The organism is Bifidobacterium sp. UTCIF-1 (assembly GCF_006408915.1).
Lineage (GTDB): Bacteria > Actinomycetota > Actinomycetes > Actinomycetales > Bifidobacteriaceae > Bifidobacterium > Bifidobacterium reuteri.
Genome location: NZ_JFAG01000002.1, coordinates 56,498 through 114,168, shown reverse-complemented (window position 1 = coordinate 114,168; position 57,671 = coordinate 56,498). Strand labels below are relative to the sequence as shown.

45 protein-coding genes, 4 tRNA genes and 1 pseudogene (1 of these 50 cut by a window edge) are annotated in these 57,671 nt (G+C 60.4%); 40 read left to right on the top strand and 10 right to left on the bottom strand.

The genetic code is table 11. The annotated features are described in order from the left end of the window. The first annotated feature begins 14 nt into the window (after positions 1-14). From BW09_RS01510 to pstB, 10 genes and pseudogenes are all read left to right on the top strand, one after another. Entirely contained in the window at positions 15-1,151 is a 1,137-nt protein-coding gene (locus tag BW09_RS01510; RefSeq protein ID WP_044089156.1) for a 3-deoxy-7-phosphoheptulonate synthase, read from the top strand. Positions 1,152-1,313: 162 nt separating this feature from the next. After that, a complete protein-coding gene (locus BW09_RS01505) occupies positions 1,314-2,546 on the top strand; it encodes a 3-deoxy-7-phosphoheptulonate synthase (RefSeq protein WP_044089155.1) in 1,233 nt (410 codons plus the stop codon). A 101-nt stretch (positions 2,547-2,647) separates the two neighbouring features. Further along, positions 2,648-3,361: a 5'-methylthioadenosine/S-adenosylhomocysteine nucleosidase gene (gene mtnN, locus BW09_RS01500; RefSeq protein WP_081886464.1), complete on the top strand. Its 714-nt coding sequence runs from the start codon at positions 2,648-2,650 to the stop codon at positions 3,359-3,361. A gap of 373 nt (positions 3,362-3,734) precedes the next feature. Continuing rightward, on the top strand, positions 3,735-5,048 hold the full coding sequence (locus BW09_RS01495) for an MFS transporter (protein WP_044089154.1): 1,314 nt from the start codon (positions 3,735-3,737) through the stop codon (positions 5,046-5,048). A gap of 302 nt (positions 5,049-5,350) precedes the next feature. Continuing rightward, positions 5,351-6,646: pseudogene (locus BW09_RS01490) on the top strand (sensor histidine kinase); the annotation flags it as partial. A 493-nt stretch (positions 6,647-7,139) separates the two neighbouring features. Next, complete coding sequence (locus tag BW09_RS01485) at positions 7,140-7,844, top strand: response regulator transcription factor (RefSeq protein ID WP_044089153.1); 705 nt, start codon at positions 7,140-7,142, stop codon at positions 7,842-7,844. 178 nt (positions 7,845-8,022) lie between these two features. After that, the gene (gene pstS, locus BW09_RS01480) at positions 8,023-9,156 is read left to right on the top strand and encodes a phosphate ABC transporter substrate-binding protein PstS (RefSeq protein ID WP_044089152.1); all 1,134 of its coding nucleotides are present in this window, start codon (positions 8,023-8,025) and stop codon (positions 9,154-9,156) included. 187 nt (positions 9,157-9,343) lie between these two features. After that, positions 9,344-10,297: a phosphate ABC transporter permease subunit PstC gene (pstC, locus tag BW09_RS01475; RefSeq protein ID WP_044089151.1), complete on the top strand. Its 954-nt coding sequence runs from the start codon at positions 9,344-9,346 to the stop codon at positions 10,295-10,297. After that, positions 10,297-11,289, top strand: coding sequence for a phosphate ABC transporter permease PstA (pstA, locus tag BW09_RS01470; protein ID WP_044089149.1), 993 nt, complete (start codon positions 10,297-10,299; stop codon positions 11,287-11,289). The genes pstC and pstA overlap by 1 nt, the downstream gene beginning before the upstream one ends. A gap of 31 nt (positions 11,290-11,320) precedes the next feature. Beyond that, positions 11,321-12,100: a phosphate ABC transporter ATP-binding protein PstB gene (gene pstB / locus BW09_RS01465; RefSeq protein ID WP_044089148.1), complete on the top strand. Its 780-nt coding sequence runs from the start codon at positions 11,321-11,323 to the stop codon at positions 12,098-12,100. A gap of 307 nt (positions 12,101-12,407) precedes the next feature. On the opposite strand, the gene BW09_RS01460 is transcribed toward pstB, so the two are convergent. Further along, positions 12,408-13,163: a hypothetical protein gene (locus BW09_RS01460; RefSeq protein WP_044089147.1), complete on the bottom strand. Its 756-nt coding sequence runs from the start codon at positions 13,161-13,163 to the stop codon at positions 12,408-12,410. A gap of 339 nt (positions 13,164-13,502) precedes the next feature. Between BW09_RS01460 and BW09_RS01455 the strand changes: the two genes are divergently transcribed. The 6 genes from BW09_RS01455 (at position 13,503) to BW09_RS01425 (ending at position 22,379) form a co-directional block, all read left to right on the top strand. Continuing rightward, positions 13,503-14,897 (top strand): NCS2 family permease, encoded by a 1,395-nt coding sequence (locus BW09_RS01455; protein WP_044089146.1) that lies wholly within the window; start codon positions 13,503-13,505, stop codon positions 14,895-14,897. A 520-nt stretch (positions 14,898-15,417) separates the two neighbouring features. Continuing rightward, the gene (rplJ, locus tag BW09_RS01445; protein WP_044089145.1) at positions 15,418-15,939 is read left to right on the top strand and encodes a 50S ribosomal protein L10; all 522 of its coding nucleotides are present in this window, start codon (positions 15,418-15,420) and stop codon (positions 15,937-15,939) included. Positions 15,940-16,044: 105 nt separating this feature from the next. Further along, complete coding sequence (rplL, locus tag BW09_RS01440) at positions 16,045-16,428, top strand: 50S ribosomal protein L7/L12 (RefSeq protein WP_044089143.1); 384 nt, start codon at positions 16,045-16,047, stop codon at positions 16,426-16,428. Positions 16,429-16,861: 433 nt separating this feature from the next. Next, complete coding sequence (locus tag BW09_RS01435) at positions 16,862-18,478, top strand: FHA domain-containing protein (protein ID WP_044089170.1); 1,617 nt, start codon at positions 16,862-16,864, stop codon at positions 18,476-18,478. Positions 18,479-18,585: 107 nt separating this feature from the next. Next, the gene (locus tag BW09_RS01430) at positions 18,586-22,176 is read left to right on the top strand and encodes a helicase (protein ID WP_140462842.1); all 3,591 of its coding nucleotides are present in this window, start codon (positions 18,586-18,588) and stop codon (positions 22,174-22,176) included. 2 nt (positions 22,177-22,178) lie between these two features. Then, positions 22,179-22,379 (top strand): hypothetical protein, encoded by a 201-nt coding sequence (locus BW09_RS01425; protein ID WP_140462812.1) that lies wholly within the window; start codon positions 22,179-22,181, stop codon positions 22,377-22,379. 52 nt (positions 22,380-22,431) lie between these two features. Here the strand turns inward: BW09_RS01425 and BW09_RS01420 are convergent, their stop codons facing one another. The 3 genes from BW09_RS01420 to BW09_RS01410 form a co-directional block, all read right to left on the bottom strand. Further along, positions 22,432-23,148 (bottom strand): SAF domain-containing protein, encoded by a 717-nt coding sequence (locus BW09_RS01420; protein WP_081886467.1) that lies wholly within the window; start codon positions 23,146-23,148, stop codon positions 22,432-22,434. Positions 23,149-23,246: 98 nt separating this feature from the next. Further along, the gene (locus BW09_RS01415) at positions 23,247-23,432 is read right to left on the bottom strand and encodes an FmdB family zinc ribbon protein (protein WP_044089141.1); all 186 of its coding nucleotides are present in this window, start codon (positions 23,430-23,432) and stop codon (positions 23,247-23,249) included. Positions 23,433-23,622: 190 nt separating this feature from the next. Continuing rightward, positions 23,623-24,264 carry a 5-formyltetrahydrofolate cyclo-ligase gene (locus BW09_RS01410; RefSeq protein ID WP_044089167.1) on the bottom strand — a complete coding sequence of 214 codons (642 nt, stop codon included), beginning with the start codon at positions 24,262-24,264 and terminating at the stop codon, positions 23,623-23,625. Between the two features lie 69 nt (positions 24,265-24,333). Here BW09_RS01410 and BW09_RS01405 point away from each other — a divergent pair, with 69 nt between their 5' ends. From BW09_RS01405 to BW09_RS01385, 5 genes are all read left to right on the top strand, one after another. Then, the gene (locus BW09_RS01405; RefSeq protein WP_238566967.1) at positions 24,334-25,011 is read left to right on the top strand and encodes a GNAT family N-acetyltransferase; all 678 of its coding nucleotides are present in this window, start codon (positions 24,334-24,336) and stop codon (positions 25,009-25,011) included. Between the two features lie 43 nt (positions 25,012-25,054). Further along, positions 25,055-26,452, top strand: a complete 1,398-nt coding sequence (locus BW09_RS01400) for a magnesium transporter (RefSeq protein ID WP_140462810.1) — start codon at positions 25,055-25,057, stop codon at positions 26,450-26,452. Positions 26,453-26,620: 168 nt separating this feature from the next. Further along, a complete protein-coding gene (gene groES / locus BW09_RS01395) occupies positions 26,621-26,914 on the top strand; it encodes a co-chaperone GroES (protein ID WP_044089138.1) in 294 nt (97 codons plus the stop codon). A gap of 284 nt (positions 26,915-27,198) precedes the next feature. Continuing rightward, complete coding sequence (locus BW09_RS01390) at positions 27,199-28,155, top strand: MoxR family ATPase (RefSeq protein ID WP_044089166.1); 957 nt, start codon at positions 27,199-27,201, stop codon at positions 28,153-28,155. A 20-nt stretch (positions 28,156-28,175) separates the two neighbouring features. Beyond that, positions 28,176-32,507 (top strand): transglutaminase domain-containing protein, encoded by a 4,332-nt coding sequence (locus BW09_RS01385; protein ID WP_181161724.1) that lies wholly within the window; start codon positions 28,176-28,178, stop codon positions 32,505-32,507. A gap of 136 nt (positions 32,508-32,643) precedes the next feature. Here the strand turns inward: BW09_RS01385 and BW09_RS01380 are convergent, their stop codons facing one another. Then, positions 32,644-33,891: a PLP-dependent aspartate aminotransferase family protein gene (locus tag BW09_RS01380; protein WP_044089135.1), complete on the bottom strand. Its 1,248-nt coding sequence runs from the start codon at positions 33,889-33,891 to the stop codon at positions 32,644-32,646. A 112-nt stretch (positions 33,892-34,003) separates the two neighbouring features. Here BW09_RS01380 and BW09_RS01375 point away from each other — a divergent pair, with 112 nt between their 5' ends. From BW09_RS01375 to dapC, 9 genes are all read left to right on the top strand, one after another. Then, positions 34,004-35,083 (top strand): histidinol-phosphate transaminase, encoded by a 1,080-nt coding sequence (locus tag BW09_RS01375; RefSeq protein WP_044089134.1) that lies wholly within the window; start codon positions 34,004-34,006, stop codon positions 35,081-35,083. Between the two features lie 275 nt (positions 35,084-35,358). After that, positions 35,359-35,440 (top strand) — tRNA-Tyr (locus tag BW09_RS01370). A 1-nt stretch (position 35,441) separates the two neighbouring features. Continuing rightward, positions 35,442-35,513, top strand: a tRNA-Thr gene (locus BW09_RS01365). A gap of 4 nt (positions 35,514-35,517) precedes the next feature. After that, a tRNA-Met gene (locus tag BW09_RS01360) sits at positions 35,518-35,591 on the top strand. 61 nt (positions 35,592-35,652) lie between these two features. Continuing rightward, a complete protein-coding gene (rpmG, locus tag BW09_RS01355) occupies positions 35,653-35,820 on the top strand; it encodes a 50S ribosomal protein L33 (RefSeq protein ID WP_007053013.1) in 168 nt (55 codons plus the stop codon). A gap of 141 nt (positions 35,821-35,961) precedes the next feature. Further along, positions 35,962-37,188 (top strand): UDP-N-acetylmuramate dehydrogenase, encoded by a 1,227-nt coding sequence (locus BW09_RS01350; RefSeq protein WP_044089133.1) that lies wholly within the window; start codon positions 35,962-35,964, stop codon positions 37,186-37,188. 178 nt (positions 37,189-37,366) lie between these two features. Then, positions 37,367-38,893 carry an amino acid permease gene (locus BW09_RS01345; RefSeq protein ID WP_044089132.1) on the top strand — a complete coding sequence of 509 codons (1,527 nt, stop codon included), beginning with the start codon at positions 37,367-37,369 and terminating at the stop codon, positions 38,891-38,893. 93 nt (positions 38,894-38,986) lie between these two features. Next, positions 38,987-39,307 carry a ferredoxin gene (gene fdxA / locus BW09_RS01340; RefSeq protein WP_044089131.1) on the top strand — a complete coding sequence of 107 codons (321 nt, stop codon included), beginning with the start codon at positions 38,987-38,989 and terminating at the stop codon, positions 39,305-39,307. Between the two features lie 141 nt (positions 39,308-39,448). After that, complete coding sequence (gene dapC / locus BW09_RS01335; RefSeq protein WP_044089130.1) at positions 39,449-40,651, top strand: succinyldiaminopimelate transaminase; 1,203 nt, start codon at positions 39,449-39,451, stop codon at positions 40,649-40,651. Positions 40,652-40,894: 243 nt separating this feature from the next. On the opposite strand, the gene dinB is transcribed toward dapC, so the two are convergent. Beyond that, the gene (gene dinB, locus BW09_RS01330; protein WP_044089129.1) at positions 40,895-42,169 is read right to left on the bottom strand and encodes a DNA polymerase IV; all 1,275 of its coding nucleotides are present in this window, start codon (positions 42,167-42,169) and stop codon (positions 40,895-40,897) included. A 143-nt stretch (positions 42,170-42,312) separates the two neighbouring features. Between dinB and BW09_RS01325 the strand changes: the two genes are divergently transcribed. The 9 genes from BW09_RS01325 (at position 42,313) to rpsI (ending at position 51,479) form a co-directional block, all read left to right on the top strand. Then, positions 42,313-43,260, top strand: a complete 948-nt coding sequence (locus tag BW09_RS01325; RefSeq protein WP_044089128.1) for a DMT family transporter — start codon at positions 42,313-42,315, stop codon at positions 43,258-43,260. 84 nt (positions 43,261-43,344) lie between these two features. Continuing rightward, positions 43,345-43,434, top strand: a tRNA-Ser gene (locus BW09_RS01320). 565 nt (positions 43,435-43,999) lie between these two features. Next, a complete protein-coding gene (locus tag BW09_RS01315) occupies positions 44,000-45,241 on the top strand; it encodes a CapA family protein (protein WP_375137536.1) in 1,242 nt (413 codons plus the stop codon). A 54-nt stretch (positions 45,242-45,295) separates the two neighbouring features. Then, positions 45,296-46,312, top strand: coding sequence for an NAD(P)-dependent oxidoreductase (locus BW09_RS01310; protein WP_044089126.1), 1,017 nt, complete (start codon positions 45,296-45,298; stop codon positions 46,310-46,312). Between the two features lie 134 nt (positions 46,313-46,446). Next, entirely contained in the window at positions 46,447-47,091 is a 645-nt protein-coding gene (locus tag BW09_RS01305) for a YigZ family protein (protein ID WP_140462841.1), read from the top strand. Between the two features lie 34 nt (positions 47,092-47,125). Beyond that, positions 47,126-47,767, top strand: coding sequence for an AbrB family transcriptional regulator (locus tag BW09_RS01300; protein WP_044089165.1), 642 nt, complete (start codon positions 47,126-47,128; stop codon positions 47,765-47,767). Between the two features lie 307 nt (positions 47,768-48,074). Continuing rightward, positions 48,075-50,240, top strand: a complete 2,166-nt coding sequence (malQ, locus tag BW09_RS01295; protein ID WP_044089124.1) for a 4-alpha-glucanotransferase — start codon at positions 48,075-48,077, stop codon at positions 50,238-50,240. Between the two features lie 275 nt (positions 50,241-50,515). Next, the gene (rplM, locus tag BW09_RS01290; protein ID WP_044089123.1) at positions 50,516-50,965 is read left to right on the top strand and encodes a 50S ribosomal protein L13; all 450 of its coding nucleotides are present in this window, start codon (positions 50,516-50,518) and stop codon (positions 50,963-50,965) included. A 22-nt stretch (positions 50,966-50,987) separates the two neighbouring features. Beyond that, positions 50,988-51,479, top strand: coding sequence for a 30S ribosomal protein S9 (gene rpsI / locus BW09_RS01285; protein WP_044089122.1), 492 nt, complete (start codon positions 50,988-50,990; stop codon positions 51,477-51,479). Positions 51,480-51,779: 300 nt separating this feature from the next. Here rpsI and glgX read toward each other — a convergent pair whose 3' ends face one another. The 4 genes from glgX to BW09_RS01265 form a co-directional block, all read right to left on the bottom strand. Further along, a complete protein-coding gene (gene glgX, locus BW09_RS01280; protein ID WP_140462805.1) occupies positions 51,780-54,392 on the bottom strand; it encodes a glycogen debranching protein GlgX in 2,613 nt (870 codons plus the stop codon). Positions 54,393-54,598: 206 nt separating this feature from the next. Further along, on the bottom strand, positions 54,599-54,913 hold the full coding sequence (locus tag BW09_RS01275; RefSeq protein WP_044089164.1) for a hypothetical protein: 315 nt from the start codon (positions 54,911-54,913) through the stop codon (positions 54,599-54,601). After that, entirely contained in the window at positions 54,903-55,208 is a 306-nt protein-coding gene (locus BW09_RS01270) for a hypothetical protein (protein WP_181161723.1), read from the bottom strand. Before BW09_RS01270 ends, BW09_RS01275 begins: the two co-directional genes overlap by 11 nt. A 314-nt stretch (positions 55,209-55,522) precedes the next feature. Beyond that, positions 55,523-56,653: an ROK family transcriptional regulator gene (locus tag BW09_RS01265; RefSeq protein WP_140462804.1), complete on the bottom strand. Its 1,131-nt coding sequence runs from the start codon at positions 56,651-56,653 to the stop codon at positions 55,523-55,525. A gap of 526 nt (positions 56,654-57,179) precedes the next feature. Here BW09_RS01265 and adhE point away from each other — a divergent pair. Next, positions 57,180-57,671: the 5' portion of a bifunctional acetaldehyde-CoA/alcohol dehydrogenase gene (gene adhE / locus BW09_RS01260; RefSeq protein ID WP_140462803.1), read on the top strand. The gene runs 2,238 nt beyond the window's last position; only the first 492 of its 2,730 coding nucleotides appear in the window; its start codon is at positions 57,180-57,182; its stop codon lies beyond the right edge, outside the window.

The following is a 57,671-nucleotide window of genomic DNA, read 5'->3' as shown; positions in this document are numbered from 1 at the left end:
AGAGGAGAGTCGGCATGGCAGCACTTCGTGGTCCGGACAGTTCCGAAGACGAGCGTCGTTTGGGGGAGCAGGCCGTCTTTCCGGAGACCGTGGACATCAACATCCGCCAGCTTGACCCGATTCCCGCGCCTCGCGCGTTCCTCAAGGAGCAGCCGCTTACCGACGCGATGAGCGAGCTGGTGCTTCACTCCCGTCAGGAGATCCGAGACGTGCTGAACGGCCGTGACGACCGCTTGCTGGTTATCGTGGGCCCGTGCTCCATCCATGATCCGAAGGCCGCCCATGAATACGCCGAAAAACTGGCCGCCGTCAAGCGCGAGCTTGAAGACCGCTTGGTCATCGTGATGCGCGTCTACTTCGAGAAGCCGCGTACCACCATCGGCTGGAAGGGCCTGATCAACGACCCTGACCTGGACGGCCGTTTCAACATCCGCAAGGGCATGTGGCTCGCCCGCAAGGTGCTGACCGACGTGCTGAGCCTCGGCCTTCCCGCCGCCACCGAATGGCTTGACCCCATCACTCCGCAGTACATTTGCGATGCGATCAGCTGGGGTGCCATCGGTGCGCGCAACACGGAAAGCCAGGTTCACCGCGAGCTGGCCAGCGGCCTGTCGATGCCGGTCGGCTTCAAGAACGCCACCGACGGTTCGATCAAGCCTGCCGCCGATTCCTGCTACACGGCCGGGTTCGAACATCATTTCCTGTCCATCAACCTCGATGGGCGCGTCATCTCCGCTGAGACCAAGGGCAATCCGGATTGCCATCTCATTCTGCGCGGCTCCAATACCGGTCCGAATTATGATGCCGAATCGGTGCGTCAGGCTATTGCCGCGCTGAAGGCTTCCAAGGCGTCCGGTCCGAGCGAACATGGTCTGGTCATCGACGCCGCACACGGCAATTGCGGCAAGGATGAGAACCGCGAAGCCGAAGTGGTCGAGGAGCTGGCCGAGCGCATCGCCGCCGGCGAGCCTGGCATCACCGGCATCATGATGGAAAGCTTCCTCGTAGGCGGCCATCAGAAGCCCGCGCCGCTCGACCAGCTCGTCTACGGACAGTCCGTCACCGATGCCTGCGTGCCGTGGGACCGCACCAACGAGCTGCTGCATACGCTGGCCGACGCGGTCACCGCCCGTCGCAACCTTCAGCGATAAGGTACTTTGTTGCAAGAAACGCTCACTGAACAGTGCTCAGTGAGCGTTTTGCAGCAGAAGGGCGCACTGCAGGCGCGCTGAGGCGCTGAAGTGTGTTTGAGGGTTTGTTTGTTCCTGTGACACTTTATTCTTGGGGAAGATAGTGCACAAGGAGAAGAGAACATGCAGCAGCAGCAAGGCCAGAACCTGGCTGAGCAGACATCACCGGTCCATCCCCAGCCGTTGAACACGCCGGAGGAGCTTCGGGCCATCCGGCAGGCGATGGATGAGGGGAAGAATCCGCTTGTCGCCACCGATGTGCCGCGTTGGGAGGATCAGGTCGGCGTCAGCCGTATCGTCAACCGACGGGTGCTGGAGCTTGAGCCGCTTCCTACGCCGGCCCAAGTGCTAGCGGAACTGCCGCTCAGCGCGCATGCTCAGGAGATCGTCGCCTACTCGCGTGACGAGATCCGCGCCTGCCTCTATGGGCAGGATGATCGTCTATTGGTGATTGTGGGTCCGTGCTCGGTGCATGACCCGGCAGCTGCGCTTGATTACGCCCACAGACTGGCGAAAGTCATGAACGAGCTCGACGGCGAGCTGCTCATCGTCATGCGGGTGTACTTCGAGAAGCCGCGTACCACGGTCGGCTGGAAGGGGCTCATCAACGACCCGGACATCGACGGCACCCACAACATCCGCAAAGGCCTGTTGCTGGCACGCAAGACGTTGCTCGGTGTGCTTGATGAAGGTCTGGCTGCCGCAACGGAATTCCTTGAGCCGACGAGCCCGCAGTTCATCGCCGATGCGGTGAGCTGGGGTGCCATCGGTGCGCGCAACACGGAAAGCCAGGTGCATCGTCAGCTCGCCAGTGGCATGTCGATGCCGATCGGTTTCAAGAACGCCACTGATGGCTCGGTCAAGGCGGCGGTGAACGGCTGTTTCGCGGCGTCCCAGCAGCATACCTTCTTCGGCATCGACCATATGGGCCGTGCCTGTGCCGTGGAGACACTCGGCAATCCGGACTGCCATGTGGTGCTGCGTGGCTCCATTCACGGCCCCAATTACGATGCCACGTCCGTGGCCAAGGCCATGGAGACGATCCGCGACGAAATGCCGGCGGATTCCGCCGCGTCACATGGATTGATCGTGGATTGCTCGCATGGCAACTCCGGCAAAGACGAGCATCGTCAGGCTGAAGTGGTGCGGGACATCGCGCGGCGCATCGCGGCAGGTGAGCGCGGCATCACCGGAATCATGATGGAAAGCTTCCTCGTAGGCGGCAATCAGCCGGCCGCTCCTCTCGACCAGCTGGTCTACGGCAAATCCATCACCGACCGTTGCATCAGCTGGCCGGATACCGAGGCACTGCTGCGCGAGCTGGCCGACGCCGTCGCCACCCGTCGCTGGCACTGACCTTCCTTCTGGCTCCCTTTGTCAAGGGAGCTGTCGAACGTAGTGAGACTGAGGGGTAGTTCTTCTAGTCTGAGATGTAATAACGTGAAAGGAACTTATATATGGGTATGAAAACGGTAGCCATCATTGGCGCATTGGATGAGGAAGTGGCGCTGATCGCCAAGTCGCTCACCCACGTCACCCACATCGCCAAGGGCAGTCTGGACATCGCGGTGGGTACCGTGGACTCGTTCGGTTCGGACGTCATCAAGGTCGCCGCCACGGTGGGTGGCATGGGCTTGGTGAATGCCGCGGCCACCACCCAGCTGCTCATCGATGAATTTGCGCCGGATGCCGTGATTTTCTCCGGAATCGCCGGCAATCTCAACACCCATCTGCATATCAACGATGTGGTGCTCGGTGGTACGTTGCGTTACCTCGATACCGATATGCGTCTGGTGGGACAGTGGAAGCCCGGCACCGAAGACAAGCCGGTCGAGGAATTCTTCTCCGACCCGCACCTGCTGCAGGTCGCCGATCAGGCGCTCGCCAATGCCGGCATCACCCACATCACCGGTATCATCGCCTCCGGCAATTACTTCGTGGACACCCCCGAAAAGGTCGAGGAGGTCATTCGCCGAACCGGTGCCGACGCTGTGGAGATGGAAGGTGCCGCCGTGGCGCAGGTCGCCGCCCGCAACGATGTGCCTGCTCTGGTGATTCGTGCGCTCTCCGACAATGCCGATACCGATTACGAGGTGTTCAAGGAGTTCGATATCTCCGAATACGCCGACACTGCTGCCCGCCTTGCCGTGGACATCGTCAAGCGACTGTGATTCTCTTGGCTTCGGCTGCCCTGATGATGGACTGATGACGCTCTGATGACGCCCCTCTTCATGAGGGGCGTCATCATATGGCGACGGATTGTGTGCTCACAGGTCTTTCCCATAGGCCTATAGGCCCGTAGGTTCACAATGTGAACGATTCAGGCTCTCGTCCGCAGCCAAGGTCCATACTCGAACATCAGGCACAGCGATGTGTGGGGACGTCGTTGTGGCCACAAGCCGATTCACGCCTCTCCGCATGCCTGTCGTTGTGCTTTGAATTGTGAGCCATGGCATGCCAACCGCAGCCATGGCACATGCTGCATAAGTATGTACGGACAGCGTATGCAAACGCTGATTCGCAGCATGAGGAGAGAGAACCATAATGTCTGCAACTGCAACCGCAGCCGTTCAGGAACCCGTGAAGAAGGATTCGGTTCCTGAGATCATCGCTGCTTCCATGGTCGGTACGGCCATCGAATTCTACGACAATTACTGTTATTCCATCGCCGCGGCAAGCTACTTCGGCATGATCTTCTTCACGAGCGTCGCCAAGTCCAACCCGGCGCTCGCCACCCTGATGGCGTTCGTCACGTTCGCCGTGTCCTTCCTTGCTCGCCCGTTCGGCTCCATGCTGTTCGGCCACTTCGGCGACAAGATGGGCCGCAAGAAGACGCTGGTCATCGCGCTGATGACGATGGGCATCGCCACCTTCCTGGTCGGCTGCCTGCCTGGCTATGACCAGATCGGCCCGTGGTCCGTGGTCATCCTGTGCATCTGCCGCGCATGCCAGGGTGTCGGCCTCGCCGGTGAATGGTCCGGTGCCGCCCTCGTGGCCACCGAAAACGCCCCGGCCGACAAGCGTGCGCTCTACGGCTCCTTCCCGAACCTTGGCGCCCCGATCGGCTTCTTCTGCGCCTATGGCCTGAACCTGCTGCTCGAGTCCAACCTGAGCCAGGAGCAGATGATCGCCTTCGGTTGGCGTATCCCGTTCCTGTGCTCCGCGGTGCTGGTCATCATCGGCCTGTATGTGCGCGCCCGCATGTCCGAGACCCCGGTGTTCCGCAAGGCGCACACTGAGAAGCGCACCTCCAAGCACCCGCTGCGTGACCTCCTGCCGTACTGGAAGGAAGTCCTGCTGGGTACGGTCGCCATGGGCATCACCTACACCCTGTTCTATGTGCTCGGCACCTGGTCCCTTTCCTACGGCGTCAAGGGCCTGAAGTTCAGCCAGAGCGATTACCTGCTCATGCAGATGTGCTCGGTGGTGTTCTTCGCCATCTTCATCGTGGTCTCCTGCGTCTACGCCGACAAGGTGGGCCGCAAGAAGGTCCTGTTCGTGGTGACTGCTGGCACGCTGGTCTTCAGCTTCTTCACCCCGCTGCTGCTCGTGCACTCCGCCGCCCACATCATGATTTTCCTGTGCGTCGGCTTCGTGCTCATGGGCGGCCTGTTCGGGCCGTGCGGCGCCTACCTGCCTGAGCTCTTCCCGGTGCACGTTCGTTACTCCGGCGCAGGCCTGAGCTACAACCTCGCCGCCATCTTCGGTGGCGCGTTCGCCCCGACCATCGCCCAGGCTCTGGTTTCCTCCAAGTTCGGCGTGGCCGGTGTGGGCTGGTACATGGCCATCATGGCCGCGCTCGCCCTGCTCGCCCTGTTCCTCATCAAGGAAAGCAAGGATAAGGATTACGAGCTGTGATCGTATGGTTGAGGTCGTTCTGACCTTGACCGTCGAATGAACGGTGTCGCCATTCGTGACGGCGCCGTTTTTTCGTACCTGTGTCGATGTGGTTTGTGTCGATGTGGTTTGTGCTGGCCCGGTATTGCTGATGCGAGCGTGATGCCTCGAGCTGCCGGATGGGTTGCGCGGCATATGGTGTCGCCTGCCGCCAGTGCCTGGCGTCTGTGGTCCTGGCGCTGCACGTCTCCTCAAATGAACAGTAGGCGAACTTACGTAGTCGGCTTCGTGTGCTACATGAGAGACGTTTTACTCTAGGAATCATGAGTTTCTGGCAGATTATCGTGATTCTGGTGCTGGTCGCATTGTGCTTGGCGTGGGCCATCGTCATCTCGTACGGCAAAGGGCGTGCCTCCGGGCGGGCCGCAGCCGAGGAGGCCTTCGCCTCCGATAAGGACGCCAAATCACTGTTCGGCGAGGACGTACCCGTTCGTCCTACCGAGCGTCGTCTCATAGAGGTCATGCCAGAAGCCTTGATCATCACTGACCGCAACGGGCAGGTGCAGTACGCCAGTCCCGGATCGGTGCCGTTCGGACTCGTCTCGGGCAAGCGCATCAATTCGCGCGAAGTCGAAGACATCCTTACCCAGGCTGCCTCGGACGGAGGCGTGCGCGAGCGTGAGGTCCAGCTGCCGGTGGACCGTAGCCCATTCCCTTCGATCATCACCGGCAAAGGTATTGAAGCCGGACAGCTCAGGCCATCGAACACCCTGTATCTGCGTGTGCGCATCGGCGATATCGGCGAAGATCTGTATGCCATTTTCATCAGCGACATGTCCGAACAGCGTCGTTTCGAGGCTGTGAGGCGTGATTTTGTGACCAACGTCTCCCATGAATTGAAGACTCCGGCAGGAGCGATCGCGCTGCTTGCCGAGACCATCACCGATGCCGCCGATGATCCGGACGCCGTACGGTACTTCTCCGGCCGCATATCCAAGGAGTCGGCGCGACTGACCGAGCTGGTGCATCACCTGATCGATCTGCAGCGGGCGCAAAGCTCTCAGGGCGTGGTCAATGCGAAGCGCATCTCCGCGTTGGACATAGCCCGTGCTGCGATCGCCGACAACCAGGTGCAGGCGGAGGCCCACCATGTGGATATCCGTCTCAACGCCAACGGGCATTCGGCGCCGCTCGATGCCACCGACGCTTCCGCGGCTGATGCCGAGTCGGCGCGGAATCTGTACATCAAGGCGGATGCCGATGCCATGCAGACGGCGGTCAAGAATCTGGTGGAGAACGCCATTCACTATTCGCCCGAGCGCACCACGGTGGCCGTGGATGTTGCGGAGCGTAACGGCAAGGTCGCTATTCGCGTGGTCGATCAGGGCATCGGCATTCCCGAGGAGTCCTTGGACCGTATCTTCGAACGTTTCTACCGCGTCGACCCCGCGCGTTCGCGCCAGACCGGCGGCTCGGGGCTGGGGCTCGCCATCACCAAGCACTGCGTGCAGGAAAATGGCGGACGCATCTCCGTGTGGTCCCGTGAAGGCGAGGGGTCGACGTTCACCATCGAATTGCCCGCTGCCAAGCCCGACCCTGAGCCCGCTGCCGAGTCTGAGTCCGACCCCGTCGTTGAGCAGGAGCCTGCTGCCGAGCAGGAGCCGGTGCAGCAGGGGAGTCCTTCAAGTGTCTCCGCTGTGGATTCCACCACTGCGGATTCTTCCGCTTCCGGGCCCGCATCGCCGGTGTCCGATGATGATGCCGGTGGGAAGATGACGGAATCGGCGTCCTGAAAGGCTGGCGTCGATTCTCTGGCAGATCTCAGCCGGAAGGCCGGCTCACAGGCTGAATCTTCCAAGCGTTGAAGAAGCGTCGATTTGTCGGGAACCCCTCTCATGGCGAGGCCCGGCGAACACGACAGCCCGATGCGCGCGGGTGGCAATCGCGGAGATCGTGACGTGGCAGGGTGTTTTCGCGTATTCACTCCACGTAGCGCATACTAATAAATTACGTACTTTAGGCAAACGGCAGGAGAACGAAGAGGGGATGGCTACGATGGTATCTGAGAATTTTGCGCTTACCCGACCGGGGACATACCCGAGAAAGGCCACTATGACACGTATTCTTATCGTCGAAGACGAGGAATCCTATCGCGAACCATTGGTCTATCAACTTACACGCGAGGGGTATGACGTGTCTGCTGCGGCCACCGGTGAGGAGGGCTTGGAACTGTTCACCAAGGGTGGCATCGACATGGTGTTGCTTGATCTGATGCTGCCGGGCATTGACGGCACTGCGCTGTGCCGTCGGATACGCGAACAAAGCCGCGTGCCGATTATCATGCTCACGGCCAAGAGCGCGGAGATCGACAAGGTGGTCGGACTGGAGATCGGTGCCGACGATTATGTGACCAAGCCGTACTCGTTCCGCGAGCTGTTGGCGCGCATCCGTGCCGTGTTGCGCCGCAATCAGTCCACCGCCCAGTCCACCGGTGCCGTGGATGATGATATTCCGCTGGTATGCGGGGACATTTCCATGCAGGTCGGCCAGCATCAGGTCACCGTGCGCGGCGAGACCGTGTTCTTCCCGCTCAAGGAGTTCGAGCTGCTCGAGTACCTGATGCAGAACAAGGGACGTGTGATGACCCGCCATCAGCTCATCGATCGCATCTGGGGCTCCGATTACGTCGGCGATACGAAGACGCTTGACGTGCACGTCAAGCGTGTGCGCTCCAAGATCGAAGAGGACCCGGCTCATCCCAAGTATCTGACGACCGTGCGCGGACTCGGCTACAAAATCGACAAGCCCACGGAGTGAAACAAAGTACGGAAACTACACATGCTTCGTGTAGTTTCAAATATGCTCGAGTGTTCATCTTCTGTTTACTGATTTCGGTTTTGGCCCCTCTCAATGGCTAATACTCTAGTAAATGTCATGAGTTGACCGGGTGGGTTTTCCTGCCCGAGATTTACTGATAGAGGGAATAAGAAACATCATGCAGAAGAACATTCTCGTTCGCTCCCTTGCCGCTCTGTCCGGCATCGCGATGCTCGCTACTGTCGCTGCCTGCGGCGACAACACTGCCTCCACTGGCAACAACTCTTCTTCCACCGATTCCGCTACCAAGGCCGAGCCGGTCTCCGGCGACTTCCAGGGCGCTGGCGCTAGCTCCCAGCAGGCTGCCGTCGAAGCTTGGATCGCCGGCTTCCAGGGCACCAACCCTGACGCCAAGATCGCCTACAACCCGACCGGTTCCGGCGCTGGCGTGACCACCTTCCTGACCGGTGCCACCGCTTGGGCCGGCTCCGACAAGGCCCTGTCCGATGACGACATCGAGAAGTCCAAGGCTGTCTGCGCCTCCGGCCAGGCCTTCGACGTCCCGGTCTACATCTCCCCGATTGCCATCGTCTTCAACCTGAAGGGCATCTCCGACGCCGGCAAGCACATCAACCTCGATGCTGCTACCGCCGCCAAGATTTTCGACGGCAAGATCACCACTTGGAACGACCCGGCCATCCAGGACCAGAACGAGGACCTCAAGCTGCCGAGCACCCCGATCACCGTTGTGCACCGCTCCGACAAGTCCGGCACCACTCAGAACTTCGTCTCCTACTTCAAGGATCAGGCTCCTGACGCTTGGACCTACGACCTCTCCGAGAACTGGCCGAACGAGGTTGGCCAGGGCGCCAAGGGCACTTCCGGTGTGATTTCCACCGTCAAGCAGGCCGACGGCACCATCGGTTACGCTGACTTCTCCCAGGTTGGCGACCTCGGCACCGCCGCCATCAAGGTCGGCGACTCCTACAACGAGATCTCCGCTGAGGCTGGCTCCAAGGTCATCGGCGACTCCAAGCTCGACGACACCGCCAAGGGCGACAACCGTGTGGTTGTGAAGATCAACCACGCCACCGAAGCCAAGGGTGCCTACCCGATCGTGCTGGTCTCCTACGACATCGTCTGCCCGGCCTACAAGGACGCCAAGCAGGGCGAGTTCGCCAAGGCTTGGCTGACCTACGTCACCTCCGAGGAAGGCCAGAAGGCCGCTCAGGATGCCGCCGGCTCCGCTCCGCTGCCGTCCAGCCTGACCTCCCAGATCAGCAAGTCCATCGAGGCCATCAAGACCAAGTGACTCACGGCGGTTACACAACCGCATGATTCATTGATTCAGGATAACTGAAAACCGACCAAATCAATGGTCTGAAACTTTGAGCCGCAGTCGTAGTAAACGGCTGCGGCTCAAAGCGGGTAAAGGACATGTTTCCCACATGGCTCTACTCGCAATCGTTTTTGTCAATTCCTTCATATAAGGAGAATCCGTGAGTTCGCAAGACAAAACGGCTCTCGCACCCACAGGCGGGAAAACCGCCGATAAGGTGTTCCGCGGTGTGGCGTATGGCTGCGGCATCCTGATTCTTGTGGTGCTTGCCGCCGTATTCCTCTTCCTCTTCTTCCGCGCATGGCCGCTCATCGGTGGCGATCAGGCTGCGAACAACGAGACTGTTTCCAACTTCACCGGTGGTAAGGCGAACAATTTCTGGGGTTATGTGCTCCCGCTGTTGTTCGGCACCGTGCTGGTCTCCATCCTCGCCCTGATTATCGCCTTCTTCGTTTCCATCGGCATCGCACTGTTCATTTCGCACTATGCGCCTAAGAACATCGCCACTGGTCTGAGCTATGTGGTGGATTTGCTCGCCGCAATTCCTTCCGTAATCTACGGTCTGTGGGGTGGTCTGATTCTGGTTCCTGCCATTTACCCGTTCTGGGATTGGGTGGCCAACCACCTTGGCTGGATTCCGATCTTCGCAGGTCCTGCAGCAAACCCGCAGCGTACCGTGGGTACGGTCGCCGTGGTGCTCGCCGTTATGGTGCTGCCGATCATCACCTCCATGTCGCGTGATATCTTCCTCCAGACGCCGTCCCTGCAGCAGGAAGCTGCGTATGGCCTCGGCGCCACCAAGTGGGAGATGATCAAGCTCGCCGTGATTCCGTTCGGCAAGTCCGGTATCGTGTCCGCCTCCATGCTGGCTCTTGGTCGTGCACTCGGTGAGACCATGGCCGTCTTGATGATCCTGTCTCCTGGCCTCAGCTACTCCATCAAGCTACTGCAGGCTTCCCAGAGCCAGACCATCGCAGCCAACATCGCCGCACAGTACCCTGAAGCCAACGACCTCGGCGTGTCCGTCCTGATTGGAACCGGTTTGATCCTGTTCCTCATCACCTTCGTCGTGAACTTCGTGGCTCGTAAGATCACTGAGAAAGCGGGTGCCTGATGGCTGAAGCAACCAAGAAGAAGAACCTTGACGGCGCTCCCGTCATCGACTTCGACAAGTTCCGCCCGACCCGTTCCTCCGAGCAGGCCCGTAAGATCAAGGACTACGTGATGACCGGCGTCATCGCGCTGGCCTTCGTCATCGCCTGCATCCCGCTGGTCTCCGTGCTGTGGACCACCATTATCAATGGTGCGAAGCGTCTGAACCTGAACTTCCTCGGTTACAACATGACCGGTGTGGTCGGTGGTAACCCGACCCCGTCCGGTGGCTACGGTGGTGTTCTCCACGCCATCATCGGTACTCTTGAGATCACTGCCGGTGCAATGGTCATCTCCATCCCGATCGGCATCATGTGCGCCGTGTACCTGGTTGAATACGCGCACGGCGGCAAGCTGGCCATGACCATCTCGCTGCTCGTCGATGTGATGAGTGGTATTCCTTCCATCGTCGCCGGTCTGTTCGCATTCTCGATGTTCACCATCGTGTTCGGACCTGGTACCATCAACGGTTTCGAAGGTTCTGTGGCATTGTCCCTGCTGATGTTGCCGACCGTGGTCAAATCCTGTGAAGAGATGCTGAAGATCGTTCCGAACGATCTTCGTGAGGCTTCTCTTGCTCTGGGTGTTACCAAGCAGCGTACGATCACCAAGATCGTGCTCCGTACCGCTCTGCCGGGCATCGTCTCCGGCTGCATCCTCGCCATCGCACGTGTGATCGGTGAGACTGCACCGTTGCTGATGACCGCAGGTTACATCGCCAGCACCAACGTGAACCTCTTCTCCGGCCAGATGACCACCCTGCCTGTGTACGTCTATCAGGAATACTCCAAGCTCAACGCCAACTGCCCGGCTGGTGCCGACGCCTCCTGCGTCACCACCATTCCTATGGAACGTTCCTGGTCCGCCGCACTTGTGCTGATCATCATCGTGCTGCTCTTGAACTTGATCGGCCGTCTGGTCGCCAAGGTCTTCGCAGTCAAGACCGAGCGCTAAACCGTTCAACAATAAGGAATAAGGAAACATCATGGGACAACGTATTGACGTCAACCACGAGAACATCTACTACGGTGACTTCCTTGCTGTGGAAGATGTGAACATCAACATCGAGGCCAACAAGGTCACCGCGTTCATCGGCCCCTCTGGCTGCGGCAAGTCCACCGTGCTGCGCACCCTGGATCGTATGCACGAGCTTATCCCCGGCGCTCACGTCGAGGGCGAGGTCCTGCTCGAGGGCAAGAACCTGTACGACAAGGACGTGGATCCTGTGTCCGTTCGTCGTGACGTCGGCATGGTCTTCCAGCGCCCGAACCCGTTCCCGACCATGTCCATCCGCGAGAACGTGCTCGCCGGTGTTCGTCTGAACAACAAGCACCTGAGCAAGTCCGACGCCGACGACCTGGTTGAGTGGGCCCTGCGCGGCGCCAACCTGTGGAACGAAGTCAAGGATCGTCTGGACAACCCGGGCATCGGCCTTTCCGGTGGTCAGCAGCAGCGTCTGTGCATCGCCCGCGCTGTGGCTGTGCACCCGCAGGTCGTGCTGATGGATGAGCCTTGCTCCGCCCTTGACCCGATCTCCACCCTGGCCGTTGAGGATCTGATCAACGAGCTCAAGGACGATTACACCATCGTGATCGTGACCCACAACATGCAGCAGGCCGCCCGTATCGCCGACTACACCGCCTTCTTCAACCTGAAGGCCGTTGGCCAGCCCGGTCACCTCGAGTACTTCGCCGACACCACGACGATGTTCAACAACCCGCAGAACGAAGAGGCCGAGCGTTACATCTCCGGCCGCTTCGGCTGATCGATCCTGCGCGCGGCCCACGCGGCTGTACGCAGGTTGTGCCTGAGCGTGGCGTTGACCGCGTAAGGCTGATAAAGACCGCCCGTGAGGCGGTCTTTTTGTTTTGTTTTCTTCTTTCTCGCCTGCAACGATTCTGCCAATCCTCGACCTAGTCTGGCGCACTTATGCCGATTGGCAGAATTACTCGGCAGAATCGTCGCTGCTGATGCATTATGAAGTGCAACGATTCTGCCATGGTGGGTTGTGACTTACTCTGATTAAGCCAATCTGCCAGTTGCTTTGGCAGGATCGTTGCGGTGCGATTGCATCACAGTGTGGCGGCGTACTGAGCCACCGAAGCGGTAACTTCCTTGAGATAGTCGAGCGAACGACGCCAATGGCCGGGGACTTCGATTGAATGGTTGGCGTCCGGATACTCATGCACGTGCGGGGTCAGTGCATTCGCGCGCGTACGGTCGTAGAACGGGTCCGCAGTGCCGGCGCAAATCAGCGGCGCAGGGCCGTTGTACCGGCTGACTCGGGCATGCGAATCGCCGGCATGTTCTGAGCGAATCGCCTGTGCTGCCTCTTCCACGCTCGGCGCCTCGGGCTCGCCAACGATGTCATCGCCGACGGCGGGCACCGGGATCACGCGCGCCGACGGGTCAAAGTCGGCGTGATGCAGCACCGGAGTCAGCAATACAAACGGCAGACCATAGTGCGATGCCACATGCGGATAGGTCATCGTCGTCAACGATTTGCCGATCAGCAGCAGTCGCGGCGCGCGGGCAGGCGAGGCAGAGCCATCGGTCCCGGATGCGTTGCGCACTGATGCGACCCAATCGTCGATGGCATCATTGAGCACAGGAATCACGGTGGACAGGTCGTCCGAAGCGTTGCGCACATTCATACGATCGATGCGCCAGCCGTTTTCCGCCAATGCCTGGGCAGCCCAATACAGCAGCGGACGATCGCAGTTGTAGCCAGTGCCGGGCATCAACAGCACGCGCCCGTGCTCATGCCCCGGCTTGACCGTGTTCTTTCTCCATGAAGTGATACTGACTTCCACCGGTGTCTGTGCCATGTTCCCCTTCTTTCGGCCTCTTATCTGCGATTGCCAGTCTACGCTTTTCCGCTAACTGCATTCTCCGAATCCGACGGCAGTGTTTTCGCGATATATGCACCGGTTATAATCAACGATGGTTCTGATCGGGTGACTGCGTCGAACGCGCGCGGACAGGTCGATCAGGGCGAGTCGCAATTCTCGCCGGGGTGACCATGTCCAGCACGACAAGCAAATCAGACGAATGGCAGCATTGACGTCAGCATTGACGTTTATGCGTCTGTGTCGGTGCCACGCATCGACGTCTCTCGCTTGCCGGCGAACGGCGAAACCCCGCACAACCCAAGGAAGTAGAGAGTAATGGAGAAGTTCTTCCATTTGAAGGAGAACGGCACGACCGTCTCGACTGAGATCCTGGCCGGCCTCACCACCTTCTTCGCGATGGCGTACATCATCGTCGTCAATCCGCAAATCCTGTCCCAGACCGGTATGCCGTGGGGAGGCGTGTTCCTCGCCACCATCATCGCGGCCATCATCGGCACCTTGGTCATGGGCCTGTTCGCCAACGTGCCGTACGCGCAGGCGGCCGGCATGGGCCTCAACGCATTCTTCACCTATACGGTATGTTTCGGCCTGGGCTTCACCTGGCAGCAGACCATGTGCATGGTGTTCCTGTGCGGTCTGATTAACATCATCATCACGGTCACCAAGATCCGCAAGATGATCATCCTAGCCATCCCGGTGGTGCTGCAGCAGGCCATCGGCGGCGGCATCGGCCTGTTCGTGGCATACGTGGGCATGCTGAACGTCGGCCTGATCAAGTTCACGCCCGGCGACCCGAAGGCCGCCGCCGAGGGCGGTGCCGTGGCCGCCACTCCTGGTCTTGCCACCTTCAACGACAAGGTGCTGTGGGTGTTCCTTATCGGCCTGCTGCTGGCCGTCGTGTTCACGGTGATGAAGGTCAAGGGCGGCCTGCTGCTGGCCATCGCCATCACCACCGTGGTGGGCATCCCATTCGGCGTGACCAACTTCGGCTCCTCGATGTCCATCTCCGAGACCTTCTCCCAGCTGCCGCAGACCTTCGGCGCGATTTTCTCCGCCGACGGCTTCCCGGCGCTGTTCTCCGACCCGGCCAAGCTGCCGCTGGTGATCGTGACCATCTTCGCGTTCTCCATGTCCGACACGTTCGACACGCTCGGCACCTTCATCGGCACCGGTCGCCGCACCGGCATCTTCTCCCTGGAGGACGAGAAGGCGCTGGAGAACGGCCATGGCTTCTCCTCCAAGATGGACAAGGCCCTGTTCGCTGACTCCATCGCCACCTCGATCGGTGCCATCTGCGGTACCTCCAACACCACCACCTATGTGGAGTCCTCGGCCGGTATCGCGGCCGGTGGCCGTACCGGCCTGACTTCGGTGGTCGTGGCGGTCTGCTTCGCGCTGTCCGCGTTCCTGGCCCCGGTGGTCTCCGCTGTGCCGTCTGCCGCCACCGCCGGTGTGCTGGTGCTGGTGGGCTGCATGATGGCCGCTTCGCTCAAGGAGATCAACTGGGCGGACATCGACGAGGCCATCCCGGCGTTCTTCGCGGCCGTGTTCATGGCCTTCTCCTACTCCATCTCCTACGGCATCGCCGGCGGCTTCATCATGTACTGCATCGTGAAGACCTGCAAGGGCAAGGCCAAGGAGGTCCATCCGATGCTCTGGATCGTCTCCGCGCTGTTCATCCTGGACTTCGTGTGCATGGCGATTCTGTGACGGGCTTGGCAAGCCTATGATTCGGGCAGGTCGATCCGCTGGGTCGGCCTGCCCGTTTGTTTTGGCGGCACATCCGCAACGATTCCGCCATTGCCGAGCGGAGATTGGCGGTATTGCGTCAATCAATCGGCCTGCATGGCAGAATCGTTGCACTGTATGATGGGTCAGCCGCAACGATTGTGCCAAGCGTTCGGCTGGATTGGCTTGACTCCGTAGATTATTGGGATTCGATGGCAGAATCGTTGCTATTGCGACACGCCGATGTGATGGGCGACGGCTGCTTTGTCCGCGACCGACCGTAGTCTATCCACTCGTAAACCACAGACCGTTGGTTGAGGTGCGCGCAAACGCACTTCCGAAGTTTGGTTCGCCAAGCCAGCGCAGGTTGAGAGATATGCGTCCGATAAGGACCGAAGCGGATACGCTTCATGATGTATTGCTCTGCCTGTGCGCAGGGCTTTTTTATTGCCCAGCCGAGTGTTCCGATTTCAGATCAATGGCCGATTTAGGAAGGAACGCCATGAAGAGGCCCGAAAAGGAAGCGGTGGTCGCTCAGCTTACGGAACAGTTCCGTAACGCTGATGCTGTCTACCTGACCGAGTACCGCGGGCTTACCGTTCCGCAGGTTTCCGAACTGCGCGAAAAGCTAGGCCGCGATACTTCCTACACTGTGGCTAAGAACACGCTGGCGCGCATCGCCGCCAAGGAAGCGGGCATTGAGGGTCTCGACGACCTGCTCAAGGGCCCGACCGCCATCACCTTCGTGAAGGGCGACTTCATCGAGGCTGCGAAGACGCTGCGTGATTTTGCCAAGACCAACAAGGCTCTCGTGATCTCGGGCGGCTATGCCGATGGCACCGTCTACGACGCCGAGGGTGCCAAGAAGCTTGCCGACCTTATGTCTCGCCCGCAGCTGCTCTCCAAGTTCGCTGGAGACCTCAAGGCCACGACTGCCAAGGCCGCATACCTGTTCGTCGCTCTGCCTACCAAGGCCGTGCGTACGATCGATGCTCTGCGCGAGAAGCAGGAAAAGGCAGCTTGATTCCCATGCGGCTCGCCGCATGAACAATTCGGAAAACAAATACAACATTGAGACGGTAAGGCCGCCGAGTCGTGCAGGCCGCCGCCAGAATGAAAGGAAGCCATCATGGCTAAGTACACCAACGAAGAGCTCCTGGAAGCTTTTGGTGAAATGACCCTCGTCGAGCTCTCCGAGTTCGTCAAGGCCTTCGAAGAGAAGTTCGACGTCGAGGCCGCTGCCCCGGTCGCCGCTGTCGCTGCCGCTCCGGCTGCTGGCGCTGCTGCTGAGGAAGAGGAGAAGACCGAGTTCGACGTCGTCCTGACCGCTGTCGGCGACAAGAAGATCCAGGTCATCAAGGCTGTCAAGGCCATCACCAACGCTGGCCTGGCTGACGCCAAGGCTATGGTTGACGGCGCTCCGAAGGCCATCCTCGAGAAGGCCAAGAAGGAAGACGCCGAGAAGGCCAAGGCTCAGCTGGAAGAGGCTGGCGCCACCGTCGAGCTCAAGTGATTTGTGCGGCTTGAGCCGCGAATCAACAGCTTGTGAAACCCCGCATCTGAGCAATCAGGATGCGGGGTTTCTTGTATTTCTTGATTTGTGCGCGATGAAACTATCGGCCTATTGGCCTGGCGGTTTGGGCACTGTCGGTTTGGACACTGAGGGGAATACGCTGCGGGTCAGACGCTAGTCTGACTAGACGCTGTGGATTTCCCCGTTGACTGACGGAAATACAACGGAATTATGTGGTATCTCCATCAGCTAACGTCTTATTCCCCGTCAGCAACGTTATATCTCCGTCAGTCAGTCTCCGTCAGTTGACGAGGGGAATAGAGCCTTTCGACAAAACCGGGCGATTCTTCTCGTTATAATTCGCGGAAAATCAGCACAAGATGACACAATTGCACGTAATGTGGTCAGTAGTGTGTTTAGGAAGGCGGTCATGGTGAGCGAGTGGACGGTGCGGATCAATGGAGTTGATCAGGTCAGCGTCAAACCTGGCGAGAGCTTGGAGATTGGTCGTAAGCCATTGCGCCCGCTTGCCGCCAATGGCCGCACCCGTCTGGATGTGGTCGACCAGACCAAGTCGATGTCGAAACGTCACGCATTGTTCTCGGTGCAGGAGAATGGTTCGGCATGCGTGCGCGATCTTGGTTCCACCAACGGTTCATATGTGGTGCGTGACAACGGGGATTTGCTCCGTCTGCCGGCGAATGCCGATTTTCTCCTGCCTGTCTCACCGATGCGTATGCAGTTCGGTGATGTTCCTGCCGACTTCATCCGTATCGACGAGCCTGTTGACGCGGAATCCAGCCAGCCGGTGCCGGATCTCTTCGGCTATGCCACGTCCGATGCACCGCAGGAGCCGGATGCCGCGGACATGTCGGTGGACGATATTCTCGATTTGCGCGCAGGGGAGCCTACCGCCATATTCAGCGCGGATAGTGTGAAGCGCAAAGTCAACGAGTTGGAGCTGGGCAGTCTCAATATCGTGCAACTCAACCATCAGCCCGAAGAACCACTCTCGCCGCGTGATTTGTTTGCCGATGCCGAAGCGCAGCAGCAAGCCGCTGCACAGGAGCCCGTGGAGCCGGAGACGCCCGCTGAGAGCGAACAGCCCAAGTCCGCGTTGCGTCCGGGTATCCGCATCTCCGGGTTGGTTCCGGTGGATGCGATCGCCCATCCTGCGCATTTGGCGGAACAGTCCTCATCGGACCATACTGAATCGGTCCATGCCGAACCAAACAATGCCGAGCCAGTGGACCAGACGACGATCGTACCGGACCCGTCGCCCGAATCAACGGCAACGCAGTCTGCGGAACAGGGGAGCGGCCCCGCCCAGGATGCCACGTTGAGCGCATCCGCAAGCGAGAGTGACAGTGACACAGCAGTGCCGGAATCGACTCCCGCAGACGGGGAGTCTGCCGAACGGTCCGCGCAAACCAGTGCTGAGCAGACCAGTACTGCACAGGCCTACACTGAGCAGTCCAGTGCCGCGCAGTCCAGCGATGAGCAGACCAGCAATCCGCAGGCAGGCGATGGCCAGACCACGAATGCCACGGAGACCACGGATGGCGCGACGCACGCTACCAATCCGTCGCTGGTGTTCGAGCCTATTGTCATGCCGGGCGACGATACCGCTGGCGATGGCGCGACCCATGCGGATGGCTCTGGTACTGTGAGCGCCGCCGGGCAGACGGGTACGGATACCGCATTTGCCGGAGCCGCAGCAGGTGCCTCGGAATATGCCGCAGCCAACACGTACACCCCCGCATTCGAGCCGGGGTCGGTGTTCGACAAGGTGGCGAAGGGTGAGCTGAAGGCACAGGAGCCGGTGGTGGAAGTCGATGGGTACAATTCCAACGATGCCCAAACCACGCAGGACTTCTCGGTGCAATTCGAGATCGCACGCCGTCCCGAATTGCTGGCGTTTCTCGCGATGAACCCATATCTGTACGATGACATGTACGCTTGGCTTGCCGCCCGCGGCGAAGCTGATATCGATGAAGCTCTGGCCAACAACAAGGGCTATCAGGAATACCGCGAAGCGGTCGGAAAGTGAGCCGGGAGATGACTCAAACGCAGGATCAGCAGAATCCACAGAATCAGCAGAATCCACAGAATCAGCAGGAACATCAGGCACAGCAGAACGAGCGGACGGCCAGCACCATGATCGGACTGAACCGTATCCGCGGTTGGCGGGACAAGTACCGTGCCATGCTCGCACCGTCGCCGCTGGAGGACGTGAACCAGCTGGTGGCCAAACTGGACATGACCCATGCCCATCCGTCCGGAATCGCCCAGCTGTTCGCATCAGGCCACGTCCGCCTGGATTCCTTGTTCCGTGATACCGGCATGCTCAAGGCGGCGGAACGCCATCTCACCCGAGTGCTCGACGATCAGACGGCCAAGCGCCGAATCTCCGGCGTGGCGGAGCTGTCGATGGCGGTGGGCGTAGCCACATGGAACGGCAACGCGCTGCCGGTGCTGCTGTATCCAGTGACCGTCTTCCTACCCAAAGAAGGCTCCGCGCCCTCCATCCAGTTCGCCGGTCGCGTCACGCTGAACAGCACATTCGTCAATGTGCTGCGCGAGCAGCGCGTGTATCTGAACGAGGATGCGCTGTTCGACGGATCCAGCTATGACAGCGGTACGCCTGAGACCTCCGCGATGTTCTCCCGGATTGCCGCCGAGGCGCATGAGGCTATCGCCGATTTCGCCATCGAACGCCATATCGTGCTGGGCTGCTTCATGGATCCCAACTCATTGATCGTGTCAGAAAGCCAGCAGTTCATCGACCAGCTGGAGAACGGTGCAACCGGCAATGTGCTGCTGGATGCGCTCGCCGGCGACGAGCAGGCGCAGGCGTCGCTCAGAGATGCGAATCCGCCACAGTACAGCCCGTTCGATTCCGATCCGCATGCCGAATTCGCGGTCGGGGATGTGGACAACACCGTACGGTACGCGGCGGATCTGGCAGCTGCCGGTCACAGCATCGTGATCGATGGGAGCTTCCCCAAGGGGGCCGCCGAGCAGGCCGTGGCTATCGCGTCCCGCTGCCTGATGAGCGGACGCTCCGTGCTGTATGTGCCCGGAGTCACCGAGCAGAAGCGTCGCTTCATCCAGGCCGCATCGGCTCATGAGCTCAAGGCGCAGCTGCTTGACGTTTCGGATGAGCACGCCAATGCTGCCATCGACAAGCAGCTTATCGCAGCGGTCGGTTTCCAGCCGGGCGTGGCAACCCAGCGTTTCGACCAGTTGGCCGACGAGCTGGTGGGAGTGCGCTCCCGACTGACCCGATACCTTGGCGATCTTCACGGCGTCAGCGACAAGTGGAACGTCTCCGCATATGAGACCATCCAGAATCTGGCGCGTATCTCCGTGCTGCCCACGCATCCCGCCACCCATGTGCGCCTGCGCGAGCAAAGCGCGCTTACCGTCGGCTCCGACATGGAGGCGTGGATTAGCAAGCTTGAGCGTGCGGGAGAACTCGGCGAATTTGCCATCGGCCCCGAAGACACGGCTTGGTACAAGGCGAATCTGACCACTGAGGATCAGGCCATCGATGCGTATCGGCGTGTGGATGACCTGCTGCGCCGCTATCTGCCTGCCACGCGCGAGCAGGTGAAGCGCACGGTACAGACGTGCGGTTTCCCTGTACCCGCCACCACACGTGAGTGGGAGCGTCAGGTGACGGTGCTCAAGAACCTCAGGCGTGTGCTTGATGTCTTCCAGCCGGAGATTTTCGAGCGGGACATCGATGCGATGATTCAGGCCACGATGTCCAAGGCGCAGCGCAAGTCCGAGGGGGCTGGCATGGGCTTCTGGGAGCGTCGCCGCCATATCAAGGAAGCCAAGTCCCTGTTGCGGGTCGGCGCCCAGGTGGAGGATCTGCATGAGGCGCTGAAGGTCGTGGCCAAGCAGGGGGAGCAGTGGCGCCAGTTCGTGCCTCACGGCGGCTGGCCGGTGCTGCCCACCAAGCTGGACGACATCATCACCACACTTGATGGGCTGCTGGGCAACATGACCTCCCTGGACACCGTGCTGGCCACCACGCCTACCGGCGGCAATCTGGAGACCGTCGATTTCAACACGGTCGAAGCGCGCCTGAAAGCGCTGCTCGACGATCGCAAGGCATTGGATACCCTGCCCGAACGTTGCCGTCTGGAACAGGACCTCGCAGCGGCTGGCCTGACTGAATTGGTCAATGACCTGACCATTCGGCATGTCGGCGTCGATCAGGTTCGCGGCGAACTGCAGCTGGCATGGTGGACCACGGTGTTCGACGACATCGTTCGCTCGTCCGCAATCATCTCGAATCAGGATGGGTCTGCGTTGCAGACAGCATCCGACCGGTTCGCGCAAGTCGATGTGGAGCACGTGCGCTCCATCGGGCCGATGGTGGCGCAGGAATCGATGCGCCGGCTGTGCGACATGCTGTTCTCCCGCACGCAGGAAGCCAATCAGCTGCACACCGTGCTCGCGGGACGCGGGCATGTGACGCTCAGCCGAATCCGCCGCGACCATCCGGAGATCCTGGCTGCGGCCAAGCCGATCATGGTGGCGGCGCCGGGTACCCTGGCCGCTCTCACGGAGCCGGGCGTGCTCGCCGACGTGGCCATTCTCGATGCATGCGCGCATATCCCGTCAATCGAACTACTGTCCATCCTGGGACGTGTGCGCCAGGTGGTGGTGATCGCCCATTGTGCAACGGTCACCAGCGAATCGGTCAAGGAACTGATTGGCATGCTGCCACATGTCACAGTGGTGGCTCAGCCATGCTGCCGTGCGCCACGGTTGGCTGCATTTCTGGAATCCGAGGGATACGGGCCCGTCGATTACGACGTGGCTACGGAGCCGGCCACCGGTTCGGTCCGGTTCCACCGCATCGAGGCCAATGGCGTACCCGTGATGTCAACCGGTCTCGTGGAGTCCAGTCAGCAGGAGATCGACGAAGTCGTGCGTCTCATCACCGAGCGCGCCTCCAGCTTCACCGTGGTGCCTTCCCGCTACATCCTCGCCGTCGTGGTGATGACGGACGTGTTCCGTACGCGTCTGGGAGCCGAACTCAAGTCGCTCGCTTCCAAGAACAAGCCGATGGGGCGCTTCCTGCGTCATGTGCGGTTGGTGCCGTTGCGCGATGTATCGGGTACGCAGGCCACGGACGTGATCATTTCGATGTGCTACGCCAAGACCGTGCACGGCCGTCTGCTGCAGCAATTCGGAGTGTTGGAAAGCGACGGGGGTCGCGGCATGCTCTTGGACGCTCTGGCGCTTGCCGACCGCAATCTTGACATCGTTTCCGCCTTCGGCCCGGAGGACATGGATGACGAGCGCCTGCATCAGGCAGGCCCGAGATTCCTGAAAACGGTGCTGTCGTGGGCAGGTCAGATGGATGAGCGTCCGGTGCTGCCGGTGCGCTCCGTGGCTGGCGGCAATGTGCTGTTCAACGATCTTGCCGATCGTCTGCGTGCACGTGGCCTTGATGCTGTGGTGGATTACGGTTTTGACAAGGGCGTGAAGATCCCGCTCGTCGTAGGCTTGAAGGACAAGCCGTTCGCGTTGGCTGTGCAGACCGATGACGCCAATTTCATGTCGGTGCAATCCACTCGCCGCCGTCACCGTCTGAGCAGCCAGGACCTGATGTCGTTGGGTTGGAACGTCATGACGGTGTGGAGTGTGGCTGCCTTCGTCAATCCCGATAAGGAAGTCGAGCGTATCGTGACTCGTCTCGGCGAGATCTACCGCGAGGTGGCATAGGCATGGCTGAGTATTCGGCGAGCCGCCGAACCCCGCGTCAGCATAGGCGTGTGATCATGAAAGGCACTGAGCGGTTCGACGCCGATGGCGTCAAACTCGAGCCCGGTGACATGCAGACCGAGCAACAGCGCGACGCCGACGACGACAAGCGCATCCTGGGGGAGCTGCCGCCTCACTGGGCTGTGTTCAACGACAAGCGTTGAACTTCGCCCAGTGAGGCGGCCTTCGCGGGCGCTTGTGGTGCGCCCGCTCACTTCAGCGCATCACGGCTACGATCGCGCCGGCCTCCTGTGATTGCATGACGCGTACTGCTGCATCGGCCGGCATCGCGAATGATGCCTTGCGCTGCACTGTGCCATATCCGGATTCGGCATCCGGGTCCGCCTCGTTGACGCCCATCACCAGAGCGTCGTCGGCAAGCACGCATGTGGCGGCGGTGCCATACGACGGCGAAGTGTCCGTCTGAGTACCGTTCTCGTTGCTGCCCCCGTCGCTGGAATGGCCGCCGTCGGCGCATCCCAATGCTGACACCAGTTTCACACGATCGCCGGTTGCCAATTCGTCCAAGGCGCTGGCCAATCGCACTTCCACCACGGTGTTCCCCGGCGGCACCAGCGGAGCAGCCCTAGTCATCGATGTCAGCACCGGATCGCCGCCGCCGATATCGATATATGCGACATTTCCGATCAACTCGTCAATGGAGTCGGTCATGGATGCCGTCACTGCGACAACAGGGAACCGGATGACTTCCACATCGTCCGCTCCGATGATCTCGCCGCGCGCGATCGGCCGTGCGGCCACCGCCACCGGTGCCGTGCCGGTCTGTGACACCACCGCTTCAATCGCGAACAACAATGCCAAACCGGCGCACAGTGCGGCGGTGAGGCGCCGTGCTGCAAAAGAGGCCCGTCGGCGCCGCAATGAGCCGGTGGGCGGAATCCTGAATTTCGGCAATACAGAAAAGGTCACCATGCGAACATGGTGACCGTAGTGTCAGCGTCTTGGCAAGCCAAACCGACCTATGTGGTTCTAGCTTGCCGAGTTATCCACATAGTTTCACATCGTGGACATTACTTGGATGATTTGTCGGTACGGTAGAAACCGTGGCCTTTGAATTCGATCGGCACGGCCGAATACACCTTATGCACCTGCTCCTGAGAGCACTTCGGGCACACTGTGATCGGATCGTCGGAGAACGACTGCTGTTCGGTGAAATCGTAGCCGCAGTTCTTGCAGCGGTAATGATAAGTAGGCAACGGATTCCTCCACACACATACACAAGTTTTTTCCCGCATGACCCAGCGCCATGCCAAGCAACCGTTCATATCCTAGTCATTGCCCTGACACTTCGCCTTGGGAGCGCTGACGCTTCGTCTTGAGAGCACTGACACTTCGCTTCGGTGGGTCAGCCCCGGCAGCCGGTGGTCTCAAGGCCAATGCCGGGAATCAGTCGTCTGCGCGACGCCGAAGCCGCCGATATCCCGCCGGTGTGAGGACAGCGTCAGCCGGCACGTCATGCGGCTGGGTGGGCAGACGGCCGCCGGTCACCTCCCACGGCCAGCACACCGCGATCAGCAGGCAATCCTGCCGTCGTGCGGCCAGTGCACGGTCATACCATCCGGCTCCGCGGCCAAGGCGGACGCCCTGCGAGTCCACGCCGAGGGCGGGTGCGATGACGACATCCGCCTGCTTGAGGGCGTCGGGAGGCAGCACGTCCGAACTCGGTTCGTCGGGCCGCAGATGGCCGGTGCCGCTCACTTCCTGCAGATCGTCCAGCGAACGGACGACGCTCCAGCCGATGTCGAGACCGGATCCCAATCGCGGTACCAGAACCGTGCAGTCCTGCGTCAGCAGCCATGCAATCAGCGGCCGTGTCTCGATCTCCGTGCCCATGGACACGTATGCCGCCACCGTCATATGCGGCCGGACCGTCAGTTCGGGCAGCTCGCGCACCAGGGCGCGTCCGGCGATGAGGCGCTCATGGGAAGTGGTGCGCTTGCGCAGCGACAGCGCGCGATGGCGCAATTCGCTCTTGGACGGTTCGCCGGCCGCCTGCGGATCCTCATGTGCGGAATTGTTGTCGCTCATATCGCACAACATAGCGCAAATATATCGCACAACATATCGCACCCGGGCAATGATCCGTCATGTCGATACGTGGCTACAATAAGGGCCGTGTCAGTTTTCCGATCCATCAAAGAAGCGCTCCACCCCGACAACCAGATTCGCATGCCCCGCCTGACCCATGCCGGTTGTCCCATCGTGCTGCGCCCGCTGACCATGGATGACGAGGACGCCTGGGATGAGGTCCGCTGGCGCAACAACGCGTGGCTGGCACCTTGGGAGTCGGGCGATCCGATGCATGGCGGATCCATCACATTCAACCAATGGATCCAACGCCAGCGCCGCAACGAGCAGCATGGCATAGGCGCTTTGTTCGCCATCGAATACCAGATGCGCATCGTCGGGCAGATCTCCTTGGGCGCGATCTCCTACGGCTCGATGCGCACCGGTGTGGTCGGATACTGGGTCGACCAACGCTACGCGGGCCACGGCTTCGCCCCTATGGCGCTCGCCATGCTTGCCGACTGGGCGTTGACCGATCCGTTCGGTCCGGCTCTGCATCGTCTGGAAATCGCCATTCTGCCCGATAACGCGCGCTCGCTGGCGGTGGTGCGCAAAGTGGGTGCGCATCATGAGGGATTGCGCGAACGATACATTTATGTCAACGGTCAGTGGCGTGACCATGTGACCTTCGCGATGTTGGCCGAGGACGCCGGACAAGGGTTCACTGAGCGATTGCTGCATGGGTCGTCTGGTTCGACACGCCCGTAGCTGAACCTGCCAGTTCGTCGGTGGGTCTCCTATTCTTGACTCTATGGGTTACGAGTCACTAAGCACAGTTATCGTGCTGGTGATAGCGGTGATCGTAGTCGCCGTATGGCTGCCTGCGCGTACGGCCAACGGTATGAAGCGTGCAGCCGAACACCGGCAGGATCGCTACTCTCCCTCGCTGCGCATAGTGGAGGCGGCGGACGGCAGACGATTCGGCGATGTCAAGCCGCGTGAGGCGAAAGGGGCAGCAATGCCAGTATCTACAACGTCAGGAAAACTGACACCGGCGCATATCGCGCATGTGCGTGAACTGCGCAGGCAGTCCATCAGACGCCGTCAGATTCTTGTCGGTGCATTGCTTGCCTTAACGGTACTGGTGGTGGTGCTGGGTCTGGCGTTGCATTTCAGCCCGCTGTTCGCGTTGATTCCGTTCGCCCTGACGGTTGTGGTATTGGCTTTGGGCGCCAATGCGGCGCGTCAGGCCCGTGAATGGGAGCGTAAGGTGCGGCGCTATGAGCGCACGCATGCGCGTGCCCGTACGCCTCAGGTGACGCAGGACTCCAAGCGCGATCAGGCGACTGCCGAAGTGGCTGGCTCTCGGTCGGAATCCGCTGACCGCAGTGATGCCGGTGATTCCAAGGCCGCAGTCGTCGTGGATAAGGGTGTTCGGCGTCAGATGCCCGATGAGACCTCTACCGAAGTGATGGAACAACGCCAGATTCGTCGTGTGCTGCGTGCGGCGGAGGTCGAGCAGGCCAAAGCCAAGGCGGAGCGCGAACGTCAGCGCCGCGAGAACCAGTCCGAAGCGGTGGCCGAGGTGGCTTCGCTGCAGTCCTCGCCGTCAGCGGATTCGATTCATGCCGAGACGCCGGACCAAGCCGATGCACAGTCCAGCCGGCACACTCCAGCCGAAGAGGATACGAAGCGTGCTTCTGCCACCGAACCATCCCTCACCGTGCGCGACGAGCGTGACCAAGAGATGAGTGACGCCACATCCGAATTGGCGTCGGTCACGCCGGCCCGTGCGTTGGACGTATTCGACATGGCCACCTCGCAGGATCTTATTTCGTTCTCGCTCGGCGAACCGCGCAACGAGGGCAATGCGCCGGAAAGCCTGGAGATCAAGTCCACTCGTCAGGTGTCCAAGGCTGAGCCCGTGGCGCCGGAAGTGGCTGAGCGATTGATCGATGAGGCGCGTGCCGCCAAGGCTGCGGATGATGCGCAGGCGGCGGAGAAGGCTGAATCGTCTGCCGAGTCCAAGATTGGTTCGGATGATGGGGCTGGCGCGGATGAGGCGAGCGGTGCGGATGCAGCCGCCCAGGCCGAACAGGCGGAATCCTTCCGGGAGCGCGAGGAGCATGCCGAAGTGGAGGCTCCGGCGGCGACTTCCGATTCGCTGAGCGTGGGGCTTGATTCCATCCTCGCCCGTCGGGGTAACTGATTGGCATCGTTTTTCTCTCACAGCGTTAGCACTCGAGTTGGCAGAGTGCTAATAATCGCGCTACCATAAGTCCTAGCGCAAAGGGACAACGCAAGTGATCGTCAGCCTCTTGAGACGTTCTGGCGCGGTATTATCGAACTGAACTATAGAGATACGAGGTGACCCACAGTGTCGATTAAGCTCACACCGTTGGAAGACAAGATCATCGTCAAGCAGGCGGAAGCCCAGACCCAGACCGCATCCGGCCTCTACATTCCGGACAACGCCAAGGAGAAGCCGCAGCAGGGCGAAGTGCTGGCTGTCGGCCCCGGCCGTCGCGATGACAAGGGCGAGCGCATCCCGATGGATGTCAAGGTCGGCGACAAGATTCTGTACTCCAAGTACGGCGGCACCGAGGTGCACTACGAGGGTGAGGATTACCTCATCGTCAGCTCTCGCGATGTGCTCGCCATCCTTGGCTGAGTGACGCTGGCTGAGTAACGTCCACAGTTGGTCGTTATCGCTGCATGAGACCCCGGTTGTTCATCCGAACAGCCGGGGTCTTGTCATTCCGCCCTCTCCTGCGCATTCCGTCCCGTCATCCTCTCGCCTTACCGCACTAAACGTACGCTGAGGCCGGCGTAGTGTACGTTTGCTGAGGGTAGTTGGGTGAGGGAAACCTGTGCTCGCTCATAGCGTAGTTGAGGCTTCCGGCGCGCTGCACGTACACTGGGTAGCGGATTGAAGTCGCTATGAAAGAGGCTGTCATGAGCGCCAGTGCCACCGTTTCCGCAGACCAGCTTGTCCGCATCGCCGATACCTTGGAGTCTGCACTGTCCAGTTCGCGCGAGGTCATCGATCTGGTGGTCACCACGTTTGCTGCTGGCGGACATCTGCTGCTTGAGGATGTGCCGGGAGTCGGCAAGACCACATTGGCTCGTGCCATGGGGCAGGCTATAGGCGGCCAAGCCAGCCGCATCCAGTTCACACCTGATCTTCTGCCCAGTGATCTGACCGGTGTCAGCATCTATGCGCGGGATGCGCATGATTTCGAATTCCATCCCGGCCCGCTGTTCGCCAACATCGTCATCGCCGACGAGATCAATCGCGCCAACCCTAAAACCCAATCCGCCATGCTGGAAGCCATGAACGAAGGGCAGGTCAGTGTGGACGGGGTCAGTCATCCGTTGCCAGACCCGTATCTGGTGATCGCCACACAGAATCCGATTGAATTGGAGGGCACATATCCGTTGCCGGAAGCCCAGCTCGACCGTTTCATGGCTTGCACGAGCTTTGGATATCCGTCAGCCGAGGCTGAGGCAGCCATGCTCATAGCGACCGACTGGTCGAATCCGCTGGACCGGGTGAGTCAGGTATGCAGCGCCGAACAGGCGGCCGATATGCGTTCCGCGGTCCGCGACGTGCGGCTTGCCGGGCCCGTGGCCGATTATCTGGTGACGCTCACCAGGGCCACGCGCTCCCATGATGGTGTGCGCTATGGTGCCTCGCCGCGTGCCAGCCTGCATCTGGCGGCGATGGCTCGCGCGCGTGCGTTCATCGCCAGACGTGATTATGTGCTGCCCGATGATGTGCGGGAACTCGCCGTGCCGGTGCTCGCACATCGTCTGGTGCTGGATGATGCCGGAATCGATGCCGGGGCGATGTCTCGCGCCCGCTCTGTCGTCGAAGACATCGTAGCCTCCACCGCAGTGCCGCGCGTGTGAGGGGCATGGGAGGGCGTCTGATGGCCATGGGCACACGATTCCACCGTCACGGGCTCATCCGTCCGACGTTGGCCGGGCTGATGCTGACGGCAGCCGGTGCGGTCTGCTGCTTCGCCGGTCTGCTGCTCGATGACCGGACACTGATGGATGCCGTCGTCGCCATCGCCGTCGTCATGGTTTGTTCGCTGGGATTCATCATCGCGCAATGGTTCGGATGGCTTGCGCTGGGCTCGCCCGAAGCAGTCCGCCAGATCGAGCAACGTGACCAGAACGGCAAGGTGACGGCACGTCTGACGGGCAAGGTGCCCGAGCGCCGCGGACTGTATTTGACAGTCGGTGTGGAGGTGAGATGGCGCTCACCATTGGGCCTGTTCGCTGCGCGGAAGATACTGCCCGCGCAAGGGGAGACGCTGCGGTTGCCTGATGTGCAGGAGCGGACAGCGCACGGGGCCTCAGGTGTGGACAGACACCGGGCGGGAGCCAGTCAATCCGAGCTCTCGGGTGGTGTGCGAGCCTACGTGCCCGGCGACCCGCTCAAGCTCATTTCCTGGCGTCATACCGCGCATCGTGGCGAGCTGATGACACGGGAGTCCAGCCGTGATACTCGCGCCACCGCGGTGTTCGTGATCAATACCATTGACGCGACCCCCGAACAGCTGGATGCTGAAGTCAACGCCCTGATGCCATGGGTGCATGCCGTGCGACAGCACGGGACGCGGACGACATCCGAGCGGCTTATCATCTCGGATGGCGTGCACAGCCATGAAGGCATCGAAGCGGTCGAACGATTCCTTGCCGCAGTGCAGGTGATGCCGCCCGCGGTAAAGCCGCATGATCATGCGGCCGATGCGGCCGATGACCCGTCAGCCGATGCCCCGTCAGCCGCAGCCCGGGCTGCGACTATTGGCAGACTGGCCATGAACAGCCATGGGCTGGTCCGTATCATCGCATGTGATGCGTCCGATGATCAGGCTCTGGCAAGTGCGTTGCGCCGCTTGCCGACCGCCGACGACACGACCATGCTCGATGCTCCAGTGCTCCGGCAGGACGAGACCGCCACGTATCGAACCATCGACCTGACGCCGGTGAGGAGCGCATTCGACCTACATGCCGGTCGGACTGCATCTCGTGTGGAGACCCGCGCGCCGCGCGGAATACGCCATCGGCTGGCTGCCATCATGCCTGGAATCGCAGGGGCCGTGGCGTTGATGTTCTTCTTCGGCGCGGCGCTCAAGGGCGTCTCCGGCCTTATGTCTCCACCGCGCATGTGGATGTGGTTCGCGGCGGCGTTGTTCGCGCTGATCGCCGTGGATACGGCTGTCGGATATGCGCTGGGCGTGCTGTGGCCCAAACCGCGCGTCTCCTCTTCTTCTTCGCAGACGCAGCCGCGCAGCTCTGTGGTGCGTTTGCGCGACACTCGACCGGTCGCAAGGCTTGCCGGGTTCGCCGCCATCACGCTGATCGCTGCGGCGCTGCTTACAGTCATTCAGTTGCGAACCCAGCTTGGGGCCATCTGGCAATCGACCCAGTACGGTGATGCGCCCAGCACCGTGCCGGGTAAGCTGTCCGCGTCATTCAACGCCTTCACAGTCGACTTCGAGACCGGGTTCGACGAGCTCAACCTGCAGTTGCCGCCACTGAACGTGTCCGAGCGATCCGATCTGTTCCTGACCGTGCTGATCGCCGCCATCGCCATGGTGATCCGTGTGATTCTGGTCTGGCGTGCGTCCATTCCCGTTATGGCGGTACTGCCCGTCGTCGCGCTTGCCGCCGACTATGCGCTCGCAGGACATACGGCACCGTTATGGGCCATAGGGCTCGTCGTCGGGGCTTTCCCGTGTGCGTTGTGGGCGGCCTTTCCGCAGCAGATGCATGGCGGTGCAGGATTTGCCGTGCCGTCGGGGGCGCGAACGCAGATGGGCGGCGCGCATCAACCCGGCCGTGTCGCAGCGTCTCGCCGATTCGCGATGCCGGCTGTCGCGCTCGACGCCTCGCCGCTTCTCGCCGCTGCGCTTGCGGTCGCCGTCACCCTGCCTCTGACCGGTCCGGCGTACGAACTCGCCTACCGGGTGCCGCTATCCATTGGGGAGGGCGGTGGCATGTTCACATCGAACACCGTCAGCCCGATGATCGACCTCAAACGCAACATCACAGCCGGTTCAAGCGCCACCGTGCTCACCTACCAGGCCTACAAACGCCTGTACCTGCGTCTGACCTCGCTCGACGATTTCAACGGTGACACCTGGGGCTATGACCAGGATTTCGCATTGGATGCGGGTCTGTACGGCTCTGGCATTCAGCTTGGACGGGACAGCGACAACGAGCTCACCCGCCGGCAACGTTTCAGCTTCAGCCCGCTTGCCGCCTACATGGACGTATATGGCTATAGAGGCTATAACGTGGCGACCACAAGCTCCGATACGATGGAACGGTTCATGGTCAATGCCAATATCCGCATCGGCGCGTTCAAATCCCGATTCCTTCCGGTGCCAAGCGGCGTCACCTATGTCGAGGGCGCGGGAGGGGATTGGCTGCAGTATCAGGACGGCACCATCTACAATCGTGAGAACGGCACTTCGACGGATACGCGATATATGGCGTATGGCACGGTAATAGACCCCATCACCAACGCTCAGGGCTTCAGCCAGCTGTCGACCATTGTCGATGCGCGCGACGGCATCATGGGCGATGACGCGCAGGTCTCCGATGCCCAGCGTGAGGCATGGAGCCGGGCGCGACGCAATCTGCCGAACACAGGATTGGGGGAGATCGATGGCGATTTCCTGCTGGTACGGGTCCGTATAGGTACTGATGGCGCGGTCACCGGTCCTTCGGGGTGGGACCTTGGCTCGGTCAGCGGCAAGGACAGCGGCGAGGTGACCACCGCGCAGGGGCAACGGTATACCATGCCCGGCAGTATCGCGTTCAACAAAACGGTCATCAGCCAGCTCGGATTGGGCAAGGATGATTATTACCTTGGCGACGGCTCGGGGGGTGACTCCTCGGTGCTGGCATTCCCGCTGGATGTAGAGGACACCGATACCGATTTCGAGGATGGCATCTCCACATTCCATACACACGATATGCAGTGGGACCGGCAGGCGTTCGGTGTGCTGCAGCAGGCCATCCCCAACCTGAGCTCCATGACGACGATTCCGGGCAGCACCACCTCGTACAACCCTGAATATCGCGAACGCGTGCAACGGCTTGTGGAGTACAGCGACAGCCGTGCCCACGAGGACCGGTATACGTCGCTGCCCAAGGAGCTGCCGGACAACATCCGATCAGTCATCGCGCAGGCGCAGGCCGCAGGCATACCCATCACCGGCAGCACCTATGACGACCAGTTGCGCGCCATGCGGTGGCTTGTGGACTACTTCACCAAACCGGAGAACAAGTTCACCTATTCGCTGGACGCCCCGGACGGCGACGGTCGGGACAATCTTCACATCATCGACGATTTCCTCAATCCAGACGGTGGCCATTCCGGATACTGCCAGCATTATGCCTCCGCACTCGCCGTGCTCGGCCGTGCGCTCGGCGTGCCGACGCGCATCGCCATCGGCTACAACGCAGGCGTCGAACCGCGCGATGATGACGGCTACTTCGCCGTGCAGTCCAAGCAACTGCACGCTTGGGTGGAAGCCTATCTGGATGGTGTGGGCTGGGTGCCGTTCGATGTGACGCCCGCCACCACCGAAAACGGTTCGGCATCATCCGATGAGGCTTCAGCTGACTCCTCGGACACCGGTGATTCCAGTGATACCACCACGGCGCCCGAGACGACGGTGACACCCGATTCGTCTCAGGATGACGCCTCGGCGGGCGAGGATGCCGAAAGCCAGGACCAGTCCTCCGATGCCGCCGATTCGACCGAGGACCAGCAGGCCGCCGCTACCGGCTCCGGTACATCTGGCAGCCTTTGGACCCTGGCAGTCGATCGGTTCATGGCCTGGCCGATATGGCTGCGCATTCTGGCTGCGGTTCTTCTGGCTCTGGTGCTGGCTGGCGCCGGTGTCGGCTCGCCGAAACTCTGGCGGTATCTGCGGCGCAGACGTGTGCTGGGCGTCATCTCCCGCGCTGCGGCCGACGATGGCGATCGGAAGCTTGCGGCCGAGGCATGGCGTGCGGCATGGCGAGAGATGCGGAGGGTGGTCCGCCACGCCAAGCCGACCGACACGGATATGGACATAGCCAATGAGATGGCCAGCCGATACCCTGATTGCGCCGACATCGCGACAACCGTCGCGCGCAATGTCACGGCCCTCGCCTTCGGAGGCACGCCTGAACCGGTGAAAGACCTAGCCGAAAGGCTTCAATCCTTCTGGATGCTGACGAAGCGCAAGGACTAATGCCAGCGTGCCATTTGCTGCGCTGGAAACGACGGTGTTATTTTGGCCCCCTCTGACGAGGGGGCTGTCAGCGTAGCTGACTGGGGGAGAGACAGAATATGAGCGAGACAGACCACTAGATATTGTCCGTGGACCTTCACTGAACCGCGAAGCCGGATTCGGACAGCGCGTGGTCGATGTCGCGGATCAGATCATCCGTATCCTCAAGGCCCACGGCCAGACGGAAGAAGCCGCGGTGGAATTCCGGCGGATACAGGTACTGGCGCTCGTCATCCTCGCCGAGGAACACGATTAGAGACTCATCATGGCCCAACGACACGGCTGAGGTGATCACGTTGAGCTTCGAGACGAACCGGTTATGTCCGTCATGGTCAGTATCCAGCCCGAACGCCAGCACGCCGCCGAACCCGGAGTCGGGTCGGGCCAGTTCGCTGACCGCCACGTCGTGATGCGGGTGCGATTCCAATCCCGGATACGCTACGAAGCGCACTGACGGAATGGATTCGAGATGCTTGGCAATGGCCAGTGCCGAAGCATTGTGCTGGCGGATGCGCAACGGCAGCGTCACCGAGCCGCGGTTGATGAGCCAGGCGTTGAACGGGGAGATGATGCCGCCGAAATTCACCTGCGCGGTGAAGCGGATTGCATTGGTGCGCTCCTTGGTGGTGGCGATTACGCCGCCGAGGGCATCGCCGTGGCCATTGATGTATTTGGTCAGCGATTCGATGACGATGTCCGCGCCCAAGTCGATGGGACGAACGTTGTATGGCGTGTTGAACGTGTTGTCCACGCTCACCAGCGTTTCGGTGCCGGTGTGCTCGCCATGCTCATGCACCAGCGCGGCGATGGCCTTGATGTCGGACACCTTGAGTGTCGGGTTGGCCGGTGTCTCTATATGCACCAGTTTGGTGTTCGGGCGGAGAGCATCGGCCACGTTCTGTGGGTCCGAGGTGTCCACGATGGTGGTTTCGATGCCATACTTCTCCGGCAGGATCTGGTTGAGCAGGCGGTAGGCGGCGATATACGTGGTGTCGGAGAAGATCGCGTGGTCGCCACGATTGAGGAATGTGGTGAATGTGGCGGCGAGGACGGCGACTCCGGAGGCCAGCACCACTGCGTCTTCGGTGCCTTCGAGCCTGGCGAGCTTTTCTTCGAGATAGCGCTGGTTCGGATGCCCGTTGCGGGTGTAGAGGTTCACGTCCGAGCTGGACCAGTTGATGTCGGATGGGTCATAGGGCAACGCATAGGCGTTGGCCAGCGTGATGGGTCGACGAATCGCGCCGGTTTCGGCGTCGACACCGTTGCCGAGATGGATGGACAGCGTGCCGAACCCCAATGGCTTGCCGTCGAACGATGTGCCGTGATGTACAAGATCTGAAGTCATGTGCCCAGCATGCCAGCGGACATCATTGCGCGCAAGGGATGCCCAATGCCCGCAAACCGCTATAATTCGGGCCTTTTGAGCGGCATATAGGAAAACGGTATAGGATGGTGTCATGAGTTTCAAACATCGCAGTATCATCGATACCATTCCCTCGTACAAACAGGGGAAGCCGGCTCCCAAGGTGGAGGGCCAGCGCTCCTTCAAGGTTTCCAGCAACGAAAACGCTTTCGACCCGCTGCCCAGCGTGGTCAAGGCCATCGAAAGCCACGCGTTGCCGCATCTCAACCGCTATCCGGACATGCGCGGTTGGGCCGTGGTGGAGCGCCTCGGTGAGGAGATCGGCGTCAAGCCGGAGAACATCGTGCTCGGTTGCGGCTCCACCGAAGTCATTACGCAGCTGGTGCAGCTTGTAGCCGGTCCGGGTGATGAAGTCGTTTACCCGTGGCGCAGCTTCGAGGCGTATCCGATCATCGTGGCCGGTGCCGGCGCCACCAGCGTGCAGGTGCCCAACCTGCCGGACGGCTCGCATGACATCGACGGGCTCATCGATGCCGTGAATGAGAAGACTCGCCTGGTCATCGTCAACAATCCGAACAATCCGACCTCCACGTCGGTGGCCGCGGAAGACGCCCGCCGCCTGATGGAAGCGGTACCCTCAGATGTGCTGGTGCTGTTCGACGAGGCCTACTTCCAATTCAACACAGATCCCAACACGTCGGTGGCAATGGACCTGTTCCGCGAATTCCCGAATGTGGTGGTCGCCCACACCTTCTCCAAGGCCTACGGTCTGGCCGGCCTGCGCATCGGTTACGGCATCGCGCCCGAGGATGTGATCGACGGCATGCGCAAGGTGGCGCTTCCGTTCGGCGTGACCGACGTGGCGCAGACCGCCGCGCTTGCCAGCCTGGATGCATACGACGAGTTGACCGACAGGGTCAAGTCGATTATTTCCGAGCGCAACCGTGTGGTGGCCGCACTGAAGAAGCAGGGATGGGATTTCCCGGAGCCGTATGCCAACTTCTTCTGGCTGCCTCTGGGTGAGAAGACCGATGCCGCCGCCGCCCAGTTCCTGGCTGCTGGCCTGTCCACACGCGTCTTTTCCGGTGAGGGCATCCGTATCTCCATCGGCGAGGCGGAGGCCAACGACTTGGTCATCGACGTGTGCTCCAAGCTCAAGGCGGCCGGCTTTTAGTATCCCGCATAAATTGGAGGCTCCCCTTGTCAGGGGAGCTGGCCCGCGAAGCGGGACTGAGGGGTAGTGAATTCGTCAACGAATTCCTGACTCAGGATATAGTATCCCGCGCCGTTAGTTCGAAAGGCCGGTTTCCCTTGGAATTGCAAGGGGAGCCGGCCTTCTGGCAAGGTGGCGACACGCCGAGGCGCGCCCTAAAGTTGCGTCCGTCCGCCAGATGTGTTTATATATCCGAGTTGCCTGTTGAGGTCAAACACCGCGGCGGGAAACAGACTGGCGGATTTCCCAAGCGGTCAAAGGGAGCTGACTGTAAATCAGCCGCTTCGTGCTTCAGTGGTTCGAATCCACTATCCGCCACGCCCCGATAGCTCAGTGGTAGAGCACTTCCTTGGTAAGGAAGAGGTCGTGAGTCCAATTCTCACTCGGGGCTCTCTGGCGGGGTAGCTCAGCTGGCTAGAGCGTACGACTCATAATCGTAAGGTCAAGAGTTCGAGCCTCTTCCTCGCTACAAACTGCGCCCGCTAACCGGTGGGCGCTTACTATACCTAGTAACACAGAGGTGAATGAGAATGGCTAAGAGCGCCGACATCCGTCCGGGCATCACGCTGGCCTGCACCGAGTGCAAGGAGCGCAACTACATCACGACCAAGAACCGTCGTAACACCCCGGATCGTCTTGAACTCAAGAAGTTCTGCCCTCGTTGCGGCAAGCAGACCGTGCACCGCGAGACTCGTTGATTCGAGACTCTGCCTGCAAAGCATCACGCTTCAAACCCGACCCCAACCGGTCGGGTTTTTCGTATGCCCTTTCGTGCGGCACCCCCATTGTGATGCGTCAGACGGACAGACGAGCATCGGCACGCACTAGGATAAGGAACCATGACCAGTTTTGCAGACATCACCACTATGGGCGTGGGCGGCGAAATCGCTCACTTTGTTGAACCGACCACACGCGTCGGACTGATCGAAGCCGTCGAAGATGCCGACTCCAAAGGACTGCCTCTGGTGGTCATCGGTGGAGGCTCGAACATGCTTATCGCCGATGAACCGTTCAATGGCGTAGTGGTTCGTGACGCCCGTCGTCAGATCACCGTGCCTGACGAGGCGGCTCCTGTGGAGGGACAAGACCGCACCGTGCATGTCAATGCCGAGGCCGGTGCCAACTGGGATGACTTCGTGGCGTTCACCGTGGAGCTTGGCCTTGAGGGCGTGGAAGGGCTTTCCGGCATCCCCGGCACTGTGGGTGCCTCGGTGGTGCAGAACATCGGCGCATACGGGCAGGAGGTCGCCACATCGGTCGAATCGGTGGAAGTGTGGGACCGCAAGACCAAGACGACGCGCGACCTCACCCCATCCGATCTTCATTTCGGCTACCGTTATTCCGCACTCAAGGCGAGCATGTACGAGAGCCCGGGCCATCCGGCGGCCGAATTCTTCCCTACGCCACGGTTTGTGGTGCTGTCCGTGACCTTTGCGTTGACCCACTCGTCGCAAGGCACTGTGGGCTATGGGCAGTTGGCCAAGGCGCTCGGCGTCGAAGTGGGCGACCGCATGGCCACGCGCGATATTCGCGAAGCCGTGATCAAGGTGCGTGCTACCAAAGGCATGCTCGAGGACCCCAACCGCTATGCGTCGCCTCAGATGGCGGGCACCAAGCGGGAATCCAATGTATTGCTTGACCTCAAGCGATTGGCTGATACGAATGCCGCCGCCGGCATCGCTCAGGATGACGAAGGTCTGCCGGCTCCCGATTACAACCGGCACAGCTGCGGATCGTTCTTCATGAATCCGATCCTCACCGCAGACCAGGCCGCCGCTCTTCCCGAAGACGCCCCGAGGTTCAGCGCCACATTCCCCAATGGCGACCCTGGTGTAAAGACTTCCGCCGCATGGCTCATCGACCATGCCGGATGTCATAAGGGCTTCGCCGTCGAACCGGATGCTCCCGCCAGCCTGTCGACTCTGCATACATTGGCGCTGACCAATCGCGGACATGCCACGGCCAAGGACATCGAGCGTCTGGCCCGTGCCGTGCAGCAGGCCGTGAAGCATGCGTTCGGCATCGATCTGGTGCCCGAGCCCGTATGTGTGGGCGTGCTTGATTGAGCGACCTGTCTGAGTTGACCTGTCTTGCCTAATCCTGTCGCATGCGGTCTTGCTCGTCGGCGAAAACGGATAACAGGCAGCAAACGGTAATAGACAAGTCACACAGCCTCTTCTATACTCGGATTTCGTTATTTTTGCGTGCACCTGCCGTGTACTCGAGAGAAAAGAGAAGGCTGTTATGCAACTGTTCCGAACGAAATCCGTCGAACAGACCATTGCCGAAACAGGTGAAGAGGGCCGCAAGCTCAAGCGCAACCTGACGTGGTGGGATCTGTCCATTATGGGTGTGGCCGTGGCCGTTGGTGCCGGCATCTTCTCCGTGGGCGCACAGGCCGCCGCGTTCCATGCCGGTCCGGCGGTGATCATCAGCTTCCTGATCGCTGGCATTGTCTGCGGTGCCGCTGTGATGTGCTATGCGGAATTCGCCTCGATGATTCCGGTGGCAGGTTCCGCCTACACCTTCACCTATACCACGGTCGGTGAGATCATGGCATGGATCATCGGCTGGGATCTGATCCTGGAGATGCTGATGGCCGGTTCGGTGATCTCCAAATACTGGGGTGTGTATCTCAATGATTTCATGCGCCTGATGGGTTGGGGCCTCAACACCAACATCACAATCGGCGGTTTTGCCGTCGACGTCGCGCCCATCATCATCGTGGCGTTCTTCACCGTCCTGCTCGTGTTCGGCACCAAGATCGGCGCTCGTGTGGACGGCGCGATGACCGTGCTCAAGATCGCCATCGTGTTCTTCGTGGTGATTGTCGGCTTCTTCTACGTCAAGGCCTCGAACTTCACGCCGTTCGTTCCGCCGAGCCAGCCTGCGGACAGCGTGCAGAGCTCCGCCGCCGTCGCTGGTGCCATGGGACAGCCGTTGTGGCAGTGGGCCACAGGCATGACGCCATCCATCTACGGTGTGCCCGGCATCCTGTCCGGTGCCGCCCTTGTGTTCTTCGCGTTCATCGGCTTCGATGTGGTGGCCACCGCCTCCGAGGAAACCAAGGACCCGCATAGGAACGTGCCGCTGGGCATCGGTGTGGGCATGGCCCTGATCATCGTGATGTACATGCTTGTGGCCATTGTGACCACCGGTATGGTTTCCTACACGGACCTCGCCAAGCAGGACAGCCCCTCGCTCGCCACCGCATTTGAGCTGGTGGGGGCCAACTGGGCTGCCAAGATCATCAGCTTCGGCATCGTGCTGGGGCTCGCCACCGTGGTCATGGTGCTGCTGCTGGGCTTGACCCGCATCGTGTTCGCCATGAGCCGTGACGGCCTGCTGCCGCGAGGCCTGTCCAAGACCGGCAAGCATGGCACTCCTGCCGGTTTGCAGATCGGTGTGGGCGTAGTGGTGGCGCTTGTCGCCGCGTTCTTCGACATCGGCGTGCTCTCCGACATGGTGAACATCGGCACGCTCTCCGCGTTCACGCTGGTGGCCATCTCCATCCCGATCATGCGCGCCAAGCGCCCCGATCTGCCGCGAGCCTTCAAGATGCCGGGCAATCCTTGGATTCCTATCCTGATCGCGTTGGCCAACTTCTGGCTGATGCTGAACCTTACCGTGCTCACGTGGATTCGTTTCGTGGTGTGGCTGGCGGTCGGTTTCGCCATCTACTTCGGCTATGGCTATTGGCATGCGCGCCTGGGCAAGGGCGATCTGACTGAGCAGCTCTCCGCCGAGACCGATAAGGCAGTCAACGGCTGACGCTCTGCCGAGGTACCCGGGATGCCGAGGATCGCCGGGCGCGTCCGGTCGCGAGCCTAGAATTGACACAGCGTTATTTCCAAGGAGGATTCCATGCCATATGTTGTTGCCCAGCCTTGCGTGGATGTCAAGGACAAGGCATGTGTGGACGAGTGCCCGGTCGACTGCATCTATGAGGGTTCCCGCTCGCTGTACATCAATCCCAACGAGTGCGTCGATTGCGGCGCGTGTGAACCCGTGTGTCCCACCGAGGCCATCTTCTACGAGGACGACCTGCCGGATGAGTGGGCTTGGTACAAGGATGCCGCAGTGAGCTTCTTCAACGAGGTCGGTGACATGGGCGGTGCTTCCGCCGCTGGCCCGATCGGCAAGGATCCCGAGCAGGTGGCTGCCCTGCCTCCGCAGAATCAATGAGATTCTGTGGCTCCCCTCAGTGAGGGAGCGTTGCCAGCGAAGCTGACTGAGGAGAAGTAGGCCGACACATCTCGAACCCCCGACCATTGAGGCCGGGGGTTCGTCATATCGTGAATACAGTACGCTGAAGAAAGGGTTCCGATGGGTTTCCATGCATATTCCTCCCCCTACGATTGGTCCCGTATCGCCGGGTACAAAGCCACTGCCAAAGCCGCCCCGGGAGGCATGGTCGACCTTTCCGTCGGCTCGCCCGTCGATCCGGTGCCGGCCAGCGTGCAGCAGGCACTGGTTGCGTCCGCCGATGCGGCCAATGCGCATGGCTATCCGGTGACTGCCGGTTCCACAGATCTCAAGGAAGCCATGGATGCATGGTTCAGGCGGATACGAGGCGTGGATCTCAAGTCCATTAACGCGGCCGTGGTGCCCACGGTCGGGTCCAAGGAGGCAGTGGCCTTGATGGCCAGTCTGCTGCATTTGGGGCCTGGAGATGTGGTGGTGCAGCCCAAGGTCTCGTATCCGACGTATGAAATCGGCACTCAACTTGCCGGGGCCACGGTGCTCAAGGTCGATGATGTGGCCGATGTGGAGTCATGGGTCGATGAGCCGAACATCAAGGCCATATGGGTGAACTCGCCGTGCAATCCCACCGGCGAGGTCATCGGTGCCGATTGGCTGGCGGAAATCGTCGCTGCGGCTCGTCGTATCGGTGCAGTGGTGCTTTCCGACGAATGCTATGCCCTGATGGATTGGCGTTCCGGGCGCGCCAAGATGCCCGGTGCCGGAGCGCAGTCGGACGACGGCGGGTCCAACGAGCCTGCCGCAGCCGAGTCGTTCAGCCTGTCCGCCACACCATGCGCGCTGAACCCGCAGGTGTGCGAGGGGTCCGCCGACGGCATTCTGGTGCTGTATTCGCTGTCCAAACAGTCGAACATGGCTGGATATCGCACGGCATTGATCGCAGGCGACTACCGTCTGGTCCGTGAGATGAGCGAATACCGCAAGCAGATCGGTGAGATCATTCCCGGGCCGGTCCAGGCGGCCATGGCCGCAGGGTTGCGCGATACAGCCGCCGTGCATGAGCAGTGGGGACGTTATCATCGTCGTCTGACCTGGTTGGTCGACGCCTTGGGAGCATACGGCTATCAGGTGCGGATGCCTGCCGGAGCGCTATACGTCTGGGTCAAGGCCAAGTCCGGCGATTGCTGGACGGACATGGCCGAGCTCGCCAAGATCGGTATCATTCCCAGCCCGGGTGAATTCTACGGGGCTCCCGCATACCTGCGGTTTTCCGCCACCGCCACTGACGAAGCCATCCAATCCGCCTGCAGGCGTCTAGTCGCGTAGCGTCAGAAATAAGTTGTATTCTCGGCTCCCCTTGTCAGGGGAGCTGGCCCCGTGAAGTGTCGGACTGTTCTTCTGTGTACATCGGCTCCCCTTGTCAGGGGAGCTGTCCCGCGAAGCGGGACTGAGGGGTAGTCATTGTCAACGAACTGTTGAGGCAGTACACCAGTCGCGTAGCGTCAGTGCCATCGCGCTTTGTGGTTCGAGTCGCATTCGCATCGATATGTGAACCGTCAAAGTGGGAAGTCATACGCCGAGTCTTGCGGCTTGGTTTCCGAATCTGCGGCGCACGGCGTCCAAAGCCGCTTCAGCGTCATGACGGCGGGTTTGGGCAGTTCGGTTGCGCGAGTCATCGGCCTCTTCGAGCATGTCGTCCAAGGAGGGTTGCACAGCGGTGGACGCTGTCTCGCTGAGCGAAGAGACGCTCATGCCCGCTAGGCGTATGGTTTTGGGCAGCGGCACATCGGTAGGAGCATCAGCCGGGATGCCCAGCATGATGCGCAGCTGCCGCACGCACACGGGATACAGCACGCCGGCGGTGTCGGTCGGGCGTTCCATGGTGAATGAACGGGTCTGATAGCTCAGATCGGCAAACCGCAGCTTCACCGTGACCGTGCGCGCCAGCAAGCGCTTGCGTCGAAGCGTGCCGGCAACCTCGTCGCACGCCGAGCGCAACAGTCCGCACACCATGGCCATATCCTTGGTGTCCTGCATCAGCGTGCGTTCCGATCCGATGGATTTCTCCTCACGCACCGGCGTGACCTGTCTGGCATCCAGCCCGTGGGAAGCCGCCCACAGGCCACGTGCCGCAGCGGTAGACCCGGTGGCGCGCACCAATGCCGTTTCATCCATATCCGCCAGCTGCGCCACTGAGGTCACGCCCCACGCGTTAAGACGTTTCTCCAAGGATGGACCGATGCCCGGAATGCCACGCAACGGCATCATCTGCACGAATTCGGCGGATCTGGCCGCCGGAATAAGCAGCATGCCATCCGGCTTGGCGTTGGTCGAGGCCATTTTGGCCACGAGCTTGTTGGCTGCGATGCCCACCGAACAGGTCACAAGGAAGCGTTTCTGTACCTGCTGCCGTATCCACGAGCCGATGGCGCTGGGTCTTTCCCATGCGAGTAGCGCCGCAGAGACGTCCATGTACCCCTCATCCACCGACACCTGCTCGAAACGGTCCGTGACCGTGAGGAACACCTCGTGCATGATGCGATGCGACATCATGCGGTAATACCGCATATCCACCGGCAGGAAAACACCGTTCGGGCACAGTTGCCGGGCCCGTGCCGAAGGCATCGCCGAATTGATGCCGTAGCGTCGCGCCTCGTAGCTTGCGGCGGACACCACCGATCGCGGGCCGGTGCCGATGATCACCGGCTTGCCGGCAAGCTCGGGGTGGCGCGCCACCTCAAGCGAGGCATAGAACGCGTCCATATCGATATGCAGCACCGTGCAACCGGTCTCATCATGACCCCAATCGCGTTTGGCTGCGGCCAGCCTCGGTGCATTGCTCATAGACACCATTGTAGGAACCGGATGCGTGATGAATCCTTCCATAAACGAAAGGTGTCTCATGGCGAGGTCCGCATGATGTCGCCGTCCGCGCCTGAGATGCGCCCGGTTGGTGGTGTCCCGGCAAACCGAGTAGCGTGAACCGCATGAAGAAGATAGTGGTCGAAATCCTCAATCGTGTTCCTGTGGCGCTGATCGTGATCGGTGAGGCGCTCATCATCTACACGGCGACGGCCATCGCCAAACTCGCCTTCACCCAGCTGGACCCGCTCTACTCGGTGTGGTATCGCGTGGGATTCATGGTGCTGATGCTGTTGCTGTGGCGCAGGCCGTGGCAACGCGCCAAGCGCGGGCGATTGTTCCGCCGTAGCGCCCGCAGCTGGGGATTGCTGGTCTTGCTGGGTGTTTCCTTGGTCCTGATGAACACGATGTTCTATGTGGCCATCAGCAATATGGACATGGGCATCGCCGTGGCCATCGAGTTCATCGGGCCGTTGTCGGTGGCGGTGATCACCGGACGCAGCTGGCGTGAAAGGCTGGGCATCGGCATCGCGGCGGTCGGCGTGGTGCTGCTCGCCGGCATATCGTTGTCCGATCCTTCGGGCGGCGGACATTTTCTCATCGGCCTGATTGCCATTCTGATCGGCGGATCGATGTGGGGCGTCTATATCGTCACCGGACGGAAGGTCGCCGCAGGCGGCAACTCGTTGGACAACCTCTGCATCGCCGTGACCATAGGATGGGCGGCGCAATCGATGGTTCTCGGCGTGCCGGCGGTACAGCATGTGATTCATCCCAAAGCCGATGCCACATGGGCTCTTGAGCCATTCGGCCCGCTGAAACTGCTGCTGTTGCTGTTCGTGATCTCGTTGCTGGCGTCGTTCATCCCGTATGTGGTGGAGCAGATCACGCTGCGTCGCACATCCTCCGGTACGTTCTCCGTCATGCAGTCCATCAATCCGGCTGTGGCAGTGGGAGTCGGTCTGGTGTTCGGCGAGGTTCCGGGAATCGGCGAACTGATCGGTGTTGCACTGGTGATTCTCGCCGTAATCGTCACCTTCTCCGGCGACGCTTCGCCGGCTAAGGGTGACTGATGTGACTTTATATGTCCGCCACGCGGCACGCCGCATCCACGACTCGTGGTACAGTAGTTTGCTGTTGCGCTCGATGCGTAACATGGAGTCATGCCTGAGTGGCCGATAGGGGCACCCTGCTAAGGTGTTAGTCGCGTAAGCGGCTCGAGGGTTCGAATCCCTCTGACTCCGCCACCAAGGGTTTCGGGCAATCGCCCGGAACCCTTTTTTCATGCCGAAAACGGCGGTATTCCAACGGTTTCAAGCCGTTTCCGCGCTTGCCGGCCATTCGCGCGAAGGTGCGTAGTGGCGCGTTCTTATGGGCGTGATAGACGGTAAACAGAGTGGTAACAGATAACGGATACGGCGCCAGCGAATTGTCCACTACATATGCGGTATGTAGCGGAGCCGGAGGTACGCCATTGTCCGCCGTCTCCGGCTTTTATTCTACAGAAGTGCAATTCGCGGCACAACGATACAAAATCATTATTTGGCCCGATATTGTCATATTCTGGCTACGTTCTGGTCGCGCCGTATGCCGTGGGCGCACGCGTATGAATCCGGGGAGACTCAGGGAAGCGGTGCTCAGGGAGTACTCTGGAAGAGTATTGGAGAGAAGTCGATTGGGTGAATGCAGATGACGCATATTGCAGGTAGAGGACAGCATCGGGCCGCATCGAGGCGGAATCATCGCTTGGCAATCGTGCTGGCGTGCATCATTGTCGTGTTGGGCGCCGGGGTGTTGGGTCTTTGGCTGGGTGTGAACCATCGTGTGGCTGGTTCGCAGCAACTGCCCGGCGCGACCGCATCCGCCGGCCCGTCCGGGGCCACGCTTAACAAAACGCGGCAGGCTCCCTCTCCTGTAGCCGAGCATCACGGCAATTCGCCCGATTGCCCGGATACGGATTGCATCGCGATGCTGGTGAATGGCGACCTGCTGTTCCATGAGGGGCTATGGAATCAGTTCCGTGGACCCAATATCAATGCCACTGATGGCACGGCATTCAACTTTGACCCGCTGTTCGAGCCGATGAAGCAATATATCCAAGCCTCGGATATCGCAGTGTGCGAATTCGAGACGCCCATCGCCCAGCGCGGCGGCCCATATTCCGCCTACCCGATTTTCAACGTTCCTCCGGAAGTGGCGGATGCGGCACGCAACGTGGGATATAACGCCTGCACCCATGCCACCAACCATTCCTGGGACCAAGGTGCGGAGGGCATCCAACGGCTTTGGGACACGCTTGAGGCGGACGGCATCGCCCAGACCGGATCGTACAAGACCGAAGAGGATTCCATGAAGCCTCTGGTCATCGACTCGCCGACCGGCGGCGGAAAGCTTGGGCTGGTGACGGGAACGGTCTCCCTCAACGGCATGACCCCGAATCAGGATTGGCAGGTCGACCGTCTTCGTGACGCCGGCGATCCCCATCACGACAGCGATATCCAGCGTGCGGTGGACAAGGCCAACAAGGCGCGCGAACAGGGTGCTGATGTGGTGGCCATCGCCATGCATTCCGTACAGGAATACCTTGACCATGCGGATTCCTGGCAGGTATCCGAAGCCCACGAACTTGCCGATACCGGTGCCTTCGACGTGATCTATGGCGCCGGATGCCATTGCGCGCAACCCATCGAGAACTACAACGGCACATGGATCATCTACGGTCTGGGCAATGCGGTGACCGAATCCGCGCCAGCGGAGACCATCGTCAACAACCAAGGCGTCACGGCTCGCGTGCAGTTCGCCGGCAAGAAAGGCGTCAAGGGGTCCTGGCGCGTCAGCCGCATTGACTGGGTGCCGACCGCCAACCAGCAGCAGGGCACATACAAATGGTGCCCAATCTCCAGTGACCATCCGATAGGCACCTGCTGGTCGGAGGATCAGGATGCCCAGGTTCGCCAACGCATCTGGAATGTCATCTATGCCATGGGTGCCGACCAGAACGTCGTGCGCGAGTGGAACATTACGCAGGAACGGCAGCAACAGTCGCAGCAATAGCCACGCACCGATTGTCATGCGCCATTCTCCCGCCGGCCGCCTAATGTGGGGGACATGACCGAGATTTACGAAACCCAGCCGGAGCGCACTGACCTTCCGCTTGTGGTGATGCCTTCGCTGCTGCAGTCCATGATCGAACCCATCAAGGCGCAGTTTCCGGCGCTCAAGGATGTGGCTCGCGTGCGTATGTATGAGGAGTTCACATCTGATGAAGCCGTGTTGGCGGAGCGCATCACCGATGCCGACGCCCTGCTGGTCGGTGGATACCATATCTCGGATGATTTGCTGAATGCCATCGCCGAACGCAGCCATATCAGATGCATCGTCTTCTGCGGCACCGGTGTGGCCAGCTATATCAATCTGCCGCTTGCCCGTGAGCATCGGATTCGCGTGTGCAATGCCGAACACTATGGCGATCATGCCGTGGCCGAACACGCCTTCGCGCTGATGCTGGAACTGGTCCGTCGCGTCGGTGCGCTGGACGCCGATGTCAAGTCCGGCAACTGGGCGTGGTCCGGCGGCGATGGCCTGCAACTTGCCGGCCGCAGACTCGGCATCATCGGACTCGGCGGCATCGGATCGACGGTCGCCGGCATCGCCCGCGGATTCGGCATGCAGGTCAGTGCCTGGAACGCGCATGTTCCCGCTGAACGTTTCGCCGGTCTGGATGTCACTCCGGTTGACGATCTGGGCGATCTCATCGCCGGCAGTGATGTGGTCTCTGTGCATCTGCCGCTGAATGACGCCACGCGTGGCATCGTCACCGCGGAGCATCTTGCCCGTCTGCGCCCGGGCACATTGTTCATCAATACCGCACGTTCCGAAGTCATCGAACCCGGTGCACTGCTCGCTCGGCTCCGGAAAGGGGATATCCCTGCAGGCCTCGACGTATTCGACCATGAGCCGCTGTCCGCCGACGATGCCATCTGCGCAATTCCCGGCGTCGTGCTCACCCCGCATGTAGGCTGGCGCACGGATGGCGCATTCAAGGAGCTCACCCGTCAGATGATCGCCTGTCTCACCGCATATTTCGCCGGTGAAGACTACAACGTGGTCGTTTCCGAGCGCTAAGTGCCGCCGCTGGACGATGCGGCTCAGTGTCTGTCTGTATAGAACGTCTATAGAGCGTCTGTACTGTCGGTATAGAGCCGAATTCAGCGGAGCCAATTACCAAATCCCAATCGCCGATACCCACACCGATGCCCATGCAAACGATTCTCAACACCCCTCAAGCCCCCGCACATGATGCGCTGGTCGAAAAGAAGTCCGAATTCATCGGCGACGCCGCCCATGTGGCGACGCTGGATGAGGCGCTCGCATTCGTCGAAACGATACGCGAGCGGCACCCCAAGGCCCGGCACGTGGCGTATGCAGCTGTATGCGGGGGTGCCGATGGTCGTCTTTCCGAACGTATGAGTGACGACGGTGAGCCTTCCGGCACCGCCGGCAAACCAATCCTCGATGTGCTCAAACAGTCCGGCACCACCGACTGCGTGGTGGCGGTCACGCGCTACTTCGGCGGTATCCTGCTCGGTTCGGGAGGCTTGGTCCGCGCATATTCCTCAGCCGCATCCCTGGCGATGAAGGCGGCGCAGGTGGCGCGCATCATGGTCGCGCGTCGGTACAGGGTCCGTCTCGAATACCCTCAGCTGGCCAGGTTCCAACAAGTGCTGGCGCAGGTGGGCGGCAGGCAGACCGATGAAACCTATGAGGCGAACGTGGTGTTGACGGCCGTGGTTCCGCTTGATGCCGCCGTACGTTTCGAGGAACGGGTGCGGGAAACCTTCAATGCCGCAGTGACGCCTGATCCCATGGACTTGATCAGTATTCCCGTCCCCGTCGCCGAGTGATCTGCTGGCGGAGCCACCCACTAAGCTGTATCCCATGACTGACCAGAAGACTGATGAACAGCAGCCTGCAGCCGAGGCCGAAGAAGCAGAGAACTTCGAGCCACTGACCGCGTCGTATGAACGTCTCAGGCATTCCACCGACTCCGCCGAGCTTTCGGAATTTGCGCGGCGTCCACTGCCGGACCGGTCCGATCAGGCGGCGTTCTCGCGGGCCACCGCATTATTGGAAGCCGTTGCGGGCAACCGGCACACGCCGGTGGAGGACCGCGTGTTCCTGGCCACGACGATGCCGTTCCCGAATGTTCTGGTCAAGCTGTCGGAAGACCCTGAGCCATCAGTGCGTCAGGCCGTGGCCGCCAATGAGGACGACAAGAACTGGCTGGTCGGCCGCCTCACCAAGGATCCCGTGCCCGCGGTGCGCGACCACGCGTTGCGCAACAAGCGCACCAGCTGGAAGATGCGGCTTGAAGGCGCGCAGGACCCGAATGCCGACGCAGAGACCTTGGACTATCTGGGTGTTCTCGGCACCGAGCTCGAAGAGGGGGCTCCGGCGGTGCTTGCATCGATGGTGCGGCGGGCTGTGGCGCTGAATCCGCATACCTCCGCGCAGATGCTGCAGAAGCTTGCCGACGATCCATCCCCGGAAGTCCGCCATGCCGTAGCCCAGCGTCAGTAGCCCGCAGATTCCCTCTGTTGCTGTTGTGCCGCTACCGCCTCGTTGTGTCGTTGCAGCGTGCACCAAACGTTGCCTTATACCTCACCAAACGTACGCTTACTCGCACTCAGTGTACGTTTGGTGAGATAAGTAGGTGCGAAGCCACAGTAAACGTACGCTGAGCGTCTGTGAGGCCGGCGCCGTACCCGCCGCTGTGTCCATCTCCTACCCAATTTGTTGAAAAAATACTGAATAATCAGGGAATTTCGCGTGATTGCGGCGTTGTTGCTCCTGTGTGGAGGGTATTGGGGGCGCTAAACTGTGCAGTATGAGTGAGAACACCGAGAATGAAGAGCGACTGGCTCGCCCTCTTATTCGTCTTGCCAAGTTGGTCGGCATCGGAACCAGCTATGTGGGCATGAGCCACGACTACCACGAGATTGACGATGATGTCCTGATCGAGGTGCTGTCCGCTCTGGGCATTGACGCCCGGGATGAGGATAGTCAGGAAGCGGAGATTCATCGAATCCTCAAGGAACGTCACTCCAGGTTGGTGGCACCTACGGTGCTCCACACGGCGGGCGCGGAGGATCAGGTGCTGGTCAACACCGGTATCCTCGAGACGCCGAGCGCCACCATCACACTGGAAAACGGCGAGCCCTATGAAGGCACCATTGGGGTAGGCCCGGGCGATGGTTCGCAGGCTTTTGACCTTGGCGACCGTTTCGTCTCCACTGCGGCACTCGTCATTCCTGCCAATCTGCCAGTCGGATACCATACCTTGCACGTCACTGTGGGAGACCGTACGCAGGATGCCACGCTGATCAGTGCACCCAGCAAGGTCGATCTCCTTGATTCGATGAACAACGGCAGCCTCTGGGGCTGGATGGCCCAGCTGTATTCGATTCGCTCCTCCGGTTCCTGGGGTGTGGGCGATTACGAGGATCTCAGGCAGCTGCTGATCGACGCCAAGCGAAAGACCGGAGCCGACTTCATCCTGATCAACCCGGTGCACGCGGCCGAACCGGTATCGCCGCTCACCCCTTCTCCGTACCTGCCGGTCAGCCGTCGCTTGGTGAACTTCACCTACATCCGACCGGAGGCATTGCCGGAGTATGCGTTGCTCACAGCGGACCTCAAGGCGCAGGTGGATGCCCTGCACGCCGACGTCGACCCGCTCAACGGCGACGCGCAGGTCATCGACCGCGATGCCATGTGGCGCAGCAAGATGCACGCGCTCTGGATCATCTTCAAGGCCGGGCGCACGGAAGCCCGCCAGACGGCGTTCGACGAGTTCAAAGCCGCCAGCGGCAACGATCTTGAAGCATATGCCACATGGTGCCTGTGCTATGACAAGTGGGGTGCGCCCTCATCCGATCCGAGCAGCTGGGAGCAGCTGCTGAACCGCGAATCCCCGGAGATCGCCAAGCTCAAGAGCCAGTTCCCCGACACGCTGGACTTCTATCGTTGGCTGGAATGGGTGGCCGTGGAGCAGCTTGCCGCAGCGCAGCAGGCGGCCAAGGATGCCGGCATGCAGATCGGCATCATGTCCGACATGGCGGTTGGCGTGCATCCCAACGGCGCCGATGTATGGTGGAATCCCGAACGCTTCGCCAAGGGTGCCACTGTCGGTGCTCCGCCGGACATGTTCAACCAGCAAGGTCAGGACTGGAGCCAGCCTCCGCTGAGCCCGCTCGATCTTGAGGCCACGGGATACCGGACGTACCGCAACATGGTGCATGATATGTTCGCCCGCGCCGGTGCCGTTCGCATCGACCATATCCTCGGTCTGTTCCGCCTGTGGTGGATTCCGTCGGGACATCCGGCCATGGATGGCGCATACGTGTATTACGACTCGAACATCATGCTGGGTATTCTCGCCATTGAGGCTTCGAGAGCGCATGGCGTGGTGGTCGGTGAGGATCTGGGCGTGGTGCCGGAATATGTGGCCGATTCACTGGCGAGCCACGGTATCCTCGGTTGCGCTGTCGAATGGTTCGAGCAGCGTGACGGCGTATTCCGCAAGCCTGCCGATTACCGTCCGTATGCGTTGGCTTCCGTGAACACGCACGATCTGCCGCCGGCAGCGGGATATCTGGAATTCGAACACGTGAAGATCCGCGAACGCCTTGGACTGCTGTCCGGTCCGGCGGAGGAGTTCGAGGCTTCCGCGAAGGCCGAGCAGGACGCCATGATCGCCATGCTGGTGGAGCAGGGATACCTCGATGCCGCAGCCGCCGAGGACCGTGTGGCGCACGAGTCGCAGATCGTCGATGCGCTGTATCGTGCCTTGAAGGATGCGCCCTGCAAGCTGCTTGCCGCATCCATCACCGATGCGGTAGGCGAGAAGCGTGCACAGAACCAGCCTGGCACGAACAACGAGTATCCGAACTGGCGCATTCCTCTGGCCGATGCCAAGGGCAACGTGGTGCCGCTCGAAACGGTGTTCGACACCGCTGGCGCGCAGCGTATCGCGCAGATTTTCAACTCCTGACGCCATCGGGTTCCCGGACGGGGAACAGAAGGTTCAGGCAAACGGCGTGGCCGGACGAAAGAGTCCGCCACGCCGTTTTATTATGTCAAGACCCGCGATATACTAGTGGATTGTTGTGTTTCCCTAAGGGGTCCTTCAAAGCGCTATCCCACTCGCCATCGAGGACTTTCAGGGAGCCCACGGATAATGAGGTTCAAAGCTTTGTGGATGCGGCTCTGACCAAGCCACGCCAGGCAGCCGAGACCCGGAACACAATATATAGAAAAGGTACTCCAGTGAAAACTTTCACTCCGAAACCAGCTGATCTGACCCACGACTGGTACATCGTCGACGCCACCGATGTGGTGCTTGGCCGTCTTGCCTCCCAGGTTGCAAACCTGCTGCGCGGCAAGAACAAGCCGACCTACGCTCCGCATGCGGATCTCGGCGATTTCGTCATCGTCATCAATGCTGACAAGATCGCTCTTACCGGCAACAAGATGGGCAAGGAACTCTACGTCCACTCTGGCCGTCCTGGTGGTCTGCGCCGCGACTCTTACGCTGAGCTGCTCGAGAAGAACCCCGAGCGTATCATCAAGGCCGCTGTCAAGGGCATGCTGCCGAAGAACCGTCTGGCTAAGGTGCAGCTTGATCGTCTCCGCGTCTTCCGCGGTGCCGAGCATCCGCACGCAGGCCAGCAGCCGAAGACCTTCGAGATCGCTCAGATCTCTCAGCAGGCCAAGTGAAACCTGAGAGGAGATAGATATCATGGCTGAAAACACCAACGACTCCCAGGTTGTCGAGACCGAAGAGGAGCTCACCAACTACACCACCGAGACCAACGCTGGCGCTGGCACCGGTACCTCCGCGATTGAGCCGGGCTATGGCACTGGCCGTCGCAAGGAGGCCGTCGCCCGTGTCCGTCTGATTCCGGGCTCCGGCAAGTGGACCATCAACGGCCGCACCCTGGAGGAGTATTTCCCCTCCAAGCTGCTGCAGCGTGAGGTCAACTCTCCGATCGTTCTGCTCAAGCTCGAAGGCAAGTTCGACGCTATCGTCCTCGTTGACGGCGGCGGCACCACCGGTCAGGCCGGTGCCATCCGTCTCGGCGTGGCCCGTGCGCTGAACGCCATCGACCGTGATGCCAACCGCGCCACCCTGAAGAAGGCTGGCTTCCTGACCCGCGACTCTCGCGTCGTGGAGCGCAAGAAGGCCGGTCTGCACAAGGCACGTCGCGCCCCGCAGTTCTCCAAGCGTTAATCCGCTGGCGTTCTGTGTCTTTACCGAGCACAAAGAGCCCTTCGTGGTCATCCACGAAGGGCTCTTTGGTATATCCCGGTATATGTGCTAGTGGTCTGTCTCGTAATTGGTTGAGTGGTGCTGGCCCCCTCTGACGAGGGGGCTGTCAGCGAAGCTGACTGGGGGAGAGAAAAACTGAATCCCTCAATTATTTACCAGATAGACCACTAGTACTGAGCCAGTGCGCCGACAGACTGGACCGTCCTGTCGGCACACTGCCTTATGTGTGGCCTGTGCTGTGGCCAATCCCGTTGCCGCTTCTCACACCTGTTTCATCAGCGTGATGGACATCGCCGGCATAGTCCATACATTGTGAGGATCGATCGCGCTGTTCTCACCGGGGACCTTCTCGGCAGCAGTGCTGTCGATGTCCCCGCTGTCGCTGACATTGTCCGCCCTATACAAGGTGATATTGGGGGATATACGTGGGCTTCCGTTTGCCGCCGCAGCGTTGACTGCTGCCGCATCACCGGCGATTGTGGTGCCACCGTGCGCCGCGCTGTTGTCGACGATGTCGAATCCGGCGATGCCTGCGGCATCGGCCTTGTGGGTTTGCGCCTCCTCAGCCAGACGTCTGACGATTTCATTGGCGTTCTGCACATGCTGCATCCAGACGCTGATTTCCTCGTTATCCTTTTCGGTGCCGATATGACCGCCCTGACCCGGCCACAATCCATTGACTTCGGCGGAACACCACTTGGGAATCCATGTGCTGTCGTCAGGAAGCCGGAAGTCACGGTTCTCGGCCACGCCGTTGACCACGATGCAGACGTCGACCTCGGTGTTGGACAGCAGTCGCATGGTGAAACCGCGGGTGCTCAGATCGAACCAATCGCGTTCCTTCGGGGAGGATCCGTCGGGAAGGAACCATTTGACGCGGTCGGATGGCTTGAACAGTCCGATCTGCGTCAATCGCGTGAAGAAGTCCTCATGATGGTACAGGTCAAGCGATTTGCGCAGCGAGATAAGCCTCGAGACCGTTTCCAAGCGCCGCATCTCGCGGGTCTTGTACGGGGAATACAGCCAATCCCAGTTCATCCAGGTCAGTTCGTTGTCCTGGCAGTAGGCGTTGTTGTTGCCGTTCTGCGTATTGCGGAATTCGTCGCCGGCGAGCATCATCGGCGTGCCGAGCGAAAGCAGCATGGTGCCCGTCATGTTCATGGCGGCCTGCTCCCGTGCGGCGATGATCTCCGGTTCGTCGGTCACGCCTTCCACGCCGAAGTTGGCTGAATGGTTCACTGAGGAACCGTCGTTGTTGTTTTCGCCGTTTGCTTCGTTGTGCTTGGTGCGGTACCGTGTCAGGTCTGTAAGCGTGAAGCCGTCATGGCAGGCCACGAAGTTGATGGATGCCGTGGCGCCTCGTCCCGGGTCGGTGGCGAACATATCCGCCGAGCCGCACATGCGCGTGGCCATCTCTTGCAGACTGGTCCGTCCGTATTCCATGCTGCCGTCCACATCCTCCAGCCAGAATGTGCGCGTGGTATCGCGGAACCGGTCGTTCCATTCGGCGAACGGGATGCCGAACTGCCCGGTGCGCCAGCCAAGATTGCCCAGATCCCACGGCTCCATGATGAGCTTGAGGTTGCCGAGCAGCTGATCGGACCGCAACGCGTACAGGAACGGGTGATGCGGGGTGAACTCGCCGTTGAGGCGTGCCAACGAGACGCCCAGGTCGAAACGGAAGCCGTCGATGCCTATGCGCTTGGCCCAGTACCGCAGCGAATCCACCGCAAACGTGACCACATGGGTATTGGTGAAATCGAAGGTGTTTCCGCAGCCGGTGGTGTCCTCCAGACGCCCGACATTGGACTTCTGGTGGCGGTAATACGCCAGATCATCCAATCCGCGCCAGCAGACGGTCGGACCTTCGACACCGCCCTCGCAGGTGTGGTTGTACACCACATCCATGATGACTTCGAAGCCGGCTTCGTGCAGGGCCCGGACCATGTCGATGACTTCTTGGCGCACGGCTCCCGCCCCGTGCTCTTGCGCAGCCTTGGTGGCGTACGAGGGTTCGGGGGAGAAGTAGCTCAGGGTTGAGTATCCCCAGTAGTTCTTGCGACCGTGTTCCTGAAGGAAGAGTTCGTCCTGTTTGGCTTGGATGGGCAATAGTTCTATGGTGGTGACGCCGAGGTTCTGCAGATACGCCAAGGTGACCGGATGGGCGAGCCCGGCATAGGTGCCCCGCAGTTCCTCGGGCAGCCACGGAGCGTTGGCCGTAAAGCCCTTGACGTGCATCTCGTAGATCACGGTTTTCCGCCACGGTACATGCGGATGCCCCGGATCGCCCTCATGCTTGTGGATGTCGCGGTCGTCGATGGCCACGGACACCGGTACATGGCCCAGTGAATCGATGGTGCTCATCGCTCCGTATGCCGATCCGACGACCTTGCGGTCATGCACTTCGCATTGGTAGGAGAACGCCGCCGGATCAAGCTCCATGCTGCCTTCGATGCCTTTGCCGTAAGGGTCGAGCAGGAATTTGTATGGGTTGAAACGCACGCCATGTTTGGGGTCCCATGCGCCATCCACGCGGTACCCGTATTGCATGCCGTCCCAGGCTTTGGGCAGATGTACGTACCATAGGCCGTAATTGGGGCCGTTCATGCGGAACAGTGTCTCCCGGAGATACAGGTGCTCGATGATGCGGGTGCACACCGGGAACTCATGGATCTGCTGGATGAAGGAGACGCCCGGGTCCGAGAACAGACGAATCGCATCTTGGAAGAACGCGCTGGGTTTGTCGACCGGCTCAAGCACGCACAGCCATACCTGCCCTGCGGTCTCGGAGCGGACTATGACGTCAGCGCCGCCATCATCGGTGAAGTACAGGCCGGGACGAGTGGCATAACGATGCAACGGTGGATTTCTCATACCCCCATTGTAGATGCCGTGCCTGTGAGCGCTGCTCCACTTCCTTCTCACCCGTGAGATGAAGCTTGAAGAGGCCCAGGACTTTCTCGGTGACAGAATTCAGGAGGCTTTACAGCTGTTGTCAAAGTCGCCCAATGACGGTGTCTTCTGGGATTTCAAGCTTTCGGTTCATTATACGACTCATTACACGGGTATTTGACTGTCGGCTATTGACGTTCCAGTTTGGCGTATCGCAATCGCGTAGCCTCCCCGGTGATGCCAAGCTTTCGGCCTATGGTCTCCCATGATTGTCCTCTGCGGTGCATGAGCAGAACCATGCGCGTGATGCTGTCATCGATTGCTTTCAGCTCCGTTCGACGACGATTCAGAAGCCTGCTGAGCTCAAGCTCCGGGGAGAAGTTCGGATCGTTTTCAGGATCTCCCAGTGAAGGGGAATCCTGTGCTTCGACCGCATCGGCGGCGGCGTTGCCTATTGCCCGTAATTTCGCCTGCATTTCGGGCGTATAGTCTTCAAATCTCATGTCCATCACCTTCGTGGTACTGCAGCAGCAGCCATTTCATTTCATAGGACAGCCGTGCGCGCATGGCGTGCACGATGACGTGTTCGTCCATGCCTGGAATCCATTGGCGTTCGATTACGCCAATTTCATAGAGAACCGCGCCTGAAGCTCCGGTGCCCACAAGGACATGGGTGGGAGGAATACGCCGATCGTTCACAGCGACCTCGATGCCATGTCGATAGACATGGAGAATGTCGCTGTCGGCGATCGGCGGTTCCCCGTGTTTGCTCTCACGATGTGCCGATGGAAGAATCACTGGATCTTCCCCGTCGATATACACAAATCTACTTGGCAACCCCACTTGCGTCAACTCCTTTGTTGATAACCTGCTCGGTGGTTTGAGCGTAGTGGGACCAATCAAGGCATGTCCAGCTGAACCGGCCCATGTGGTTCCAGCTTCCAGAGTTATCCACATCGATGCTTGATGGTGAGTTTTATCGAGTGCAGTGCTGTTTGGATGCAGTTCGGATGCGTATGCTTTTCAACGGGACGCAGCCAGACTGCGGCTATACCTTATGCTTTGTGCCGCTCTGTGATTAGGCCATGGCCCAGTAGCTCACAAATAACCGCTCATTTGACCTGGATGTCAGTGAGATATGCCTCCACGAATCGCAGCGCGGCGCCGATGATGTTCTGGTCTTCGGCACAATAGCTGGTGCGCAGCGTGAAATGGTCGGTGCCGAACGGGCTGCGCCCGACGATACGGCTGCGCAGGATCTCGATGTCCTCGTCGGTAAGATGTTGTGCGGCTTCGCCTCCGATGATCACGTCGCCGGCGATGATCGAACGCGCGTTCACGATGGCCTGCGCCACATAGTTGAGCCATGCGTTCATGCGTTCGCGGTGGTGGCGCTCGCCCTGTTCAAGCACGCTGAAGAAGCCGGGGATGCTTTCGTAATCCTCGGGCAGGGTCTCCAGTGAGCAGTAGGCGTCCATGCACCCGCGCTGCCCGCAATAGCATGGCCGTCCATCCGGCACCAGCGTCATATGCTCGATAGTGCCGTTGCATTGGTTGGGCCCCTGATAGAGCTTGCCATCCACGATGACCGCTCCGCCGGGGCGTCGCTCCAGATATACGCACACCGCGTCGGTGAGCGTGGGGTCGAACCAGAGTTCGGCCATGGCGGAGGCGTCCGAGTCGTGGATCATCATGCACGGGCAGTGGATGGATTGGCTGAGGGTCTCCAAAGTAAGACCGGTGTTGCCCATGATGGTGCCGAAGGTGATGGTCGTGCCGTCGGGCGAGAGAATGCCTTGGATGGCGAATGAGACGCCCAATACCGCGCCGTAACGGCGCTCCAAGTCGGCGGCGAAGGCGTTGATGATGTCGCCGATGCGCTGATAGTAGACGTTGGTGTTTCGGTACGGTGCCGATTCGATACGACTGTCGATGACCTTGCCGTACAGGTTGATGGCGCACAGGCGCAGTTCGTTGGCTCGCATCACTGCACCGATGGCGGTGCGATGGTTCGGGTCGAACTCGTACGTCTGCGCTTTTCGTCCGCCAGTGGAGTCCTGCAGATTGCCTTTGCGGATCAAGCCGTCGTTCTCCAGCGCGCGCAGGTTCTGGGTGATGGTGGGCAGACTCAGTCCCAGGTCGCGCTCCAAGTCCTGCTTGGTGGCGTTTCGATGCTCATAGAGGTATTGAGCCATGGCATTACGATTGTGCGTCTTCAACGCGGTCGCCGGCATTGCCCTCATGATTACCCCTTTGTGAGATGAGACATATAACAGTGTACTTGATAAAAGTCCGCGATGGCCGCAATCTGAGATTGATGGCATGGGAATTCCTTGTATTTCCAACTCGTCAACGAACTTTTGGAAAATTTATTTCATAAAAGCTGCTCCAAGTGGCAACTTATGGAAAAGAATCTTCTATAAGTTGGCGAGATGATGTGTGAGTAGGGTTGTGATTTTGCTAAAAAAGCAAACAAAGTACATCAAAAAAGCAAGAAAAGTGCGAAATTGTTAAGTAGATATCACAGTATTGCACAAAAATATATCATTAATAATCATGAAACGCCGTTGATTTTGTGCGTATGCAGACCATAAACGTCTTCGGTATATTGTGACTCAGGTCACAGTGACTGTGACGGTGCGCGTTAGGGTGCGTAGATGTCGATCTATGCAGGCCACTTCGGATGTATCGGCGTGGCGGCCCGGACGGTGCATGACAGAACAGAATACTTTGCCAACCAACCCCAAGAAAGATCGAGGAGGACCCAAATTGGCAGAAGCAAAGAAGGTCGAAGCCACCAAGCCGACCCCGGAAGAGAAGCAGGCCGCAGCTGAGGCTGAGGTCAATGCGCTGGTCGAAAAAGCGCAGAAGGCGTTGATTGCATTCGAGGATCTGGATCAGAAGCAGGTTGACCGCATCGTTGCCAAGGCATCCATTGCCGCACTGAACAAGCATCTGGTACTCGCCAAGATGGCCGTTGACGAGACCGGACGTGGCCTCGTGGAAGACAAGGCCACGAAGAACATCTTCGCGTGCGAGCACGTGACGAACTACCTGGCCGGTCAGAAGACCGTGGGTATCATCCGTGAAGATGACGTGATGGGTATCGACGAAGTGGCTGAGCCGGTGGGTGTGGTCGCTGGTGTGACCCCGGTCACCAACCCGACGTCCACCGCCATCTTCAAGTCCCTGATTGCTCTGAAGACCCGTTGCCCGATTGTCTTCGGTTTCCACCCGGGCGCGCAGAAGTGCTCCGTTGAG

What these genes read in the sequence shown, in the direction of transcription:
- BW09_RS01510 (WP_044089156.1), top strand. Translation starts at nt 15, where the DNA reads ATGGCAGCACTTCGTGGTCCGGACAGTTCCGAAGACGAGCGTCGTTTG.
- BW09_RS01505 (WP_044089155.1), top strand. Translation starts at nt 1,314, where the DNA reads ATGCAGCAGCAGCAAGGCCAGAACCTGGCTGAGCAGACATCACCGGTC.
- mtnN (WP_081886464.1), top strand. Translation starts at nt 2,648, where the DNA reads ATGGGTATGAAAACGGTAGCCATCATTGGCGCATTGGATGAGGAAGTG.
- BW09_RS01495 (WP_044089154.1), top strand. Translation starts at nt 3,735, where the DNA reads ATGTCTGCAACTGCAACCGCAGCCGTTCAGGAACCCGTGAAGAAGGAT.
- BW09_RS01485 (WP_044089153.1), top strand. Translation starts at nt 7,140, where the DNA reads ATGACACGTATTCTTATCGTCGAAGACGAGGAATCCTATCGCGAACCA.
- pstS (WP_044089152.1), top strand. Translation starts at nt 8,023, where the DNA reads ATGCAGAAGAACATTCTCGTTCGCTCCCTTGCCGCTCTGTCCGGCATC.
- pstA (WP_044089149.1), top strand. Translation starts at nt 10,297, where the DNA reads ATGGCTGAAGCAACCAAGAAGAAGAACCTTGACGGCGCTCCCGTCATC.
- pstB (WP_044089148.1), top strand. Translation starts at nt 11,321, where the DNA reads ATGGGACAACGTATTGACGTCAACCACGAGAACATCTACTACGGTGAC.
- BW09_RS01460 (WP_044089147.1), bottom strand. Translation starts at nt 13,163, where the DNA reads ATGGCACAGACACCGGTGGAAGTCAGTATCACTTCATGGAGAAAGAAC.
- BW09_RS01455 (WP_044089146.1), top strand. Translation starts at nt 13,503, where the DNA reads ATGGAGAAGTTCTTCCATTTGAAGGAGAACGGCACGACCGTCTCGACT.
- rplJ (WP_044089145.1), top strand. Translation starts at nt 15,418, where the DNA reads ATGAAGAGGCCCGAAAAGGAAGCGGTGGTCGCTCAGCTTACGGAACAG.
- rplL (WP_044089143.1), top strand. Translation starts at nt 16,045, where the DNA reads ATGGCTAAGTACACCAACGAAGAGCTCCTGGAAGCTTTTGGTGAAATG.
- BW09_RS01430 (WP_140462842.1), top strand. Translation starts at nt 18,586, where the DNA reads ATGATCGGACTGAACCGTATCCGCGGTTGGCGGGACAAGTACCGTGCC.
- BW09_RS01425 (WP_140462812.1), top strand. Translation starts at nt 22,179, where the DNA reads ATGGCTGAGTATTCGGCGAGCCGCCGAACCCCGCGTCAGCATAGGCGT.
- BW09_RS01420 (WP_081886467.1), bottom strand. Translation starts at nt 23,148, where the DNA reads ATGGTGACCTTTTCTGTATTGCCGAAATTCAGGATTCCGCCCACCGGC.
- BW09_RS01410 (WP_044089167.1), bottom strand. Translation starts at nt 24,264, where the DNA reads ATGAGCGACAACAATTCCGCACATGAGGATCCGCAGGCGGCCGGCGAA.
- BW09_RS01400 (WP_140462810.1), top strand. Translation starts at nt 25,055, where the DNA reads ATGGGTTACGAGTCACTAAGCACAGTTATCGTGCTGGTGATAGCGGTG.
- BW09_RS01390 (WP_044089166.1), top strand. Translation starts at nt 27,199, where the DNA reads ATGAGCGCCAGTGCCACCGTTTCCGCAGACCAGCTTGTCCGCATCGCC.
- BW09_RS01385 (WP_181161724.1), top strand. Translation starts at nt 28,176, where the DNA reads ATGGCCATGGGCACACGATTCCACCGTCACGGGCTCATCCGTCCGACG.
- BW09_RS01380 (WP_044089135.1), bottom strand. Translation starts at nt 33,891, where the DNA reads ATGACTTCAGATCTTGTACATCACGGCACATCGTTCGACGGCAAGCCA.
- BW09_RS01375 (WP_044089134.1), top strand. Translation starts at nt 34,004, where the DNA reads ATGAGTTTCAAACATCGCAGTATCATCGATACCATTCCCTCGTACAAA.
- rpmG (WP_007053013.1), top strand. Translation starts at nt 35,653, where the DNA reads ATGGCTAAGAGCGCCGACATCCGTCCGGGCATCACGCTGGCCTGCACC.
- BW09_RS01350 (WP_044089133.1), top strand. Translation starts at nt 35,962, where the DNA reads ATGACCAGTTTTGCAGACATCACCACTATGGGCGTGGGCGGCGAAATC.
- BW09_RS01345 (WP_044089132.1), top strand. Translation starts at nt 37,367, where the DNA reads ATGCAACTGTTCCGAACGAAATCCGTCGAACAGACCATTGCCGAAACA.
- fdxA (WP_044089131.1), top strand. Translation starts at nt 38,987, where the DNA reads ATGCCATATGTTGTTGCCCAGCCTTGCGTGGATGTCAAGGACAAGGCA.
- dapC (WP_044089130.1), top strand. Translation starts at nt 39,449, where the DNA reads ATGGGTTTCCATGCATATTCCTCCCCCTACGATTGGTCCCGTATCGCC.
- dinB (WP_044089129.1), bottom strand. Translation starts at nt 42,169, where the DNA reads ATGAGCAATGCACCGAGGCTGGCCGCAGCCAAACGCGATTGGGGTCAT.
- BW09_RS01325 (WP_044089128.1), top strand. Translation starts at nt 42,313, where the DNA reads ATGAAGAAGATAGTGGTCGAAATCCTCAATCGTGTTCCTGTGGCGCTG.
- BW09_RS01310 (WP_044089126.1), top strand. Translation starts at nt 45,296, where the DNA reads ATGACCGAGATTTACGAAACCCAGCCGGAGCGCACTGACCTTCCGCTT.
- BW09_RS01305 (WP_140462841.1), top strand. Translation starts at nt 46,447, where the DNA reads ATGCAAACGATTCTCAACACCCCTCAAGCCCCCGCACATGATGCGCTG.
- BW09_RS01300 (WP_044089165.1), top strand. Translation starts at nt 47,126, where the DNA reads ATGACTGACCAGAAGACTGATGAACAGCAGCCTGCAGCCGAGGCCGAA.
- malQ (WP_044089124.1), top strand. Translation starts at nt 48,075, where the DNA reads ATGAGTGAGAACACCGAGAATGAAGAGCGACTGGCTCGCCCTCTTATT.
- rpsI (WP_044089122.1), top strand. Translation starts at nt 50,988, where the DNA reads ATGGCTGAAAACACCAACGACTCCCAGGTTGTCGAGACCGAAGAGGAG.
- glgX (WP_140462805.1), bottom strand. Translation starts at nt 54,392, where the DNA reads ATGAGAAATCCACCGTTGCATCGTTATGCCACTCGTCCCGGCCTGTAC.
- BW09_RS01275 (WP_044089164.1), bottom strand. Translation starts at nt 54,913, where the DNA reads ATGAGATTTGAAGACTATACGCCCGAAATGCAGGCGAAATTACGGGCA.
- BW09_RS01265 (WP_140462804.1), bottom strand. Translation starts at nt 56,653, where the DNA reads ATGAGGGCAATGCCGGCGACCGCGTTGAAGACGCACAATCGTAATGCC.